General features: G+C 46.6%; 52 protein-coding genes (2 of these 52 cut by a window edge). 40 read left to right on the plus strand and 12 right to left on the minus strand.

Annotated elements, in window-relative coordinates:
- From LIN78_RS02235 to LIN78_RS02380, 31 genes are all read left to right on the plus strand, one after another.
- Positions 1-1596, plus strand: partial view of an AAA family ATPase gene (locus LIN78_RS02235; RefSeq protein ID WP_227178029.1) — the final stretch only. 1821 nt of this gene lie to the left of the window's left edge; the window shows 1596 of its 3417 coding nt (coding positions 1822-3417); its start codon lies off the left edge, out of view; its stop codon occupies positions 1594-1596.
- Positions 1597-1763: 167 nt separating this feature from the next.
- Positions 1764-2759, plus strand: coding sequence for a helix-turn-helix transcriptional regulator (locus LIN78_RS02240; RefSeq protein WP_227178031.1), 996 nt, complete (start codon positions 1764-1766; stop codon positions 2757-2759).
- Positions 2760-2881: 122 nt separating this feature from the next.
- Positions 2882-3310 (plus strand): hypothetical protein, encoded by a 429-nt coding sequence (locus LIN78_RS02245; RefSeq protein WP_227178033.1) that lies wholly within the window; start codon positions 2882-2884, stop codon positions 3308-3310.
- Positions 3311-3337: 27 nt separating this feature from the next.
- Positions 3338-3598, plus strand: coding sequence for a hypothetical protein (locus LIN78_RS02250; RefSeq protein WP_227178035.1), 261 nt, complete (start codon positions 3338-3340; stop codon positions 3596-3598).
- Positions 3599-3779: 181 nt separating this feature from the next.
- Complete coding sequence (locus tag LIN78_RS18070) at positions 3780-3902, plus strand: hypothetical protein (protein WP_264474454.1); 123 nt, start codon at positions 3780-3782, stop codon at positions 3900-3902.
- 31 nt (positions 3903-3933) lie between these two features.
- On the plus strand, positions 3934-5058 hold the full coding sequence (locus LIN78_RS02255; protein ID WP_227178037.1) for a hydrogenase small subunit: 1125 nt from the start codon (positions 3934-3936) through the stop codon (positions 5056-5058).
- Entirely contained in the window at positions 5058-6851 is a 1794-nt protein-coding gene (locus LIN78_RS02260) for a nickel-dependent hydrogenase large subunit (protein WP_227178039.1), read from the plus strand. The genes LIN78_RS02255 and LIN78_RS02260 overlap by 1 nt, the downstream gene beginning before the upstream one ends.
- Before the next feature lie 59 nt (positions 6852-6910).
- Entirely contained in the window at positions 6911-7618 is a 708-nt protein-coding gene (cybH, locus tag LIN78_RS02265; RefSeq protein ID WP_227178041.1) for a Ni/Fe-hydrogenase, b-type cytochrome subunit, read from the plus strand.
- Positions 7619-7711: 93 nt separating this feature from the next.
- Positions 7712-8014 (plus strand): HigA family addiction module antitoxin, encoded by a 303-nt coding sequence (locus LIN78_RS02270; protein WP_227178043.1) that lies wholly within the window; start codon positions 7712-7714, stop codon positions 8012-8014.
- Between the two features lie 206 nt (positions 8015-8220).
- The gene (hybD, locus tag LIN78_RS02275) at positions 8221-8835 is read left to right on the plus strand and encodes a HyaD/HybD family hydrogenase maturation endopeptidase (RefSeq protein ID WP_227178045.1); all 615 of its coding nucleotides are present in this window, start codon (positions 8221-8223) and stop codon (positions 8833-8835) included.
- Positions 8835-9149, plus strand: a complete 315-nt coding sequence (locus tag LIN78_RS02280; protein WP_227178047.1) for a HypC/HybG/HupF family hydrogenase formation chaperone — start codon at positions 8835-8837, stop codon at positions 9147-9149. Before hybD ends, LIN78_RS02280 begins: the two co-directional genes overlap by 1 nt.
- Before the next feature lies 1 nt (position 9150).
- On the plus strand, positions 9151-9597 hold the full coding sequence (locus LIN78_RS02285; protein ID WP_227178049.1) for a thioredoxin domain-containing protein: 447 nt from the start codon (positions 9151-9153) through the stop codon (positions 9595-9597).
- Positions 9597-10457 (plus strand): hydrogenase expression/formation protein, encoded by an 861-nt coding sequence (locus LIN78_RS02290; protein ID WP_227178051.1) that lies wholly within the window; start codon positions 9597-9599, stop codon positions 10455-10457. Before LIN78_RS02285 ends, LIN78_RS02290 begins: the two co-directional genes overlap by 1 nt.
- A 1-nt stretch (position 10458) precedes the next feature.
- The gene (locus LIN78_RS02295) at positions 10459-10677 is read left to right on the plus strand and encodes a rubredoxin (protein ID WP_227178053.1); all 219 of its coding nucleotides are present in this window, start codon (positions 10459-10461) and stop codon (positions 10675-10677) included.
- Positions 10667-11128 (plus strand): [NiFe]-hydrogenase assembly chaperone HybE, encoded by a 462-nt coding sequence (gene hybE, locus LIN78_RS02300; protein ID WP_227178055.1) that lies wholly within the window; start codon positions 10667-10669, stop codon positions 11126-11128. Before LIN78_RS02295 ends, hybE begins: the two co-directional genes overlap by 11 nt.
- On the plus strand, positions 11128-12153 hold the full coding sequence (locus LIN78_RS02305) for a hypothetical protein (RefSeq protein ID WP_227178058.1): 1026 nt from the start codon (positions 11128-11130) through the stop codon (positions 12151-12153). The genes hybE and LIN78_RS02305 overlap by 1 nt, the downstream gene beginning before the upstream one ends.
- Entirely contained in the window at positions 12146-12487 is a 342-nt protein-coding gene (gene hypA, locus LIN78_RS02310) for a hydrogenase maturation nickel metallochaperone HypA (protein WP_227178060.1), read from the plus strand. The genes LIN78_RS02305 and hypA overlap by 8 nt, the downstream gene beginning before the upstream one ends.
- Before the next feature lie 100 nt (positions 12488-12587).
- Positions 12588-13595, plus strand: a complete 1008-nt coding sequence (gene hypB / locus LIN78_RS02315) for a hydrogenase nickel incorporation protein HypB (RefSeq protein ID WP_264474455.1) — start codon at positions 12588-12590, stop codon at positions 13593-13595.
- Positions 13596-13608: 13 nt separating this feature from the next.
- Positions 13609-15921, plus strand: a complete 2313-nt coding sequence (gene hypF / locus LIN78_RS02320; RefSeq protein ID WP_227178062.1) for a carbamoyltransferase HypF — start codon at positions 13609-13611, stop codon at positions 15919-15921.
- An 18-nt stretch (positions 15922-15939) separates the two neighbouring features.
- Positions 15940-16179, plus strand: a complete 240-nt coding sequence (locus LIN78_RS02325; protein ID WP_227178064.1) for a HypC/HybG/HupF family hydrogenase formation chaperone — start codon at positions 15940-15942, stop codon at positions 16177-16179.
- Entirely contained in the window at positions 16176-17315 is a 1140-nt protein-coding gene (gene hypD / locus LIN78_RS02330; RefSeq protein WP_227178066.1) for a hydrogenase formation protein HypD, read from the plus strand. The genes LIN78_RS02325 and hypD overlap by 4 nt, the downstream gene beginning before the upstream one ends.
- Complete coding sequence (gene hypE, locus LIN78_RS02335; protein WP_227178068.1) at positions 17312-18352, plus strand: hydrogenase expression/formation protein HypE; 1041 nt, start codon at positions 17312-17314, stop codon at positions 18350-18352. The genes hypD and hypE overlap by 4 nt, the downstream gene beginning before the upstream one ends.
- A gap of 90 nt (positions 18353-18442) precedes the next feature.
- Complete coding sequence (locus LIN78_RS02340; RefSeq protein ID WP_227178070.1) at positions 18443-19882, plus strand: sigma-54-dependent transcriptional regulator; 1440 nt, start codon at positions 18443-18445, stop codon at positions 19880-19882.
- Positions 19883-19892: 10 nt separating this feature from the next.
- Complete coding sequence (locus tag LIN78_RS02345) at positions 19893-20873, plus strand: NADH-quinone oxidoreductase subunit B family protein (protein WP_227178072.1); 981 nt, start codon at positions 19893-19895, stop codon at positions 20871-20873.
- On the plus strand, positions 20870-22312 hold the full coding sequence (locus tag LIN78_RS02350) for a nickel-dependent hydrogenase large subunit (RefSeq protein ID WP_227178074.1): 1443 nt from the start codon (positions 20870-20872) through the stop codon (positions 22310-22312). The genes LIN78_RS02345 and LIN78_RS02350 overlap by 4 nt, the downstream gene beginning before the upstream one ends.
- 26 nt (positions 22313-22338) lie before the next feature.
- Entirely contained in the window at positions 22339-23658 is a 1320-nt protein-coding gene (locus LIN78_RS02355) for a PAS domain-containing sensor histidine kinase (protein ID WP_227178076.1), read from the plus strand.
- A 228-nt stretch (positions 23659-23886) separates the two neighbouring features.
- Complete coding sequence (locus tag LIN78_RS02360) at positions 23887-24465, plus strand: HupE/UreJ family protein (protein WP_227178078.1); 579 nt, start codon at positions 23887-23889, stop codon at positions 24463-24465.
- Between the two features lie 158 nt (positions 24466-24623).
- Complete coding sequence (typA, locus tag LIN78_RS02365; RefSeq protein WP_227178079.1) at positions 24624-26438, plus strand: translational GTPase TypA; 1815 nt, start codon at positions 24624-24626, stop codon at positions 26436-26438.
- A 100-nt stretch (positions 26439-26538) separates the two neighbouring features.
- Positions 26539-26886 (plus strand): RidA family protein, encoded by a 348-nt coding sequence (locus tag LIN78_RS02370; RefSeq protein ID WP_227178081.1) that lies wholly within the window; start codon positions 26539-26541, stop codon positions 26884-26886.
- 131 nt (positions 26887-27017) lie between these two features.
- On the plus strand, positions 27018-27344 hold the full coding sequence (locus tag LIN78_RS02375) for a DUF3579 domain-containing protein (RefSeq protein ID WP_227178083.1): 327 nt from the start codon (positions 27018-27020) through the stop codon (positions 27342-27344).
- Between the two features lie 240 nt (positions 27345-27584).
- Entirely contained in the window at positions 27585-28508 is a 924-nt protein-coding gene (locus tag LIN78_RS02380) for a glutaminase (protein WP_227178085.1), read from the plus strand.
- 71 nt (positions 28509-28579) lie between these two features.
- On the opposite strand, the gene LIN78_RS02385 is transcribed toward LIN78_RS02380, so the two are convergent.
- From LIN78_RS02385 to glnE, 8 genes are all read right to left on the minus strand, one after another.
- Positions 28580-29815 carry an EAL and HDOD domain-containing protein gene (locus LIN78_RS02385; RefSeq protein WP_227178087.1) on the minus strand — a complete coding sequence of 412 codons (1236 nt, stop codon included), beginning with the start codon at positions 29813-29815 and terminating at the stop codon, positions 28580-28582.
- Between the two features lie 166 nt (positions 29816-29981).
- Positions 29982-31361, minus strand: coding sequence for a phosphomannomutase/phosphoglucomutase (locus LIN78_RS02390; RefSeq protein WP_227178089.1), 1380 nt, complete (start codon positions 31359-31361; stop codon positions 29982-29984).
- Between the two features lie 52 nt (positions 31362-31413).
- The gene (locus LIN78_RS02395; protein WP_227178092.1) at positions 31414-32364 is read right to left on the minus strand and encodes a YheT family hydrolase; all 951 of its coding nucleotides are present in this window, start codon (positions 32362-32364) and stop codon (positions 31414-31416) included.
- Positions 32365-32381: 17 nt separating this feature from the next.
- On the minus strand, positions 32382-32795 hold the full coding sequence (locus tag LIN78_RS02400) for a YybH family protein (RefSeq protein ID WP_227178094.1): 414 nt from the start codon (positions 32793-32795) through the stop codon (positions 32382-32384).
- The gene (waaF, locus tag LIN78_RS02405; RefSeq protein ID WP_227178095.1) at positions 32788-33843 is read right to left on the minus strand and encodes a lipopolysaccharide heptosyltransferase II; all 1056 of its coding nucleotides are present in this window, start codon (positions 33841-33843) and stop codon (positions 32788-32790) included. The genes LIN78_RS02400 and waaF overlap by 8 nt, the downstream gene beginning before the upstream one ends.
- Before the next feature lie 28 nt (positions 33844-33871).
- Complete coding sequence (locus LIN78_RS02410) at positions 33872-34075, minus strand: zinc-finger domain-containing protein (protein ID WP_227178097.1); 204 nt, start codon at positions 34073-34075, stop codon at positions 33872-33874.
- Between the two features lie 75 nt (positions 34076-34150).
- Entirely contained in the window at positions 34151-35074 is a 924-nt protein-coding gene (locus tag LIN78_RS02415) for a branched-chain amino acid transaminase (RefSeq protein WP_227178099.1), read from the minus strand.
- Between the two features lie 121 nt (positions 35075-35195).
- Positions 35196-37886, minus strand: a complete 2691-nt coding sequence (gene glnE / locus LIN78_RS02420; RefSeq protein WP_227178101.1) for a bifunctional [glutamate--ammonia ligase]-adenylyl-L-tyrosine phosphorylase/[glutamate--ammonia-ligase] adenylyltransferase — start codon at positions 37884-37886, stop codon at positions 35196-35198.
- Between the two features lie 175 nt (positions 37887-38061).
- Here glnE and LIN78_RS02425 point away from each other — a divergent pair, with 175 nt between their 5' ends.
- The 6 genes from LIN78_RS02425 (at position 38062) to LIN78_RS02450 (ending at position 46858) form a co-directional block, all read left to right on the plus strand.
- Positions 38062-41997 carry a YhdP family protein gene (locus LIN78_RS02425; RefSeq protein ID WP_444543514.1) on the plus strand — a complete coding sequence of 1312 codons (3936 nt, stop codon included), beginning with the start codon at positions 38062-38064 and terminating at the stop codon, positions 41995-41997.
- Between the two features lie 41 nt (positions 41998-42038).
- Entirely contained in the window at positions 42039-42854 is an 816-nt protein-coding gene (locus LIN78_RS02430; RefSeq protein ID WP_308443941.1) for a carbon-nitrogen hydrolase family protein, read from the plus strand.
- 45 nt (positions 42855-42899) lie between these two features.
- The gene (gene tldD / locus LIN78_RS02435; protein ID WP_227178105.1) at positions 42900-44339 is read left to right on the plus strand and encodes a metalloprotease TldD; all 1440 of its coding nucleotides are present in this window, start codon (positions 42900-42902) and stop codon (positions 44337-44339) included.
- A gap of 151 nt (positions 44340-44490) precedes the next feature.
- Positions 44491-45927, plus strand: coding sequence for a replicative DNA helicase (gene dnaB / locus LIN78_RS02440; protein WP_227178107.1), 1437 nt, complete (start codon positions 44491-44493; stop codon positions 45925-45927).
- A gap of 14 nt (positions 45928-45941) precedes the next feature.
- Positions 45942-46295: a hypothetical protein gene (locus tag LIN78_RS02445; protein ID WP_227178109.1), complete on the plus strand. Its 354-nt coding sequence runs from the start codon at positions 45942-45944 to the stop codon at positions 46293-46295.
- Entirely contained in the window at positions 46292-46858 is a 567-nt protein-coding gene (locus tag LIN78_RS02450; RefSeq protein ID WP_227178110.1) for an LOG family protein, read from the plus strand. The genes LIN78_RS02445 and LIN78_RS02450 overlap by 4 nt, the downstream gene beginning before the upstream one ends.
- 118 nt (positions 46859-46976) lie before the next feature.
- Here LIN78_RS02450 and lpdA read toward each other — a convergent pair whose 3' ends face one another.
- The 4 genes from lpdA to LIN78_RS02470 form a co-directional block, all read right to left on the minus strand.
- On the minus strand, positions 46977-48731 hold the full coding sequence (gene lpdA / locus LIN78_RS02455) for a dihydrolipoyl dehydrogenase (RefSeq protein WP_227178112.1): 1755 nt from the start codon (positions 48729-48731) through the stop codon (positions 46977-46979).
- 9 nt (positions 48732-48740) lie between these two features.
- The gene (aceF, locus tag LIN78_RS02460; protein WP_227178114.1) at positions 48741-50396 is read right to left on the minus strand and encodes a dihydrolipoyllysine-residue acetyltransferase; all 1656 of its coding nucleotides are present in this window, start codon (positions 50394-50396) and stop codon (positions 48741-48743) included.
- Between the two features lie 51 nt (positions 50397-50447).
- Entirely contained in the window at positions 50448-53117 is a 2670-nt protein-coding gene (gene aceE, locus LIN78_RS02465; protein WP_227178116.1) for a pyruvate dehydrogenase (acetyl-transferring), homodimeric type, read from the minus strand.
- Positions 53118-53620: 503 nt separating this feature from the next.
- Positions 53621-55216 carry a peptide chain release factor 3 gene (locus LIN78_RS02470; RefSeq protein WP_227178118.1) on the minus strand — a complete coding sequence of 532 codons (1596 nt, stop codon included), beginning with the start codon at positions 55214-55216 and terminating at the stop codon, positions 53621-53623.
- A gap of 132 nt (positions 55217-55348) precedes the next feature.
- Here LIN78_RS02470 and LIN78_RS02475 point away from each other — a divergent pair, with 132 nt between their 5' ends.
- The 3 genes from LIN78_RS02475 to fliF all read left to right on the plus strand — a co-directional run.
- Positions 55349-55909, plus strand: coding sequence for a thermonuclease family protein (locus LIN78_RS02475; protein ID WP_227178120.1), 561 nt, complete (start codon positions 55349-55351; stop codon positions 55907-55909).
- Between the two features lie 218 nt (positions 55910-56127).
- Complete coding sequence (gene fliE / locus LIN78_RS02480; protein ID WP_227178122.1) at positions 56128-56448, plus strand: flagellar hook-basal body complex protein FliE; 321 nt, start codon at positions 56128-56130, stop codon at positions 56446-56448.
- A 51-nt stretch (positions 56449-56499) separates the two neighbouring features.
- Positions 56500-57671 carry the 5' portion of a flagellar basal-body MS-ring/collar protein FliF gene (gene fliF / locus LIN78_RS02485; protein WP_227178124.1) on the plus strand. Its footprint extends 574 nt past the window's final position, so only the first 1172 of its 1746 coding nucleotides appear in the window; it begins with the start codon at positions 56500-56502; its stop codon lies beyond the right edge, outside the window.

Raw genomic sequence — 57671 nt, forward strand, 5'->3', positions numbered from 1 at the left:
CAGATTTCTGCTGACGAACAGGCGCAAGCTGGCGAGTGGTTGTTAGTGGCTGGCTATTTGCTGGTGGCAGATGATGCATGGCAAGAGAAGACAACGCTGGATGCATTGTTTACTGCATTTATGGATGTGCTAAATAAGATGCAGACTGTTGTGCAATTAGCACTAAGTGTTGACGCCGAGATTCAGTCTTTCAAACAAGCGTTTGATGCAGCGAATATCCAACTGAATGAACAGCAGTTTGCGGTGCAGATTGCGCAGCAGCACATAGCACATTTACACCTGCAGCTTTCAGAATTACAGGTATCGCAAAGAGAAAGCGCTCAACAACACCTTCAACTACAGGAACAGCTGATTGCCAAGATTGTTGCGGCAGGCTTTGTGCTTGATTTGCCTTTAGATGAGTGGCTGCCAGCAAGAATGAATGATCTGGCATTGTGGACGGCACAGCAGACTAAGGCGCAACAGTTTCGGCAGCAGTTAACCGCGCTGGAACTTACGCTGGCGACGTGTAATCCGTTGGTAGAAAGTTGGCAGCAAAAATGGCATGCATTCGCGATGTCTGATGATGCGATGCCGACGATTGATACTGCCGGCGAGTTGCCGCAGTTAACCTTGGCGCTTCAACAGGTATCTTCTTTACAAGCGAACTATCAGGCAACGATGGCTCAGTTAGCAATGGGGGAATCTCTGATTATTGAGGCACAAACCAACGTGACCCAGTTGGCTGAGCGGTGGGCAGACACGTTATCAAGTAGCCCATTTGCTGATGAGGATGCATTTTTAGCGGCTCGTTTGACCGATGAATTGGTGGCACAACTTACACTACAAGCAAAACGCTTAAACGATGGCTTACTGACGGCTGAAGCATTATTGGCGGATATTGTTCTGCAGCAAGAGACTTTGCTTGCGAAGTCGCTTACCGACATGCCTAAAGAAGACGTGCTAGCAAGATGGCAGACGACTGAGCAAGATAAAGAACGTTTGACAGGAGAGATGGCGACGTTGAAAGCATTGTTAGCAGCAGATGTGTCTGCTAGAGCGCAATTTGCGGAACAGATGGTGGCGATCGCTTCTCAAGAAAAGACGTGTGATCTCTGGGCTAGATTGAATGATTTAATCGGTTCGCAAAGTGGGGATAAATACCGTAGATTTGCCCAAGGTTTGACGTTGGATCATTTGATTTATTTAGCGAATTCGCACTTACGCCGACTACAAGGCCGATACCAATTGCAACGTAAAGCTAGTGGCGAATTGGAAATGGAAATTGAGGATACTTGGCAAGCAGATGCTAGACGAGACACCCGAACCTTGTCTGGAGGGGAAAGCTTTTTGGTAAGTTTGGCGCTGGCATTGGCTTTGTCTGATTTAGTGAGTCAGAAAACGTCGATTGATTCTTTATTTTTAGATGAAGGGTTTGGCACATTGGATGCGGAGACTTTGTCTGTGGCACTGGATGCACTGGATAATTTAAATGCAGCTGGAAAGTCGATTGGAATTATTAGCCATATTGAAGGCTTAAAAGAACGCATTCCAGTGCAAATAGTGATTCAAAAAGGGGCTGGAATAGGTACGTCTCAGATTCGGATTAAATCGTAATTTTTGTGTGATTGATTTATCTAGCCGTTGAGAAATCAATTTTTATGTCATTATTTATTGACGAATGAATAATTTGATCTAATCTAACAGTTGGCTAACTAAAAAGGCATACTTTTTAGTTAGCCAATGGTGAGGTGATTCAAATAATCTTTGTTGGGAATGATGGTGTGAATCAGATAGAACGCATTTATAAAATTGAAAATTTACTGAATCAGCTCGGTGTAGTGAATCAATCGCGTTTTCTAGAAGAGTTGGAGGTTTCTTCGGCTACTTTTCGGCGCGATATTGAATATATGCGTAGTCGATTTAATGCCCCGATTGAGTGGTCTGCAGAGAAAAAAGGCTACCATTTTGTTAACCAAGGAATTGGTCCACGCTTCGCCTTGCCGGGGCTTTGGTTAAGTGAATCGGAAATCTATGCCTTATTGTGCATGCAGAATTTGTTGAAAGGGCTGGGCACGGGCTCATTAGCTTCTCATATTCAGCCTATTTCTAAACGATTGACGAGTATTCTCAATAAAGGGACACAAGCCGCCGATGAGTTAGAAAAGCGCATTCGTTTTATTCAGCCCGCTAAGCGCTTAGTGCAAAATAAATGCTTCGAGCAAATTGCGACCGCGACGATTTCCCGCAAAAAATTATCTATTCTTTATTACACTAAATCGACAGATCAAACCAAGATGCGCGTCATTTCACCGCAGGTGCTGACGTATTACCGAGATAATTGGTATGCCGATAGTTTTTGCCATGAGGCAAATGGGTTTCGACGATTTGCGGTGGATTCTATTCGGGAAGTCAAAGTATTAGACGAAGCGAGCCAAGCCTTTACCCCTGAAGAAACGATTGCTGCAATTGGCTCGGGATATGGCGTGTTTGCAGGAGAGGCTAAGCAGATGGCGAAGCTTAAATTTAGCAAAACGCGAGCGCGTTGGGTGGCGATGGAGCAATGGCATGCGGAACAAACGTCTCATACCTTGGCTGATGGCAGCTATGTACTTGAGTTTCCTTATGCCGATCACCGTGAATTGCTCATGGATATTCTAAAGTATGGTGCGGATGTGGAGGTATTGGCACCGACCTCTTTAAAAGCCGCAGTGATGGATGAAATTCAGCAGATGGCAAAGTTGTATGGGCAATCTGCAGAACAATCAGTGTATTCGTAACGTCTTTTTTTCCTCTTTTTTATTCACAGATAGTTGAGTCGCTCATTCCTTGAGCGACTCCCCCCTTTACACTAGTTGGCATGATTCGTTTGTTCTGATGTGCCACTTTGGAAAGGTGATCTGTGCAAGTTCTACTGAAAACCCAGTTTAAACAACATCCTTTGTATCAATTTCATAGCCGTAATGCGGTGCAGCAACTTGCACGTAATCATCCTGCTTGTTGGTTAATGGTGGATACACTCAGTGCGGGTAATTTGCAGGAAATTGCGCATCGCCGGGATTGGCTGGAAATCTTTCGTGCGGCAAGTGCGTATGAAGCAGCATTTGCGCTGGCATATGAATCAGTGAATACCGTGATTGATGGCGAATTGGTGGGGGATGTTTGGTTATCTCACAACCCAACCGCGTTATTTGCGTGGTGGCAAAGCCATGATGTGAGTGATTTGGCCATTAATCGTCCTATTGATGGGATGAGTTTTATGAATTGGATTGGCTACCAGCTACAGATGGCTAGTGAGCAATTTGAATGGGCAAAACGTATCGCTGCCTGAGTAAAAATAGAAAAGGAGAGATTGCTTATGTATTACTACTTCATTAAGTTTGAGAAAACTGCTTGGGTGCTGATGCTAGGGCTAATGATTTGGATGGCGGTGTGGGTTGTTGCAAGTAGCCAGATTTATCAGTTGCAACCGTTGGCGGGTGCTGAGCCAGTGAATGAAATGCTGCAAATGCATTTGCAAGAAAAAGTAGATACCTGCATTCAGTTTGGTTTGGTATTTGTTTTACTTGCGACAGTGAAAAGGTTTCGCAAAGATTACCGGCGTGATCCATTTATGTGAGCTGATGAAAGATGGCATGTGTGAAGAGGTCTTATATAAGACCTCTTCTTGTCTATGTATTTTGGTTGTAAGCACCGTTTCCACTTCGGAAACTATCTTTCCTTTCTTTGTTTTGTCCCCGCATTCCTAGTGCTCATAACTATCTGTTTTCAAAGATAAAAAATAATTCTCCTGATCTGGCATGGTATTTGATTGTGCTATCTACCCACTTGGCTTGCTGGTGCAGTACGGCGAGCTGATCTATATCCCTGATGTGGTTGCTAGTGCTGATAGCCATCGGCTGTTGTGTGGCGGCGAATGTTAGGGTTATCCAGACGACAGGAGAATAAAAAATAATGGAGACTTTCTACCAAGCCATGCGGCGGCAGGGGATTACGCGTCGCAGCTTTCTAAAATTTTGTAGTCTGACCGCGACTTCTCTGGGGTTAGGCTCTGCTTTTGTTCCTCGCATTGCCCAAGCGTTGGAAACTAAACCGCGTGTACCGGTAATCTGGTTGCACGGGTTGGAATGTACCTGTTGTACCGAATCATTTATCCGTTCTGCGCATCCGCTAGCGAAGGATGCGATCTTGTCACTGATTTCTCTGGATTACGACGATACGATCATGGCGGCGGCTGGTCATCAGGCCGAGGCGATTCTGGATGACATCATCAAGAATTACAAAGGGAATTACATTGTGGCAGTGGAGGGGAATCCACCGCTGAACGAAGATGGGATGTTCTGTTTCCCGGGTGGTGAGCCATTTGTAGAAAAACTGCGTCGTGTGTCTGCCGATGCGAAAGCGCTGATTGCCTGGGGATCTTGTGCGTCTTGGGGGTGTGTGCAGGCTGCTAAGCCGAACCCGACCCGTGCAACGCCAGTGCATCAGGTAATTACCGATAAACCAGTGATCAAGGTGCCGGGTTGCCCGCCGATTCCGGAAGTAATGGCGGCTGTGATTACCTATATGGTGACATTTGACCGGATTCCGGAACTAGACCGTCAAGGACGTCCGAAGATGTTCTACGGCCAGCGGATTCATGACAAGTGCTATCGCCGTCCACATTTTGATGCGGGGCAGTTTGTGGAATCTTGGGATGATGAAGGCGCGCGCAAGGGATATTGCCTTTATAAAGTGGGCTGTAAAGGGCCAACCACTTATAACGCGTGTTCGACTGTGCGTTGGAATGGTGGCGTTTCTTTCCCGATTCAGTCTGGTCATGGCTGTATTGGTTGTTCGGAAGAGGGTTTCTGGGACAAAGGGTCTTTCTATGACCGTGTAACGAATATTCCTCAGTTTGGTGTGGAAGCGAACGCAGACAAGATTGGCTTTGCGGTAGCGGGAACAGCAGGAGCGGCGATTGCTGCGCATGCGGCGGTCAGTGCGATTAAGAGCACGATCCTAAGAAAACAGGATTTAAAACCGATCGATAAAGATGCGGATGACCAGCCAAACAATAAAGCGCAGGAGAAAGTCTGATGGCTTACCAGACTCAAGGTTTTACCCTAGATAACAGTGGCCGCCGTGTGGTGGTGGATCCGGTAACGCGGATTGAAGGACATTTACGTTGTGAAGTGAACATTGATAGTAATAATGTGATTACCAATGCGGTCTCGACCGGCACGATGTGGCGTGGTTTAGAGGTGATTTTAAAAGGCCGAGATCCGCGCGATGCATGGGCGTTTGTGGAGCGAATTTGCGGGGTTTGTACCGGTACGCACGCGCTGACCTCGGTACGGGCGGTGGAAGACGCGTTAAAGATCGAGATTCCGGATAACGCGAACCTGATCCGTAACATGATGCAAGCCGCGTTGTATGTGCATGACCATTTGGTGCACTTCTACCACTTGCACGCTTTGGATTGGGTGGATGTGGTGTCTGCATTAAAGGCCGATCCGAAAAAAACCTCTGAATTAGCGCAAAGTATTTCTTCTTGGGCAATGTCTAGCCCAGGGTATTTCCGTGATTTGCAATCTCGCCTGAAGCGCTTTGTGGAAAGTGGCCAATTGGGCCCATTCCGCAATGGTTATTGGGGCCACCCTGCGATGAAGTTGCCGCCAGAGGCCAATCTAATGGCGGTGGCGCATTATCTGGAGGCGTTGGATTTCCAGAAAGAAATCGTCAAGATTCACACCATTTTTGGTGGTAAGAACCCGCATCCAAACTGGTTGGTGGGCGGCATGCCGTGCGCGATTAATGTGGATGATGTGGGGGCGGTTGGCGCAATCAATATGGAACGGCTGAATTTGGTGAAGTCGATTATTGATCGAACCATCGAATTCTGTGAGCAAGTGTATGTGCCGGATGTCATCTCTATTGCGTCTTTCTACCCGGATTGGTTCAAAATTGGTGGCGGGTTGGCTTCGCAAAGCGTGATGTCTTATGGCGATTTCCCGGATAAGGCGAATGACTATAGCGAGAGCAATTTGCTATTGCCACGCGGCGCGATTGTGAATGGTAAGTTTTCTGAAATTCACCCCATCGATTTGTATGCCCCTGATGAGATTCAGGAATTTGTGGCGCATTCTTGGTATACCTATGGGGATGACAACAATAAAGGTCTGCATCCGTTTGATGGGATTACCGAGCCGAAGTTTGAGTTGGGCGCGAACCACAAGGGGACAAAAACCAAGATTGAACAGCTAGATGAATCGGCTAAGTATTCCTGGATCAAGTCGCCTCGTTGGAAGGGGCATGCCATGGAGGTAGGGCCATTAGCGCGTTACCTGATTGGTTATCATCAGAATAAGGCTGAGTTTAAAGAGCCGGTGGATGCACTCTTGAAGCAATTGAATGCACCGATTGATGTGTTGTTCTCTACCGTTGGCCGTACCGCAGCCCGAGCGCTGGAATCGGTTTGGGCGGCGCGCAAGATGAGCGATTTTTATGATCGTCTGATTGCGAATATCAAGGTGGGTAATACCGCGACTGCCAACGTGGACAAGTGGGACCCTTCTACTTGGCCTGCAGAAGTAAAAGGGGTGGGCTTTACCGAGGCGCCGCGTGGTGCTTTGGGCCACTGGCTAAAAATTAAAAATACCCGCATCGATAGCTACCAATGTGTAGTGCCGACAACCTGGAATGCTGGCCCACGTGATGCCAAAGGGCAGATTGGTGCGTATGAAGCATCGCTAATGAATACCAAGCTGGCGGTGCCGGATCAGCCATTGGAAATCTTGCGGACGCTACATAGTTTTGATCCGTGCCTTGCGTGTTCTACCCATGTGATTGGGCAGGATGGTGGCGAATTGGTGAATGTGAAAGTTCGCTAATCAACCGGTGGGTAACTATGTAGATGGTTGCCCGCTTGAGTCTTGAAGAGGAGAACACAATGAAAGGTTATGGTTTTGACGGGAGCGCCCCGCAGGGGATAGGCCGCAAAGTGACCTCGGTGTATGTGTACGAGGCGCCTGTTCGGTTGTGGCATTGGGTGACTGTGCTTTGCATTATTACACTTTCACTCACCGGGTATTTTATTGGTAAGCCGCTACCTTCTGTGCCGGGCGAGGCGACGTTTTTGTTTGTGATGGGGTATATCCGCTTTGCGCATTTTACGGCGGGCTATATTTTGGCGATTGGCTTATTGGTGCGGATTTATTGGGCGTTTGTGGGGAATTCTCACGCACGGGAAATCTTTCTGGTACCGATCTGGGATAAGCAATGGTGGGGCGAGTTCTTTTTTGAATTGCGCTGGTATTTGTTTATCGAGCGCTACCCGAAAAAATATATTGGGCACAACCCGATTGGCCAATTGGCGATGGCGTCTTTTATCTGGGCGGCTATTTTCATGATTTTCTCTGGCTTTGCCTTGTATGGGGAAGGCTTGGGAACCAAGAGTTGGGCGTATAGCTGGTTTGGCTGGGTGATTGATGTATTTGGTGGCAATAGCCTGACGGTACACAACTGGCATCGACTAGGCATGTGGTCGATTGTGCTATTTGTGATGATTCATGTCTATGCCGCGATCCGCGAAGACATTATGTCTAAGCAAAGCATGGTTTCCACCATGATTAGTGGTTTTAGGATGTTTAAAGATTAGTAATAGTGGGCTTTGGGGGGACTTCGGTCCCCCGTTTTTTGCCTTGGATTTCTCTTTATATGGATTTGGGTAAGGGTGTGAGGTGGCGACAAAATGAAACCTGTTAACGCACATGCTTTTTTGCCTACCCGCAGCCCGATTCACCCTGGCCGTTTTTTAGAAACTCGATTTTTGTTGCCTGCTCGTTTATCGCAAACCGAGGCGGCGAGATTATTGGGGATATCTAGAAGACGCCTAAACGAGGTGGTATCGGGCAAGCGGGGTATTTCTCCTGACACGGCATTACGCCTGTCTTATCTGTTTGGGTTGCCACCCGCCTTTTGGCTTTCTTTGCAAAGCGATTGGGATTTGGCGCAGACCCGTCGTCGCCTCCCTATTGGGGTGTCAATCAACTAATCGCTATGCTTGCCTTGATGGAAACTAAGTTTTCACATGGTCAGTGGTGGTGGTGGTTAAGTATCTGATTTTATTCATTATCCTGTTGTATACCTAGTTGGCACAGAAATTGATTGTAACGGGGGGTGTAACAGGTGTTTCTAAATAAAAAATGAAGCGACAATTTTTGGACGTTTCATGATGAGAATAGAGGCGATATGCAGGAAATGTCTTCTGCCGAGCTGCCATGCATTAAGGTGCTGGGGCTGGGTAATCTGTTGTGGGCGGACGAGGGCTTTGGCGTGCGGGTGGCCGAGCAATTGTTTGGCCGCTATCAATTGCCGCCATCGGTTGAGGTGATCGATGGGGGGACGCAAGGTTTGCTTTTACTACCGTATGTAGAAGCCGCCGATAAACTCATTATTTTAGATGCCATCGATTTTGGTTTGCAGCCGGGTGAGTTGCGGGTGTTTTGTAACGAGGCAGTGCCAGCCTATTTAACTGCTAAAAAAATGAGCCTGCACCAGACGGGGTTTTCTGAAGTGCTGGGGCTGGCCGAGCTAAAGGGCAATTATCCAGAGGAAGTGGTGCTAATCGGGGTGCAACCCGTCGTGCTAGAAGATTATGGTGGTAGTTTGTCTGATCCGGTACGCGCGCAAGTTGCGCCGGCGTTAGCCTTGGCTGAGCGGCAATTAACGGAATGGGGCGTTGTGCTGAGCCCGCGCCAAGATGAAGACCGATTGAACGACGATAGTTTATCGATGACACGTTATGAGGCCGAGCGACCATCAGAAGAAGTGGCATGTCGTGTTGGCGATGCACGAGTGTGGGGAGGTGTGTGATGTGTTTGGGCGTACCCATGCAAGTGTTGGAATCGAACGGATTTGTTGCCCTATGTGCGGATGATTCTGGCGTCAGTGCCGTGGATGTCTCTCTCGTGGGGGAGGTGAGTGAAGGCGAGTGGCTACTAGTGTTTACCGGCGCTGCGCGAGAGCGCTTGTCTGAAGCGCGCGCTCTGGATATTCGCGATGCGCTCTCTGCGCTGACGGCTGCTTTAAACGGGGATTTTGACCCAAATGCCCATTTCCAAGATTTAATCAATAGAGAACCAAGTTTGCCACCGCATTTGCAAGCCTTGGTCAAGAAGGAGGCCTGAGATGACCATCATGACACCTGGCATGCAAGAAGCGGGTTTACTGGCCAGATTGGCGGGTTTGGGTTACCAAGAGGTGACGCTAGATAGCCTAGAAGCCATTGCGAGCGAACACCCTCACACGTTGGTGATGTTGAGTGATGACCCGGTGAAATACCCAGAGGTAATGGACAATGTGGTGATCGTGCCAGAGGTGTTAAAAGCACTGCCAGCAGGCAGCTTTTTCCCTGTCTATGCCAATTTGGCGGAAAGCAAAGCCATCGCCAAAAAATATGGGGTGATTAAATTCCCCGCCTTGGTTTTTTTACGTGGAACAGATTATGTGGGACTAATTGGTGGCTTGATGGATTGGCCAGATATTGTGCATGCGTTTGCGAGCAAACTAAAAGCGACTACGCAACGCCCACCATCGGTTGGAATTCCTGTCGTTACTGAACAGAAAGGTTGCTAATGAAGCCATTTCCTATTCCTGTTGTGGGGCTTGGCCCAGGATCGCAACCAGAAGATCCTGATTTGTCTTACATGCCCTTGCCAAGAGAGATTGAAGGGTTTGATATGCCTTATCTGCCAACGGCAGAAGAGGTAACTAACCTGGCTGCCGCCAAGCAAGTGATGGCTGACCTGATTACCGCCCTCAAAGCATATGATGGCGATGCTAGCCAATATCCCGTGCTAGACATCACCCATTTAGATAGTGAAAACCGCGCCTTAATCAACCAATTATTGGGTGAAGGGGAGGTCTCTGCAATGACGAAGCCGGTTGCCGGTGGGGAATTGCGCATTCAGGAATCGGTATTTGCCGGGATTTGGCGGGTATTAGAGGAAGATGGCCAAGGTAATGTAATTGCCGACCGTATTGAGGCTTGCCCAATCCCACATCAAGTTTGGCAAGAAGCACAAGCATTTGGTCGTGCAGAGGCGGTAATGCCGGATCCTGGTAATGTGCCGCTAATGAATGCAGGGTACGTGATGCAAGAGATCGCCGCCAAGCTGAGCCAGCCATTGGGGATGGAACCGCATATCATCAATTTTTCTTTATTGCCGATGAGCCCGGAAGATATGGCGTATATCGATTCTTGTTTGGGCGGTGGGAATAGTGGCGTGTTTTCTCGGGGTTATGGTAAATGCCGAGTGATGAGTACCGCGTTAAAGAATGTGTGGAAGGTGCAGTACTTTAACGGGATGAATAGCATCTTGTTAGATACGATCGAGATTACGCGCATTCCGGAAGTGGCATTGGCCTCGATGGAAGATTTGGAGGATTCGCTGCTGCGGCTAGAAGAAGCGTATGAATGGCTGACAGGGGAATAAGATGGCTGGCTTTGAAGGATCTTATCTCGGAAAAGAAGAGCGTATTTCTGACGAATCGACCATGGAATGCAAAATTTGCTGGTGGGTGTATGACCCATCAGTGGGCGATGATGTTTGGCAGATTCCCGCTGGTACACCATTTTCTGCATTGCCAGACCATTGGAAGTGTCCAAATTGCGATGGCGCCAAAGACCAATTTATGGTGACACATGCCGAATGAAGTAACGGCGAAATTAGTCTCTACTTTTGAACACATTTGGCGTAACCGTATGGCAGATGTACCCATCTTGAATCCGAATTTATCGGTGCAAGCCGTTGGGTTCAGAATGACAGATGGTCGTTGGACAGGGGTGTTGATTACCCCTTGGTTTATGAATTTGCTCTTGCTGCCCGCAGACGGTGAATTGCCCGCATCTACCCCGGGAGACCCGGTATTGGTCAATTTACCGGGGGGTGAAATGCCTTTTTTATTGGCGAATGAACCTGGTATTGGGGAGTACGCCATGTGTTCGCTGTTTTCGCCGGTAATGGAGTTTGCTGATATGGATGCCGCCGTGGCGACGGCAGAAGCCGTGCTGGCACTGATGTTTCCTGCGACAACGCCAGAAGAAACCGTCAGTGCAGAACCTGTGGCGATGAGTCGTCGTCGTTTGTTTGGATTTAGTCGTTAATGCAGCGAAATATTGAAGTTTCTTCGACTTTACTCAATACGGGGCAACCCGTTTGTTCGGTACACTGGCATCGTGTACCTGCAGAACGATTGTTTATTGGGAAGCCAGCAAGTAGCGTGTTGCCATTGGTTCCCCTGCTGTTTTCGCTATGTGGAAAGGCGCAATCGTTAGCCGCCATGCTGGTGCTGGATCAAGCGATTCTTGCCGATATGCTGGCAGAAGTGCGTTTAGAAGCGATTCGTGAAACGGTATTTCGATTTTCTGTAGACTGGCCGAAATTGCGTGGCTTTATACCGGCAAACTTGGCTGAATTTCGTACCTTTAGTGAATTAACCGACTGGAAGACATGGTGTGAGCAACACTGGTTTGGCATGCCGGTACACGAATGGGCGGGGCTAGGAGAGGCGGGCTGGCTAAGTTGGATTCAGTCTGGCGCCACCCCCATTGCAAATGATGCACGCTGCTTGTTTGGGCAAGTGATGCCAATCCCCAAGCTCTGGCCTTGGCAGAGTGCGGCGCATCTTGTTGAAGCCATTAATCCAAGCTTGTGGACCGCGACGACATTGCCTGCGGGGCTAGATGCGAGTGCATTATCGATAGAACAACGTGAAGTGCATGGGTTGCTGCACGAGGGGCGAATCCCGCTAGCGAGATGGTTAAGCAGGATGGTGAGGTTAGCTAGGATGCTAACACTGACCGAACCACATGCATCGGTAGCGCGTTTAGAAAGAGATGGGCAACCACCAATCAATGTAGCGATGGTAGAAACTGCGCGTGGGTATTTGTTGCATCTTGCGGCCAGTAATGAAGCAGGTGTGGTCGAAACTTACCAAGTCATTCCGCCCACCGCATGGCATGCTCATCCTGAAGGCGTCATCTATAACGCAGTGATGAGTTGCCTGTTAGGGAATGCGTTCGATTGGCAGCAACAAGTGACACTCATTGATCCGTGTACAGGATTTGAGTTAGCCACACCGCCAAAGAATAGCGCGGGTACGATGGAAGAAAGACAAATTCATGCATGAAATGTCCTTGGCAGAAGGCATTGTTCAACTGCTAGAAGCCGAAGCAAAAAAGCAGTCGTTTACGCGAGTAAAACAACTATGGTTGTCGATTGGCGAATTGGCAGGGGTGGAGCTAGAAGCCCTGAAGTTCTCGCTGGACGTCGTGATGCGAGATTCGCTGGCTAATGGCGCAACGGTACATGTTGAGCGCGAGCCAGGCCAAGGCTGGTGTATGGCGTGTAGCCAACCAGTGCTGATCCATGCCCGTTATGACGCCTGCCCGAAATGTGGTGTGTTCCAAGTACAGGTAACGGGTGGGGACGAAATGCAGGTAAAAGAATTAGAAGTGGAATAACCATTTGCGGTGGTTCTCGCTGATGTGATCAGCACGTAGTGGATGAGCGATTAATGGCGTGGCAGGGTGTTTCTGCTAACAAGAATGAAAAGAGGGTGTTATGTGTACGGTATGTGGATGTGCAGACGGAAATGTACAGATCGAAGGGGCAAGCAAGGGGATGAAATACCCATACCGCCCAAAACGCGGACATGTGCACGCTCACCATCATCACCATGATCACACCCATCCTCATGATCACGTTCATGAGCACTCGCATACGCCAACCGCAGTGGCGGTGGTAGAAGAAGCTGTCATCGTTAATGAATCCACCGGCGATCGTGACTATGGTCAAGGCCCTGCTCACGCCCATGCACCGGGGATGACACAAGCGCGGATGGTGAAGATCGAGCAAGATATTCTAGGGAAAAATCAGCAATTAGCCGAAATTAACCGCAAGTGGTTTGCAGATCGTGGCGTATTTGCGATCAACCTCGTGTCTAGCCCTGGCTCTGGTAAAACGACGCTACTGACCGAAACGATTAAATCACTACAAGATATTGGCAAAGTGTATGTGATAGAGGGTGACCAACAGACCACCCATGATGCGGATCGGATTCGGGCAACCGGTGCGGCGGCACTTCAGATTAATACGGGTAAAGGTTGTCATCTGGATGCCCATATGGTGGGAGAAGCCTTGCCGCGACTCAACATTGCAGACAATAGTTTGGTGTTGATCGAGAACGTGGGCAATTTAGTCTGCCCATCGGCGTTTGATTTGGGGGAAGCTCATAAAGTCGCCGTATTGTCTGTCACCGAAGGGGAAGACAAACCGCTGAAATACCCTGATATGTTTGCCGCTTCTGACGTCATGATTCTAAACAAGATCGATTTATTGCCGTATTTAGATTTTGATGTGGATGCTGCCATTGGCTACGCCAAGCGTGTGAACCCAAACATCCGTGTCATTCAAGTATCTGCCCGAAAAGGGGATGGGATGGATGAATGGCTAGATTGGCTACATCAAGGCATGAATAAAGCCCAATTAGCACGTCAGCAATGGGTGCAAGAACTAGAAGCACGTATTGCCGTGTTAGAAGCGCAATTAGCCGCGCAAACTTCTCGTTAATGGCGAGATGGTTTTGAGCCAGCCGTTAGCGATAGGTGAGCGTTGGTTAGTGAGCGGCCGCGTTCAGGGGGTGGGGTTCCGCCCCTTCGTCTGGCAATTGGCCAAGACGCACCAGTTAATTGGCTGGGTCAGAAACACCCCAAGCGGCGTAGAGATTTGCTGGCAAGGGTCGGCTGAAAGCTTTGATTCGTTAGCAGCAGACTTTTACCGTCAGTTACCTCCGTTGGCGCATGTTCATACCTTGGTGAGAGAGGTTTCACCTTTACAAGCTTGTGCCGATTTTCAGATCTTGCCGAGCCTGCAAGGAGAGGTAAAAACCAGTATTCCGGCCGATTTAGGCATTTGCGACGCCTGTTTGAATGAGTTGTTTGATCCAGAAGACCCTCGCAACGGCTATCCGCTGATCAACTGTACCCATTGCGGCCCGCGCTACAGTATTTGCCATGCGTTGCCTTACGATCGTCAGCAGACCAGTATGGCCACTTTCCCCATGTGCTCACGCTGTGAGGCGGAATATCATGCGCCAGATAATCGCCGATTTCATGCCGAACCAACTGCATGTCCAGCGTGCGGGCCAAGATTGCAATGGCGGCGTATTGGCGCTGGGCTAGTCAACGATTCTCCTCTGACTGCGGCAATTCATGCGTTACAAGCTGGCGAGTGGATTGCGGTAAAAGGGTTGGGCGGATTTCATCTGGTGGGCGATGCCAAACAGCCTGCAGTCGTAGCTACTATTCGCGATAAAAAACGCCGAGCGACCAAGCCGCTCGCAGTCATGATGATGAACCTGGATAGCGTTAAGGCATGGTGCGAAGTCACACCAGCAGAGGCAATGTGGCTAACCCGCCCTGAACGGCCAATTGTGCTCCTGAAAAAGAAGCCCATTGCCGATACGGCTTTATCGGGTATTGCACCGAATATGGACCGAATTGGGGTGATGTTGCCCTATACGCCGCTCCAGTGGCTAATGTTTCATGAAGCCTTGGGAAAACCCGTCGGGCAACATTGGCGAGAGGTGGCGAATGATCTGGTTTGGATCATGACGAGTGCCAATCATGCCGGTTCACCGATTCTCACTAGTGCGGAAGCGGTTGAAGAAAAGCTTGATCATCTGGTTGGCGGCATTTTGGATCATGATCGACCAATTATTCATCCCTGCGACGATAGTGTATTGAGCGTGGTGGATGATCAGCCTGTTTGGTTACGCCGAGCAAGAGGCTTGGCACCAGAGCCGATTTATCTTCGGTCAACCGGTGCAGACGTGTTGGCGCTAGGCGGGCTCCTAAAAAATACCATCACGGTGTGTAAAGAAGATCAGGCTTTTGTTTCCCCTCATCTGGGAGACCTTCAACATCCCGCAGTCGCAGAGCGGCTACTTGAAACCGTAGATAGCTTATTGGCTTTTACCCATGCCAAACCAGCGGTGATTAGTTGTGATGCGCAGCCAGATTACATTGGCTATCGGTTGGCTGAACAGTTGGCGGAAAAGTGGCAAATCCCGTTGACTCCTGTGCAGCATCATCATGCGCATATTGGTGCCGTGTTGGCTGAAAAAGGGGTAGAAGAACCAGTATTGGGGCTGGTGCTGGATGGTTTTGGCTGGGGCGAGGACGGCACCGCGTGGGGCGGCGAATTACTGCTAGTCGATGGGAAAACAGCGAATCGATTGGGGCATATCAGTGAAATAGCGCTACCCGGGGGAGATTTGGCCGCCAAACTACCTTGGCGGATGGCGGTTGCATTGGGGCAGCAAATACAGCGTGCATTGCCTGCCGAGGTTGCAAATCAAACCGGTGTTCAGGTGGTGAAACAGCAATTGGCTTTAGGACTAAATGCGCCAACTACCAGCAGTATGGGGCGCTGGTTTGATGCCATTGCCGGTTGGCAGGGAATATGCAGTGAGCAGATTTTTGAAGGAGAAGCACCTATGCGCTTAGCCGCTTTATTAGGTGAGTTTCCGCCGCCGTCAGTTATCTCTGATATTCCTCCCTTTGCCCCTGTACTGGATTTACTACCTCTTGCCAAAGCGGCATTGGCCGCTAGTGATGATACAGAGGTTGCGCGCCAATGGCATGTAGGGCTTGTGCAGCAACTGGCGGGTTGGGTGTTATCTGCAGCCCAACAAACCGCGCTTAAAACGGTGGTATTAGCAGGTGGCGTATTTGCGAATGCTTATTTGTTGGCTGGCTTAAAACAACAGCTTCTTCAGCATGGAATTAACGTGTTAGTGGCCGAACAAATGCCCGTTGGCGATGGCGGCATTAGCCTGGGTCAAGCATGGATAGCGCGAAAGCATCTGCAGCAACACGAACAACACACAAAATAACCAGAAGAGGAGAGCCAAATGTGTTTGGCGATGCCAGTAAAAATTACCGAACTCTTGCCAGATGACATGGCAAAAGTCGATGTCGATGGCGTGACGCGAGAGGTTTCTATCGCCTTAATCGAATCCCCGGCCGTTGGTGACTACGTTATCCTGCATGTGGGGTACGCGATTGGCAAATTAGACCCGGCAGAGGCCGCTCAAACGCTTGCTTTGATGGAAGAACTGGCTGCGAGCGAAGCAGAAGGGGCAACGCCATGAAATACGTTGACGAATTCCGCCGTGGCGATGTGGCGCGTGGTATTGCCAAGCATATCGCAGGTTTAGTCGATCCGGCTCGCGAATACCGTCTAATGGAGTTCTGTGGCGGGCATACCCATGCCATCGCCCGTTATGGCCTAACTGGATTATTGCCTTCTAATATCCGCCTGATTCATGGTCCGGGTTGTCCGGTCTGTGTATTGCCTATTGGTCGGATAGATTCTGCAATTGAGCTGGTGCTACAACATCAGGTAATTTTGTGTACCTATGGCGATACCTTACGTGTGCCGGCTTCAAACCGGATGAGCCTATACAAAGCCCGCGCAGAAGGGGGAGATGTACGGGTTATCTATTCAACTAGCGATGCACTGCGTATTGCGCGAGAAAACCCGGATCGGCAGGTAGTCTTTTTCGGGATCGGATTCGAGACCACCACCCCACCAACCGCCATGGCACTCAAAACCGCGAAGACTGAAGGACAAAAGAACTTCTCCGTGTTCTGTAACCATGTTCTGACTCCCCCCGCCATGCAGCACCTGTTGTCTGCGGGCGATGCAGTGGAATTAGATGGGTTTATTGGCCCCTCTCACGTTAGTACCGTGATTGGCAGTGATCCATACCAAGCGGTCGCCAAGCAATATCGTAAACCGGTGGTGATCGCTGGTTTCGAGCCACTCGATGTCCTGCAAGCCACCGCCATGTTAGTCGAAGACATTAATCATGGCCGCGATGGCGTTAGCACCCAATTTACCCGCGCCGTTACACCAGAAGGTAACCAAAAGGCGAGGTCTGTGGTGATGGAAACCATGATGCTAAGGGATACCTTTGAATGGCGTGGATTAGGACAAGTCCCACATTCAGCTTTGGCGATTCATCCAGATTACGCTGACTTTGATGCTGAGCAGCGCTTTGCTTTACCTTATCGTCACGTGCCCGATCACAAAGCCTGCGAATGCGGCGCGATACTGCGCGGGCAAAAACAACCAAGTGATTGCAAAGTGTTTGGCATTGTCTGTACGCCCGATAACCCGCTCGGTTCCTGTATGGTCTCTAGCGAAGGGGCGTGCGCGGCGCACTACCACTATGGCCGATTTGTAAAATCGCCCACGCAAACAAGCGTGGAGGAGGGCGCATGAAAATGGCTTACCAACGGAAACTAGATTTACAAAACGGAAAGATTGATTTAACACATGGCAGCGGTGGTCGCGCCATGGTACAACTGATTCATGAGCTGTTCGCCGACGCGTTTGGCAACGAATGGTTGGCGCAAGGCAATGATCAAGCCATTCTGCCGCCAACACAGGGCAGGTTAGCGATTGCGACCGATAGCCATGTGATTTCGCCGCTATTTTTTCCTGGCGGGAATATCGGTAGTTTGGCTGTCCACGGAACAGTGAACGATCTCGCCATGGGCGGGGCGATACCGCAATATTTATCAGTTGGCTTCATCCTGGAAGAAGGCTTGCCCCTTTCGCAACTGGCAGAGATTGTGCGCTCGATGGGCGAAGCAGCGAAAGCAGTAGGTATTGCCATTGTCACGGGCGACACCAAGGTGGTCGAAAAGGGTAAAGGTGACGGAATTTTTATCAGCACCACTGGCGTTGGTTATGTACCGGATGGCGTGAATTTGTCGGGTGATCAGGCGCAAGTCGGAGATGTGATTTTAGTCTCTGGCACCATGGGCGATCATGGCATGGCGATCATGTCGCAACGGCAAAATCTAGGTTTCGAGAGCAATATTTGCTCGGATTCTGCCTCGTTGCACGAACTTAGCGCCGCGTTAGTGAAACACGTACCCAGTTTGCGTCTGATGCGAGATCCAACCCGAGGCGGGTTGGCGACTACTTTAAACGAAATAGCTCATCAGTCTGCTGTGGGCATGTCGCTCTCGGAAAGTGCGATTCCGGTGAATCCATCGGTACGGGCTGCTTGCGAATTATTAGGACTAGATCCTTTGTATATGGCAAACGAAGGCAAGCTGATTGCAATTTGTTCGGCAGAAGATGCTGACATTGCGCTAAACACGCTGCAATCGCATCCGCTGGGTAAGAATGCGGCGGTGATTGGCACCGTGGTCGAAGATCCGCATCAGTTTGTACGTGTCAGTACGGATTTTGGTGGCGAGCGTTTACTCGATTGGCTAAGTGGCGACATGTTGCCCCGTATTTGCTAATCGTATTTGTAGCAGTTAAAGAATAAAAGCGGCTGGGATGCAATCAACAATCAAATCTCATCGCAAGAAAGTAGAAAAGAAAGGCTTGCAATGGCAGTGCAACCCGCAGTGTTGTTGGTCGATGATGAACCGCGCTCACTTGAAGCCTTGGTACGCACGTTAGAGGATGATTTTGTCCTCTTTACGGCGGGAAGTGCGGCAGAGGCGCTCAGCATTTTGTCGTCTGAATTTATTCAGGTCATCGTCAGTGATCAGCGTATGCCAGATAGAACCGGTGTCGAGTTTCTCCAACAAGTAAGAGAAGAATACCCTGCCATTGTGCGTATTATCTTATCGGGCTATACCGATAACGCCGATATTATTTCCGCTGTGAACGAGGCCGGTATCTATCAATACCTGCTCAAACCATGGCGACCAGAATCCCTCTTACTGACGGTACAAGGGGCGGCAGAACTACATCGCCTCCAGCAAGAAAACCAGTCTCTTAACATCGAGCTCAAATCTTCAGCCCCTTGGTTGCAAGCGCAAGTCGAAAAAAAACGCACAGAAGTACAGCAACGCTCTGCGATGGAGCGGATTGTCCGTGCGCCAGATAGCCCGCTCAACCATGTTTGCGATCTACTCTTACGTGTCGCGCCTTTTGACATTGCGGTGCTGATCGAAGGCGAATCTGGCGTGGGTAAAGAGTTACTCGCCAGAGCGCTGCATTATGTGAGCCACCGCAAAGATCGCCCATTTATTGTAGAAAACTGTGCCGCGATGCCAGAGCAATTGCTAGAAAGCGAACTATTTGGCCATAAACGTGGCTCATTTAGTGGTGCGTATCGCGACCATATTGGCCTCTTTCAACAAGCCGATGGCGGGACAATTTTCCTCGATGAAATTGGTGAAACGTCACCCGCTTTTCAAGCAAAGTTGCTCCGCGTATTGCAAGAAGGGGAAATCCGCCCAGTAGGCAGCTCACGCCCAATAAAGGTCGATGTCAGAGTTGTGTCCGCAACCAATAAAACCTTGCAAGACTTAGTAAAACAAGGTTTATTTAGGGAAGATTTATTTTATCGCTTATCGGCATTTTCTGTGGTGGTTCCTCCGCTGAGAGAACGTCCGCAAGATATACCATTTATTGCGAACTCATTACTCGATCAGGCCAAGGCGCATTTCCAACGCCCGCAAGCGACATTGGGTAAAGAAATCTTACAATGCCTATCTGCCTATCGTTGGCCAGGTAATGTAAGGCAGTTACGAAACGAAATTAGCCGTTTGCTGGTGCTGAGTGATGCTTCTGAACTCTCTGCCAAAAATTTATCTGCAGAAGTATTGCAAGCGGCAGATGAAGGACAAGAAGCAGAGCATGCCTTTCTAGCAAATGTCTCGGGCGATTTGAAAACCAGACTAGATGCGTTAGAAAAACAAATTATCAAAGAAACCTTAACTCGGTTACGCTGGAATAAAACCAAGGTGGCAAGCGAACTAGGCTTGTCTAGAGTCGGTTTACGGAATAAGTTGACACGCTATGGCCTTGAAAAATAACAAAAAGCGCATGATCTGGCTGCAATCTGGTGGATGTGGCGGCTGTACCTTGTCCCTCTTAAATGCAGAGCAACCCAATGTGTTGCTTGCACTTGAAGATATGGATATCGACATCGTTTGGCATCCTACGCTATCTGAAGCTTCATTAGATGAAGTGAGTGCCTGTTTAGAACAATTACTTACAGGTGAAGCACCAGTTGATATTCTCTGTTTAGAGGGGTCCGTCATGACAGGTGCCGCAGGTAGCTATCATCGTCTACCCAATGGGCAAAGCATGGCCTCTATGATTACCCAGTTAGCCAATTTGGCAGACTATGTCGTCGCCGTGGGTACCTGTGCAGCCTATGGCGGGATTACCGCCAGTGGCGATAATCTAACCGGTGCGGTTGGGTTAATGTTCGAAGGAAGCCAACTTGGTGGCGCATTAGGGGGGGCGTTCGTCTCCAAATCCGGCTTGCCGGTGATTAATATTTCCGGTTGCCCCACCCACCCAGATTGGGTATTGGATACCTTTGCCTTGATCGCTGCCAATAAACTGACGCATCAAGATTTAGATCCGCTCGGTCGTCCCCGTTTTTACGCCGATCGTTTGGTGCATCATGGTTGTGACAAAAACGAGTTTTACGAATTTAAAGCTAGTGCAGAAGCGCCTGGTCAAATGGGCTGCTTAATGGAGTTTGTCGGCTGTAAGGGGACACAAGCCCATGCCGATTGCAATATTCGGCCTTGGAATGGCAATGGCTCTTGTTTAACCGGTGGTTACCCTTGCATTAATTGCACTTCGCCAGATTTTGCCGATCCCGGACATGCCTTTTTCGAAACGCCAAAAGTGGCTGGGTTTCCAGTTGGTTTGCCTACCGATATGCCGAAAGCGTGGTTTGTCGCATTATCTACCCTGTCTAAATCGGCAACGCCAAATCGGGTAAAGGCCAATGCAACAAAAGATCGGATTACCGTTGCACCGTCATTACCAGAAAGCAAGAAAAAATGAGTAGTAATCGTCGGATTCTCGGCCCATTTAATCGGGTAGAAGGTGATCTGAGTATCGCCATTGCTATCGAAAAAGGCTTAGTTAACAAAGCAGAAGTTACTGCGCCTTTGTTTAGAGGGTTCGAGCGAATGCTCGCCGGTCGTGATGCGTTAGATGCGTTAACGATCGTACCAAGAATTTGCGGTATTTGCTCCGTTTCGCAATCCGTGGCTGCTGTACGCGCACTGACCCAATTGTTTGGTGTTACGCCACCCACTAATGGTTATCGGATGATGAATCTGATCCATGCAGTCGAAAACCTTGGCGATCATCTCTCGCATTTTTATTTATTCTTTATGCCAGATTTTGCAAGAGATGCTTATGCTGATCGGCCTTGGTTTCCTACGGCTGTAAAAAAATTTAAAGCCACAAAAGGCGAGTCTCAACAAAAAATGCTAGAAGCGCGGGCATTGTTTATGCACTTGATGGGAACACTAGCTGGTCACTGGCCGCATACCTTATGCCTGCAGCCAGGCGGTGTTACGCGGGTGATTCATGCTGCCGAACAAGCCAAGCTATTGCAAATCCTTCGCCAAATGCGCCGATATCTAGAAACTTATACTTTTGGCGTTTCGCTAGAGACCGTCTGTGATTGGCATGATGATCTGCAGCTAGATGATTATCGTCTCCAGCATCCAGATACCGATTTTTCTCTTTTCTTGCAAATTGCCGCAGATCTTAGGCTTAGTGATTACGGTAGGGCGTATGATCGATTTATTGCTACTTCATCCTATCAAATGGGAAATGACACGCCATCCATTACGCTATGGGAAAAGGGAGCGTTAACCTATCTTTCTGCGAGTGAAGTAACCGAAGACCATCAATATAGTTGGTATTCAGGGGACGATGCGGTTTCGCCATTTGCATCAGAAACAACCCCATTGCCTGACAAACAAGATGCATATAGTTGGAGTAAGGCTCCGCGCTTATCTGGCTTGCCAGCAGAAACCGGTGCGATTTCTAGAGCAATGATGAGTAGTCAGCCCTTAATTACTCAATTAGTTAAACAACAAGGTGGCAATGTCTTTAGCCGAGTGGTGGCTAGGCTCACCGAAGTAGCCAGAATTCTTCCACAAATGGAACGCTGGTTAGCGGATATTCAACTAGATGCCGCATTTTCTGCCGATACGCCAGCGAAGCCGATGCACCAACAAGCCATTGGTTTTACAGAAGCTGCCAGAGGGCTGTTAGGTCACTGGGTCACGTTAGATGGTCGGCAAATTACGGATTACCAAATCATTGCGCCAACGACTTGGAATTTCTCGCCAAGAGATCACGTTGGTGTGCCCGGCCCATTGGAAAAAGCCTTAGAAGGTTTGCCCGCAGAAGATGCGCAAGCCTTAATGATTCAGCATGTGGTTAGAAGCTTTGACCCATGCCAAGTTTGTACCACCCATTAAACAATCACGAAGAGGATTAGTTGGGTATGGGAATCGCGCCACAAGTTGCTAGTGCCGGCCAAGAGTTAGCCGAAGCCGCTTGGATTGAAGTTATCCAACGGATGGATCAAGTCTATAGTGAATTGGTCGCATCACAAGAAAACCTAGAAGAAAAGCACCAAGAATTAGCCGACGCACACCATTTTACCGAGCGTGTACTAGCGGCGATGACCGATGTACTAGTTGTATGTGATGCCCAAGGCCATGTCACGCAAGTCAACCATGCAATGCAATCGCTAACTGGACAAAAAAGTAATCTGCTCACAGGTAAGCATATTTTGTCTTTGTTAAATACCGATCTTGCCATTCAAACCATGCAACACCTGATTGAAACTGGCAAAACAGATACGCTAGATCTCGAGTTACCCCTGCGTACCAACACGGGAGAATCTATCCCCGTTACTTGGAATATTAGCCCCTTATCCGATGGGGCAGGGCGCTATAGTGGCTTCGTTGCCGTTGGCCGACCAATTGGAGAATTAAAGCGCGCTTATTCCGAGTTACAAGCAGCACACAAAGCCTTGCAAGCCGCCCAAGCGCAGTTAATTCAAGCAGAAAAAATGGCATCAATTGGTCGCTTAGTTGCTGGTGTTGCACATGAGCTCAATAATCCAATTAGCTTTATTTTGGGTAATACGTTTGCGATGAGCAAATACGCGACGAAGTTAGAAACTTACTGCCAAGCATTACACCAAGAAACATTGTCTCCGGCACTGCAAACGTTGCGAGAACAACTAAAAATCGATCGTTTAATGAAGGATCTTCCTTCTTTGGTGGATGGTTTACGAGAAGGTGCAGAGAGAAGTACGCAAATTGTCGATGCTTTAAAACGTTTTTCTGCGGTGGAAGAAAACCTTCAACAACCCTTAGATTTAGCGGAAGCAATTAGAAGATCGCTTTACTGGGTGACGCGAGCCACACCAAGCAATATTTCGGTGAAAACAGAAGGCCTAGACCATACGGTGATGGTCTCTGGCTCGGTCAACCAATTGCAGCAAGTGTTCGTCAACCTTATTCAAAATGCCGTTGATGCGGTCGAAAAAGCAGCGCATCCAGAAATAACCATTTCACTCACTAGTGATCCCCAGTATGTAACAGTCTGTGTGGCAGATAATGGCACCGGTATCCCAACCGAAAATTTATCCGCCATTTTTGATCCCTTCTTTACCACCAAGCCAATTGGTAAAGGCACAGGGTTGGGGCTCTCTATTTCTTACGGCATCGTCGAAAACCATCTTGGGCATCTGATGGTAGAAAATCGGGAAACTGGTGGTGCGCAATTTAAAGTGCAACTCCCGTTACATTAAATCTGGAAACTTACTGTACACCAAGGTTTGTTAACCGTTAACTTGCTTATCGAAAAGGTGAGTGGCGATTTTCTATGTGCTTGATAAATATATAAAAATAATTCTGGCATGGTTCTTGATTGCATAGCATGAATAAATTGGCTGAATCCTACCTGTGTGGCACTCATTAGCAGGACTCACCTCAATTTGCCGCTTGCTGGCAATCATCAGAATACTTGGAGACACAAGATGAAACTTTGGAAATACCTGCCAGCAGTGGCAATGGGCGCGATGGCGACAGTCGCCTCTGCACACCCTGGGCATGCAGAAACGGTTTCTTTTCTAACTGGTGCACTTCATCCACTAACAGGGCTAGATCATTTGCTAGTCATGTTTGGCGTTGGTGTTTGGGCTGCTCAGCAAGAAAAGTCCGCTAGTTTAGCTATCCCCGTTACGTTTGTACTGGTCATGATGCTGTCTGGCATTGCAGGTTACCTTGGGGTGACATTGCCACGCGTAGAAACCGGCATTGCTTCCTCTGTTGTGCTCATCGGTTTGTTAGTGGCATTTGCGATAAGATTACCCGCATGGATTGGCATGCTGATGACGACTGTGTTTGCCGTGTTTCATGGGCATGCTCACGGATCAGAATATTCAGAAAGTCATGGATTCTGGTTATACGGGCTCGGATTTGCGCTAGTGACGGCTGCGTTACATGCAAGTGGTTACTTAGTTGGATATCGCTTTAGCCAAAACCGCCGTGCGGTGGCAGTTGGTGGTGTATTAATGGCGACTGCGGGCGTGGTGATGCTTAGCCAAACCATTTAATTCACGCGCTAGACCTTCCATTTTCAAGCAAAACCCCACACTTTATGTGGGGTTTTGCTTTTTCAGCGACAGAGTAAGCAAGCATTTAGTTAGCATGCGTTTATTCGACACAAAGGCATGTTATAATTCAACGTTTTGATTGTTCATCGGATACCCCAATGTCACGCGCATTACGCAATATTGCCATTATCGCCCACGTTGACCACGGTAAGACTACCCTGGTTGACCAACTACTCCGCCAAAGCGGTACTTTCCGCGACAACCAACAGGTTGACGAACGTGTAATGGATAGTAACGACTTGGAAAAAGAACGTGGTATCACGATTCTTGCCAAGAACACCGCTATCGAATACGAAGGTACACACATCAACATCGTGGATACCCCAGGACACGCAGACTTCGGTGGTGAAGTTGAGCGCGTATTGGGTATGGTGGATGGCGTATTGCTACTTGTTGATGCCGTAGAAGGCCCGATGCCACAAACACGTTTTGTGACCAAAAAAGCATTGGCTCAAGGCTTGCGTCCAATCGTGGTGATCAACAAGGTTGACCGTCCAGGCGCGCGTCCTGACTGGGTTGTAGACCAAACTTTCGATCTATTCGACAAGCTAGGTGCAACAGATGAACAGCTAGATTTCCCAATCATTTACGCTTCAGGCCTAAATGGTTTTGCTAAGCTAGATCTAAACGCAGAATCTTCTGATATGCGTCCATTGTTCGAAACTGTATTGCAACACGTTCCAACCCCTCCGGGTGATCCAGAAGCACCGCTTCAGTTGCAAATCGCAGCGCTAGACTACTCTACTTACACTGGCCGCCTAGGGGTTGGCCGTGTATTGAATGGCCGTATCAAGCCAGGTCAAGCAGTAGTGGTAATGAACCACGAAGACCAAGTTGGCCAAGGCCGTATCAACCAAGTACTTGGTTTCAAAGGTTTGGACCGTGTACCGGTTGAATCTGCAGAAGCTGGCGACATTATCATCATCTCTGGTATCGAAGAAATCGGTATTGGTGTGACGATTGCAGACAAAGATAATCCTGTTGGTCTACCAGTATTGGCTGTTGACGAACCAACCCTAACCATGGACTTCATGGTTAACACTTCTCCACTAGCTGGTACAGAAGGTAAGTTCGTTACTAGCCGTCAAATTCGTGACCGCTTGACTAAAGAGTTGCTAACTAACGTAGCGCTTCGTGTAGAAGACACTGGTGACGCGGACGTATTCCGTGTTTCTGGTCGTGGTGAATTGCACTTGACTATCTTGTTGGAAAACATGCGTCGTGAAGGCTTCGAAATGGCCGTTGCGAAACCACGGGTTGTTTACAAAGAGATCAATGGCGAAAAATGTGAGCCATACGAAAACCTAACGATCGACTTGGAAGATTCAAACCAAGGCGCAGTGATGGAAGAAATTGGTCGTCGTCGTGGCGAATTAACCAATATGGAATCTGACGGCATGGGCCGAACTCGTTTGGAGTACCACATCCCAGCGCGCGGTCTAATTGGTTTCCAATCTGACTTCATGACGATGACCCGTGGTACCGGTCTAATGTCTCACGTGTTTGATGACTACGGTCCTGTGAAAGCAGATTTGCCAGGTCGTCATAACGGCGTATTGATCTCTCAAGAAGGTGGCGAAGCAGTTGCTTACGCGCTATGGAACTTGGAAGATCGTGGTCGTATGTTTGTTAGCCCAGGCGACAAACTATACGAAGGTATGATTATCGGTATTCACAGCCGTGATAACGATCTAGTGGTTAACCCAATTAAGGGTAAAAAACTAACTAACGTTCGTGCCTCTGGTACTGACGAAGCTGTTCGTTTGACTACCCCTATCAAACTAACTCTAGAATCTGCTGTTGAATTCATCGATGATGATGAATTAGTAGAAATCACTCCACAAACAATTCGTATCCGTAAGCGTTACTTGTCAGAAAACGAGCGTCGTCGTGCTGCTCGTGCTGGCGATTAATCTGCTTCACTGAAAAGCCCACGGTCTTCGTGGGCTTTCCAAGAGGGCCGATTTTGCAGATCGGCCTTTTGTAGTCTAGACTTAACTCAGGAAGCACAGCATGAGCCAAATTGAACGTATTGGGGTGACCAAGCGTTGGTCTGATGTCGTACTGCATGGTCAGACAGCGTATTTTGTTGAAGTGCCTGATTCTCTGCACGCCGACATCCAAACCCAAACTAAAGAAGTGTTAGCCAGCGTAGAGCAGCGTTTAGCTGGTTTTGGCAGTGATAAAACACGCTTGTTGCAAGTGGTTATTTATCTGACAGATATGCGTTATCTGGCAGAGTTCAACGAACTTTGGGATAGCTGGTTGCCCGAAGGTTCTGCTCCTTCACGCGCTTGTGTGAAAGCAGAATTAGCAGACCCAGGTTATAAAGTAGAGCTAGTCATTACAGCAGCTCGCTAACCAACTGCGTAGATACCAGTTTTGTGCAATGGTGAATTGGGGGAAGTACCATTGCGCAATGAATAAAAAATAGTATAAAAAGACGCAAACAATAAATATAACGTCAAACCCTAACGAGTACGCGTGCCCGCATGATTTGCAACCCTTATGAAATTATTATTCAAGGCCTAACGTCAAATGGCCGCCAGTTCCGACCAAGTGATTGGGCGGAGCGTCTGTCTGGCATCTTGTCCACTTTCGGATGGGATCAAAAGATGTCTTATTCACCTTATGTTCGTCCAATGACTTTAGATGGCGTGCGTTGTGTCGCTGTTGATCGCCAGTTGGAAGAAATTAATCCACGAGTGTTTGCTTTCATCATGGCATTTGCCAAAGACAATGATTTGAAAGTAGTGGACTGTCGTACCCTAATGACAGAGCTAGAAGCGAGTGGTAAAGCGGGTGATACTGCTGCTTAATAGACTTGCAACTAACTTGTCATGTATCCGATTGTATTTGCAATCAAATGGCTCATATGCCAAAAATAAACGCTTGGATTAACCAGGCGTTTTTTTTATCTAGTGAACTATAGTTTAAAAAAGTGTGCGTGAATCCCGGTAGCCAAGTATGCAGAGAAAAATACCAGCACCGTAGTTTTCCCCATTGCCGTCGCGTTATTTGCCATTTATTGTCTCTTTCCCCCTAGGAGAGAAAAACGTATGGCCACCTATGATTATCAAAACATCTTAGAAACCATTGCTGCTGAAGTTTCGCCATTAACTTGGCAAGGAAAGGTTGCGGATTATATTCCCGCCTTAGCTTCTGTCCCTTTGGGAAAATTTGGCATGTCTGTTCAAACGGTAGATGGCCAAACTTTTAGTGTTGGCGATGCGGAAGAGCGCTTTTCGATTCAAAGTATGTCGAAACTCTTTACGTTGACCATGGCATTTCGCTTATTAGGTGATGAGCTTTGGCAAAGATTGGGAAGAGAGCCTTCTGGCAATCCATTTAATTCCTTAGTGCAGCTGGAATACGAGCAAGGCAAACCAAGAAACCCGTTTATCAATGCGGGTGCCTTGGTGGTGACAGATGTGCTAAGCAGCCACTATGTACAAGCGGAAATTGCCTTTTTGCAATTCATGCGAAAGCTAACTGGATTAACCAATATCCATTTCGATACGGTCGTGGCACAGTCCGAAATAGCGACTTCATCACGAAATGCCGCGATGGCGCATTTGATGAAGAGCTTTGGTAATTTAAAGTCACCAGTAGATATTGTGCTAAACAGCTACTGCCATCAATGTTCAGTCACCATGTCTTGTGAAGAAATTGCTCGCGCAGCGCTGTTTTTAGCTAATCACGGTGAAGTGCCGATGAGTGGAGAGCGATTACTCAGTGTGAGTGCTTCTAAGCGCATTAGCGCAGTGATGCTGACATGCGGCACTTATGATGCAGCGGGTGACTTTGCTTTCCGCGTTGGCTTGCCTGCAAAGAGTGGTGTCGGCGGCGGTATTGTTGCTTTGCTACCCGGTGAAGCCTCTATCTGCGTGTGGTCGCCAGGCCTAGACGAAAATGGAAACTCATTAGCTGGTGGAAAGGCATTAGAACTCTTTACTACGCTAACAGGACGTTCTATTTTCTAATTAATAATTAATAGATAGGGGGAGTTTGGGTTTGCGATCTGGCTGAGTGCAAATACAAACTACCACTACATTTAGGATGGATTACTTTGGTTTAATTGATTTGCCCACTCAAGTGCTTGCAATTCTGCGCTGAGTAAATCTGCTTCATTCAGATTAACGGGTAATTCACCGGACACCATGTCTAGACGCTTTTCTGTTTCCTCGACTAGTAACAAAAGACGTCCTAATTCACCCTCTCGCAGTATCAGCGCATTATGCACTGCCGGGTCTAAATTAAGCGGCGTAATAATCTCTACTAGCGGTTGTTGAAATAATGCGTCGAGTAAAGAAAAAATACCAATCATGAATGCTTGGTCTTGCTGCTCAGAATGAAGCCCTAATTTGCCTGCTAGAATTTCCATTTGCTTGCCGCGAACACTGGCTAGTAGCATAAGTGGATTATTCTCAAGGCTATTCCCTGTATCACCAGATGAGAACATCAGCACTTGAATCCAGCGCTTTAATTGCTGCCTGCCAAGAATAATCAGGGCTCTAGATAGCGTGTCAATTTGCCGATTCGCCCCAGAACCAACTGAATTCACGATTTTCATCAAATTGACCGCAAGGTTTGGGTTACGCTTAAAGACTTGCTCAATTTCATGTACTTCGGCATCCCGCATCACCAAGCCTAGCAAAGTGAGCAGGGCAATGTGAGAAGTGCTACTCTTTTTACCTTCTAACATCGTCGGCTTAGCGAAGTAATACCCTTGGAAAAGGTCAAAACCCAACTCCATACAACGCTGATGCTGTTTGGCATTATCAATTTTTTCTGCGAGCAAACTAACTTTTTGTTTGCGCAAAAACTCTACAATAGTGCCTAGTTTGTGATCCGCAATTCCAAGTAAATCCAATTTCACAATATCAATAAACGGTAAAATATCAGGGAGACGTTTATCTAATTGGACGACATCATCTAAGGCTAAGGTAAAGCCTTCTTGTTTCAGATATTTGCAGCGGGCGATGACTTCCGAGTCTAACTCAATGGTTTCCAACAACTCTAAAACAACCTGTTCTTTCGGTAGCAACCCAATCAGATCAGACATCAATAAATCGCGAGAAATATTGATAAAACCTCTATGTTTGCCTAGTACATGGTGAATGCCTAGTTCAGAAAAAGCATATTGAATGACGCTAGACGTAGCAGAAACGTCATCGGTGATATCTGCGCTGTTAAAGTGACTTGAACGAAATAAGAGTTCATAGGCAACCTGTTCACCTTGTCGGTTTAATATAGGCTGTCGTCCGAGAAAGAAGGGTTGATGAGTCATGGGTGATCTTTTATTACTTCAGGAGAGGATTCATTGCGGTTGCAATCAATCAGCCTGCTGCAATCAAAATAGCATAATCCCATTCATTCAACTACCCAATATGGTGAAATATTGCGTATTGTTAAATGAATGGGAAAAAGTGGGTAAAAACCAGTAAGTAATTTGATTAGAAATTCAATGTTAAAGAATTATCTACTTTGAGCAGCTCTTCTTTAAAGCGAGCTTGAATACGCTGTAAAGCCGCTTCTGTATGACCTTCAAAACGAATCACCACAACAGGGGTTGTGTTGGATGCTCGTGCTAGTCCAAACCCATCTTCAAACTCAATACGCAGCCCATCAATGCTGATGGTTTCAACTGCCTCAGGAAAGTCTGCGACTTCTAATAATTTGGCAATCAGTGCGTGTTGTTCACCTTCTGCCTTGCAATCAATATGCAGTTCAGGTGTAGATGGGCACTGTGGCAAATTATTTAAGATTTCTGTTGGGTTTGCATGGGCAGATAGAATTTCTAGCAAGCGTGCGCCAGCATAAATACCATCATCAAAACCAAACCAACGCTCTTTAAAGAAAATATGGCCACTCATTTCACCCGCTAATGGCGCACCAGTTTCTTTCAATTTCGCTTTCATGAAAGAGTGACCCGTTCTCCACATGAGTGGTTTACCACCATGATCTTTAATCCATTTGCCGAGTAAACCACTAGACTTCACATCAAAGATGATCTCGCTGCCAGGATTTCTTTCCAAAATATCTGCTGCAAATAACATCATTTGACGATCAGGATAAATAATTTCACCTGATTTGGTTACAACGCCAAGACGATCGCCATCGCCATCAAAAGCTAAACCTAATTCCGCATCAGAGTTGGCTAGTGCATTCTTCAAATCGACTAAGTTTTCTGGCTTGGCTGGATCAGGATGATGGTTAGGGAAATTGCCATCAACTTCACAAAACATCTCGGTGACAGTGCATCCAAGTCGTTTAAATAAGGTTGGCGCAAACGCACCTGCCACGCCATTACCTGCATCTACAATAATATTGAGTGGTCGTTTTAATTGGATATGGCCAACAATATTATCTAAATAAGCATCGGTAATGCTGGTGGTTTCATAGCTGCCATTGCCTGTCACAAACCCTTTGTTGACGATTCGCTCATAAAGCGCCTGAATACGCTCGCCTGCGAGCGTTTCACCAGCCAACATCATTTTCAAACCGTTGTAGTCTGGTGGGTTATGGCTGCCGGTAATCATGACTGCAGAGTAGGTTTTTAGATGATGCGCCGCAAAGTACGTCATAGGGGTTGCAACACAGCCTACATCAATCACGTTGGTGCCGGTGGACTGAATCCCTTTGGCGAGTGCTTTGGCAAACGCAGGGCCTGAGTGACGGCCATCACGACCAATCACAATTGCCTTAACTCCTTTTTCAACGGCTTCAGTGCCAATCGACTGTCCAACTAACTCAACCACTTCTTCCGTCAAATTTTTGCCTACAATTCCACGAATATCGTAAGCCTTAAAAATTTCTCTTGCGAGGGTTGTCATGTGTACTCCGTGAAATTTGTCTAAATTTAAATTTGAAATTTGTAGTACCCACTTAGTTGGGCAGGGAATGAAAATAATTGAGTACGATATCGGGCAAAGCATTATTTTGCTTTGCTAAAAAACAACCTTTTTGAAATCCAACATGGCCCCCTCTTGCCGGAAATTGGCGGGTAACCAAACTCGATACATCGTTACTAGAGGGTAATGAGTCTGCTGGAATAAAAGGGTCGTTTAGCGCATTTAATAAAAGAGTAGGGACAGATATCTGCTTTAAAAGCGGTAAACTGCTCGCCTTTTCCCAATAGTCATCTACGCTTTTAAAACCATGCAGCGGGGCAGTAAAGTATTCATCAAACTCACCAATCGTGGTGGCATTTTCAATTTTGCCTACATTTAATTGGGATGATAATGCCGGGTGTTGACGAATAATTGCCAATGCTTTCGGCTTTAATGAATACAAGAAATAATTGCCATATAGCTTTTTGTTCCAGCCAATATTGAGTGCGTTTCCTGCTTTTAATAAGTTCATTGGGGCTGAAATCGCTGCAGCGCCTTTGACAAGTTGGTGCGCAAGGTGAGGCGCTTTGCCTAGCCAATGTAACAGCGCATTGCCGCCTAAAGAGACACCTGCAACATAAAGTTCAGTTGGACGAAATTGATTGGCAACTTGCTGAATAATCCAACCAATCTCTTCATAATCGCCTGCGTGATAAGCTCTTGGCTGTAGATTTGCGAGTTCGCCACAAGTACGGAAATGGGGAAGGGTAACTGCCCAACCCACTTGCTGAAGCTTAGCCACAATATACTTTGCATAATGGCTACTGCTTCCGCCTTCTAATCCATGAAACAGGACAAGGCGCTTTCCACTTAATTGGGTCGAGCTATGGTCCACCGCAATACGATCATTATCTGGCGTACTCCAGACTTCTCTTGTGAGTGAGATCGTTGGTTTTCTCGCCAGTTTCGCTGGAATGATCGTGTCGAGATGAGAAAGAAAGCTCAAGTCTGACCCACCAAAACTTAGTGAAGGACAGGACTATCGACATTCCCAGTTAACAATGGTGTGGCGTGGTGGGCTAATAGGCGCCAGCCATGTTCGGTGAGAATAAAAACATTGGTTGCTGAGACCCAGTGCTGTTGGCTTTCATCACTATCGAGGTACACCATTTCGGTGACATGGTGAATAGCTAAACCGGGGGCTTGGACAATTTTACGGTCTTGGATATGCACATGCATCGCCGGCATGTGTTGAAACAATCCTTCCCAGCCAGCATGAATTTCTGCAAGCCCATTCATACAATGGCCAGCAGGGTGAACACAATACGTTCTTTCATCATCCGCCCATAGTGACATCATGGTACGTAAATCACGACGTTCAAACGATTCGTAAAAAGCGATTTCCAAATCTAGCGGAGAAGAAAAAGTATCAGGCATGTTGTTCAGCCGTTTTAGGCGGCTGTCCTTTTTTGTTCTGAATAAACTCTAATTTTTGCCAAACAATGTTGGGCGCCAAATCTTCCAAGCACTTTAAATGTCCTAATGGACAGGTGCGTTCAAAACAGGGGCTACACTCTAAAGCCAGATGGGCTAATTTGGCTTTAGCAGAAAGAGGCGGGGTAAAGTCTGGGCTACTAGAGCCATATATGGCTACCATCGGCTTATCTAAAGCAGCCGCGACATGCATTAACCCAGAGTCATTGCTAATGACTTGACTGGCTACGGCAATTAAATCAATTGCTTGCGTCAAAGAGGTATTGCCACAAAGGTTAATGGCCTCTGGGCAAGTCTGACGTATTTCTTCGGCAACTTCACTATCTTTTCCTGATCCCAACAACCAAACTTGCATGCCTGCCGCAATCGCATCTTGCCCCACTTTGCCAAAGTGTTGCGAAGGCCAGCGTTTGGCTGGGCCATACTCTGCGCCAGGGCATAACACTAACACGGGTAATTCATCAGAAAGACCAAGTGCAGATAATGTGCTGAGTTGTTGCGCCCGTGTACTGGTTAATTTTGGTTGTTTTAAAGCGGAAGCCGGGAGTGGAGAGGCTGACTTATCTTCAGCCAACCAAGCAAAACGTTCTGCCATGGTAGGCAATGCGGTTTTATCTAGCTGACGTAGATCGTTCAGTAGACCATATCGTTGTTCGCCCTTAAAGCCGGTTCGCTTTCCGATACTGGCAAAAAAAGGAACAATCGCGGATTTTAGCGAATTGGGTAAAACAATTGTTTGATCATAGCCTTGGACAGCCAAAGAGCGGCCAAGTTGGAAGCGTGCTTTTAACCGAATTTGACCATGGGCAAATGGGTTGTCAAAAGTCGCATGAACTTCTGGCATCCGAGAAAGTAATGGTCTTGTCCATGCGGGTGCCAGTACATCTAGCTGCAATCCCTCTGGGTGCAATTCATGCAACCTTGACATCATCGGTTGGGCTAATACAGTATCCCCCACCCAAGCTGGGGCTACGATCAGAATTTTGTACACGTGCTGAACTTTATCTGTTCTGAATGGCTTAGTGGTGTCCGCCTTGAAGCGCGCCACCTTTTAAGGTGTAGTGGGTACCACAGTACGGGCAAAGTGCTTCACCCGTTTTTTCTACTTTTAAGAAGACGCGAGGGTGCGCGTTCCATTTTTCCATATTTGGCATTGGGCAATGTAGTGGTAAATCCTCAGCCGTAACTTCAATTGAGCGTTTTGTATTTTCAATCAATGACATTTGTGAATTCCTTCAATATAAAGCAAATGCCATCCTATGCTGTCGGATGGCATGTAATCGAATTTATTTTATCAATTAGCGAACGTAGGTTAGCCAATCGCTGTGTTTATCGTCACGGCCTTGTACCGCATCGAAGAATAGTTTTTGCAATGCTTTTGTCACTGGGCCTGCAGAGCCATTACCAATTTGGCGATCATCTAGCTCTCTAATTGGCGTGATTTCTGCGGCAGTACCAGTGAAGAAGGCTTCGTCAGCGGTATATACTTCATCACGAGTGATGCGTTTTTCAACCACAGTAAGCCCCATTTCATTGGCTAGTTGAACAACGGTATCTCTGGTTATACCCTCTAAAGCAGAGGTCAAATCTGGTGTAAAGATTTTACCCTTACGAATAATAAAGATATTCTCACCAGAGCCTTCAGCAACAAAACCATCTACATCTAGTAGCAAGGCTTCATCATAGCCAAGGCTGCTCGCCTCTTGGAACGCAAGAATGGAGTTAACATAGTTGCCAGAGGTTTTGGCTTTACACATCGTTACATTCACATGGTGACGGGTGAATGATGAGGTTTTGATGCGAATGCCTTTTTCTAGCGCTTCGGCGCCTAGGTAAGCACCCCAAGTCCACGCTGCGACAGCAACATGCACTGATAGTGTTTTTGCAGAAATGCCAAGCGCTTCTGAGCCATAAAATGCAAATGGACGCAAGTAAGCAGACTCTAGGTTATTGTCTCTAACCACTGCTACTTGTGCTTCCATCAGTGTTTCCAGATCAAACGGGACTTTCATGCCCAAGATCTTGGCTGAATTTAACAAGCGCTCTGTATGTTCTTTTAAACGAAAAATAGCCGGACCACGAGGCGTGTTGTACGCGCGGACACCTTCAAATACCCCCAAGCCGTAATGTAGGGTATGTGTTAGTACATGCGTGGTCGCATCGCGCCACGGTACCATATTGCCATCATACCAAATTAAGCCGTCACGGTCGGACATCGACATTCTGTGTCTCCTGTTCCTCGAGGGTATTTAAAATGAGCGTTACTCGTTTTGCTTGCCAATTTGAGGCTAAGCGTTAAATAGTCTTGATTGTAGCGCGTTTTAGTCATCCCGTGTACGGGGTCTAGGCCCGTACCTCGCCAAAAACATGTTGCCACAAGGTTTTTACTGCTTGTTGCTCTTGATAGAGGTTTTCTTCCGGGATGCGATTGTTTTGTTGACCTGCTAGCCTCAGTATATGTTGTTGATGTCTTAGGGTGCGATAAGCATTACTTGCGGCGAGTGCAACCCCTGGCGGCAAAATACCTTGCAACCCAGCCACATTCAGTAGGGCAATATTACCACTGTTGCGTGTTAACTCAGGGTGTTTGGGCGAAAGCGCAAGCACTAAGTACTGAACACAAAACTCAACATCGATTAACCCACCCGCATCATGCTTTACATCGAACATCCCTTCCTTCATCGGGTGAGCATCGTGCATTTTTTGGCGCATTTCCATTACTTCTGTTTTGAGTGGCGCCATGTCTCTATGGTTCGTTAAAACCGCCAATTTAATATCATCAAATTGCTGACCAACCAATGGATCGCCAGCAACAAAGCGTGCGCGAGTTAATGCTTGGTGTTCCCAAACCCATGCCGCACGGGATTGGTACTCAGTAAATGCTTCAACACTCGACACTAATAACCCACTTTCGCCATTTGGTCGCAAGCGTAAATCTAGCTCGTAGACGATTCCTCCTGCTGTTGGCGTTGTTAGCCACGACGATAGCCTTTTTGCCAAGCGTGCATAGTTTTCTGATGCGTCAGGATGATCGTCATCATATAAAAAGATGATGTCTAAGTCGGTGGCATAACCAATTTCTTTGCCACCTAATTTGCCATATCCAATTACCGCAAACTTGGGGTCTTCAATATGCTTTTGTTTAATTTCTTTCCAGCAACGTGGTATGCAGGCTTCTAAGATAATATCGGCCAAGTCTGAAAGATAGTCTCCCAATGCTTCGACAGAATGCATGCCGGCTAAATCCTGCGCAGCTAAGCGAAATACCTGTGTGTGGTGAACATGGCGTAAGACTTGCATGATTTGCTCGGTGTCACCAGCTACTTCGTCTAATGCCTCATTTAGCTCTTGTCTTAGTTTTTCTTTATCTTGCGCTTGGTACAGAATCCTGCCATCTAAGAGTTCATCTAGCAAAATAGGGTGGCTAGTGAGGTATTCAGACACCCAAGGGCTAGCACCATACAAATTCGCCAATTTTTGAAGTGTCTGCGGGTGCTCTACTAACAAGGCAAGGTAGGATTCTCGTCGACTAATTGCCTCCATCAAGCTTAATAATCTGGTTAGCGTGATGTCAGGCATTGGTTGCTTAGAGGCTACTGCAATCAGTGGTGCAATGAGTAAGTCGAATCGTCGTTTGCAACTGGTAGGTAAATTTAGATACCGGTGACTCGTTCGAATACTACATAGCCGTTGCCTGGTTTGATCTGGATCTCTAAATCCTAATGTTGCTAAAGAATCATTCGTTGATTCTTGCGATTCACAATCTAACCAAATGCCGTCAAGTGGATGACTTGCATTATCCATTGGGGCAATAAACACCTGCTCGAAGTGACGGCTAACTAAATGGCGATGTGTATCTAATTCTTTTAATAGCGCATCATATGAAGGGCAGTCCATTGCCATGGCTAAGCGATGCTGATCTTCTGGTTGTCTTGGTAAGGTTTGCGTTTGTTGGTCGTCTAAGTATTGAATGCGGTGCTCTAGTCTTCTTAAGAAATGATAAGCCACACTTAATTCATCAACGGTTTGCTCTGGCAGCAAGCCTAGGCTGGCAATTTCGGTTAGCGCTATCCGTGTACTTTTTACTTGCAGTTTTGGCGTGCGCCCACCTCGGATCAATTGAAAAATTTGGGCTATAAATTCAACTTCCCGGATGCCGCCCGGGCCTAATTTAATATCGTCTGTTTTGTCTCTGCGATTTACTTCTCGACGAATTTGGCTATGTAAGTCCCGAATTGAACTATACGCGCCATAGTCTAGGTATTTTCTGAAAACAAATGGCTTGATTAAATCGTATAAGCCAGATTCTTCTCCTGTCAGGATGCGCGCTTTCATCCATGCATAACGTTCCCATTCTCTACCTTGAGTGACTAAGTAGTTTTCAAGCATAGCGTGGCTAGCGACAAGTGGGCCTGAATCCCCATGCGGACGTAAGCGCATATCGACCCGGAAGACAAATCCATCGCCAGTGACATCATTGAGCGATTTAATAATGCGTTGACCAAGGCGAGTAAAATACTCTGCGTTTCTAATGACTCGCGGGCCTGTAGTGTCACCATCTTCTGGGTAAATAAAGATTAAATCGATATCAGAAGAAACATTTAATTCTGCTCCGCCTAATTTACCCATGCCAACAATGGCAAGTGTTTGTTGCGTATTGGTTTCTTCACCAATTGGCGCACCATGAATCGCTTCAAGGTTTTTGGTGTGGTAAGTCAATGCGCTAGAAACTGTAAACTCTGCAAAACGAGTTACCGAGGTGACTACCTCATCTAAGCTGGCCAAGTCATTTACATCTCGAATAATGAGGTGAACCATCATTTTTCGGCGTAATTGTCTGAGTTGGCTATTAAATTCTTCATCAGAACTCGGGTTGGCAAATTGACTTTGCCAACGCTGGAAGACTTCTGTATCCAGTGGCTGATCAATTTGACTCAGTAACTCACTTGTCCAGTCTGGATTGATGTTAGTCACTCTGGTGACGTAGTGGCTAACGGAGCAGGCTTTTTGCAGCAATTTTTGTGTCTCAGGCATGATTTGTTCCGGGAATTGATCTATTAAGTGTCAATTTTCATTACTTTGCAGAAACTTAACGTCAAGTCACTGCGTCACACTGCTACAAGCATACATTTCACAGGTAGAATGCAAACAAGGGAAATGTACGGCGAAGTACAAATTAAAACTAGCATAGCATTTGGTTGGACGCTAATTGTTCGAAAATATCAAAAACTCTTTTCAACGATGGTATTCGGAAAAAAAAGCGGCAGGCTTTTTTCTGAGACTGATCGGATTCATCTGGCGTTGGACCAGAAGAATTGTGCTGTCTGTCGTTATCCTCGTTTGTACAATCATGATTGTGCTTCGCTACTGGTTATTGCCGGATATTAATCGATATAAACCCAATGTAGAGCAACTGCTCAGTCAAGCGATGGGCGTGAATGTCACCATTGCTTTGCTAGAGGCCGATTGGCAGGGACTAAATCCACATCTATCCACTTATGGCCTCACCATTTACGACCCGCAAAAAAGACCTGCGATTTACTTAGATAAAGTAGAAGGGACGATCTCTTGGTGGACGCTGTCTACGCTTGATCTCCGTTTCCGCTCGTTAAATTTTGATGCGCCGGAACTGTATTTCAGAAAACATAAAGATGGACTCATCGAATTAGCCGGAATTCCGTTAAATCAGGAAAAAAATCCTTCTGATAACTCATCCATGGGTAACTGGCTCCTACGCCAAGGAGAGATTAATATCCGCGGCGCGAGTTTATCTTGGGATGATGAGAGTAAACCAACCCCATTAGTGTTAAAACAAGTTAGTTTATCGCTGCAAAACGGCTTCTTTAGACATGATTTCTTATTACTTGCAAAACCGCCTGCAGAACTTGCTACTACGCTAGATATTCGAGCCAATATGCGTGGCAGAGATATCAACCGTATTAATGAATGGAAAGGGAAAGTATTTGTCCGGCTTGATTCAACCGATCTTCCATTATGGAAAAATTGGTTGCCAGCATCCGTTGCCGCGCATCCGTCTTATCCAAGTAAGGGCAAAGGCGGGGTTCGCGCTTGGTTTAATGTGGCAGATGGTCGCGTAAGTAGTGCTACGCTGGATATGGCATTACGTAATGTAGAAGCGCAGTTATCAAAAAATGCAAAAGTGATCCCGCTGAAATCATTAACCGGACGGTTGTCTTGGGAAATGGACACAGAGCAGGTAGATATTGCTACCAATAACTTAAAATTATCCCTCACTAATGGTACAGCACTCCCCGCACTCACCATGAATGCGTCGCTACAACGTGGGAAGGGTTCTACAATCACTGGCGGCAGTGCAAGAGCAGAACATTTGCCTCTTGCCCCACTCGCCACGCTATCGCAATTTTTGCCGATTGCTGACCAAATCAAACAACCACTATTGACGATGTCACCTAGCGGCAGCATTGATGATATGAAGGTTGCTTGGAAAGGCGAGAAAAATCTATCGCAATTTACGCTTTCAGGTGAGTTTAACCAGTTAGTGACAAAACCTTGGCAGGATGTGCCAGGGTTATCTGGCATTTCTGGTTCAGTAAACGTATCTGACAAAGATGGCGAACTCAATGTAAAAGGTAAACAAGTTCATTTGGATTGGCCATCTGTCTTTGCTGTTCCATTAAATACCGATCAATTAGATGCGCGAGTGCGTTGGGAAAAGCAAAATGGGCAATGGGCGGTAACCTTAGATCGCATTGCATTAAAAGGCCCTGAAGCAGAAGGCACATTTGCAGGCCGTTACCAGACTGAGGCTAAAGGGGCTGGTTGGATTGATTTACGCGGGACATTAAAAAGAGGCTCTGCAAACGCGGTATGGAAGTATTTGCCTTTAGTTGTTGACCCTGCAGCTAGAGAGTGGTTGAAAACCGGATTGCTAGAAGGGGAAGGTGTTAATGCAAAACTGCAGTTAACAGGAAGATTAGACGATTTCCCTTATGATAAAGCACCAGGTACGTTCTCCATTAGTCTAGATGCTCAAAATGTAAGAATGCCATACGCACCGGGTTGGCCAGAATTAAAAAATGTTCACGGTAAAGTGTTATTCAAAGGCGATAACATGGAAGTACAGGCCGACGGTGGCACCATTCTGGGCACAAAAGTTGGCAAGACAATCGTTAAAATTGCTTCACTTAGCCATGCCGACACGTTAACAGTGGAAGGAGTGGTAACTGGTACAACCAATGAGTTTATGGACTTTGTCCGCCAAAGCCCCGTGAATAAGGTGGTGGATCAACTGTTAGATGGCGCTAATTTTGCTGGCAATGCAGACCTTCATCTAAAACTAGATATTCCACTGGCTGATGCTGAAAATACAAAAGTGGATGGCTTACTTAGCTTTAAAGATAACAAAATCATGTTGGCGGATATCCCGCCTATCGACAGAGCCACCGGACAACTTCACTTTACCGAAAGTAAAATTGATATGCAGAAAGGCCAAGGGGCTATCCTTGGTAACTTAGCCAGTTTTACGGCGAATACCGATAAAGATGGGGTGGTAAGCGTGTTCGCGACAGGCAGAATGACAGCTGCAGCCTTAGTCAATCAATTTGGTGATAGCTTAAAAGGCCTGATGTCTGGCGATACAGATTGGCAGGCAAAAGTCGGCATCAACAAACAAAAAACCAATGTTACTTTAACAAGTACACTAAAAGGATTATCACTCGATCTTCCTTATCCATTAAGAAAACCTGCAGCAGATGCTTGGCCGCTTCGAATAGAGCGTCAACCGGCCCAAGATGGATATTCTCAATGGTCTGCCAAACTAGGCAATGTACTCTCTACTAATCTGCGCTTCCAGATGTCAAAGTCTAATTCCAGTGTGTTAGACAGAGGGACGGTATATCTCGGAAAACAATCGCAACTTTTACCAAACTTACCTTCTACCTCTGGAATTCAAGTGGCGGGTGATGTCAGTAAGCTAGATGTAGATGCCTGGTTAGATTGGATCAATGCAAGAACATCCGCAAGCGCAAATAGTGGTACTAGTGCTCAAGATATTCCGGTGAATAATATTCAAATTAGTGTGCCAGAGCTCACTGTCTCTAACCGGGTGTGGCACGCGGTGAAAGTTGACGCTCAAAAATATCGCTACGGAAGTAAGAATGATCAAATTCGCTGGTCAGCCAAGGTTGCTGCCCAAGAGTTAGAAGGCAAGATCGATTGGTTAAGCGAAAAAAATGGTTTGTTATATGCCAAGCTTGATCGTGTGACGATTCCTAAGCAATTAGAAACCACAACCAAAGGGCTTTCAGATACTAAATACAACTCGCAGCCACCAGCGTTAGATATTGAGGTTGGTCAATTCCAATATGGGGATAAAAAACTAGGCGAACTCAAGATTCAGGCTAGGCCAGAAGGGCTAGATTGGCGATTGCAACAGGTTAAACTGACGACACCTGAAGGCGCCCTTACCATGGATGGTTTATGGCAAGACAACGCACCAAATTCCGTTTTGAAAGTAAACATCCATTTGGATGCGCAAGATGCTGGGAAGTTACTGGATCGGCTTGGTTTTCAAAACGCAATGAAGCGAGGCAAAGCAACGTTGGATGGGCAGTTAGCTTGGGTAGGAAGCCCATTTGAACCAAACCTGCCAACCTTAGCTGGTAAGTTAACATTAACTGCTAAATCGGGTCAGTTTGTCAAAGTAGATCCTGGCGTAGGTAAACTATTGGGTGTGATGAGTTTGCAATCGTTACCTAGACGAATTAGTCTCGATTTCCGAGATGTTTTTTCAGATGGCTTAGCGTTTGATGACATTTCAGCTACCGCCAAAGTGCAGCAAGGCATTATGCATACGGATGACTTCAAACTGATTGGCCCAGCGGTAGGGGTCACCATGAAGGGCGATGTTGATTTAGTTAAAGAAAGCCAAGCGTTACATGTAAGGGTCGTACCTGTCATTGGCGATTCAGTATCCGTTGCGGCTGGTTTAGCGTTAGCTAATCCTGCGGTTGGCTTGGGTACTTTCTTGATCCAGAAATTATTAAAAGACCCAATTGGACAGATGGTTGCATTTGAGTATGATGTTTCTGGGGATTGGGCGAATCCATCTGTGGTGAAAACGGCCGATGGAAATAAGTCAGATTCAAAGTCATCTTCTAAGTAAAGCCAATATAACAACCTACATTGCTAGATAGGACACAATAAATGGTCATGCAACAATCGGTCAAAGTCGCCACCATTCAGATGGTATCTGGTACAGAATTAATGGCCAATTTAGCGACTGCTGAAAGACTCGTTTTGCAAGCGGCCAAAGATGGCGCTCAACTGGTCGTTTTGCCAGAGTATTTTGTTTTGATGGGGCAAGAAGATACAGATAAGGTAAAAATTGCCGAAACTTACGGCGCCGGTGTCATTCAGTCTTGTTTGGCCAATTTGGCAAAAGAAGCGAAGGTGTGGATTTTTGCCGGTACCATTCCACTAAAAGGCGCGCATGCTGAGAAAATTAGAAATAGCTTTTTAGTGTTAAATCCTTCGGGTGAAGTGGTTACTCGTTACGATAAAATTCATTTGTTTGGATTTACCAAAGGTGAAGAGTCTTATGATGAATCTAGAACCATTGAACCGGGTGCAGATGTTGTTACCCTAGAAACCCCATTTGGTAAAATTGGACTATCGATTTGTTATGATATCCGCTTCCCTGAACTTTTCCGTCAGATGGGCGAAGTTGATATCCTCATGGTAGTCGCCGCCTTTACCAAAACGACAGGCAAAGCCCATTGGGAAACAATTCTCAAAACGCGTGCTATTGAAAACCAGTGCTTTCTAATTGCCTCAGGGCAAGGTGGCAAGCATCAAAATGGACGAGAAACCTTTGGCCATAGTATGGTGATCGACCCTTGGGGGGATGTACTGAATATTCAAGCGGAGGGAGAGGGCGTGGTAATGGCAACCTTAGAGCCAGCAAGACTGCAATCTGTCCGTGAAAATTTACCTGCACTAAAACATCAGGTCTTGAAATAATCCATTTTGCGCTGGCTGTCAGCAGTTAATTATAAAGATACGAATATGACTCATTCTTCATTATTTGCCCAAGCAGAAAAACATCTCTTGTTGGCTAATCAAATTGATGAAAAAGCGCTAAACCAGACTTTTTCGCGAATCATGCACCACCAAGCAGATTATGCGGATCTCTATTTTCAATACTGCCGTACTGAGGGCTGGTCATTAGACGAAGGCATCGTGAAAGGTGGTAGTTTTAATATTGATCAAGGCGTTGGTGTACGCGTTGTATCAGGGGAAAAAACCGCTTTTGCTTATTCTGATGAAATTAGTTTATCCGCGCTAACTCAAGCCGCTGATGCGACACGTGCTATTGCGCCGGTTGGGCAAGGGATTGTTGGTGTGCCATCCACTGTAAATGGCCTTGGACTCTATTTGCCAGATGACCCGATCGCTAGTTTATCTGCTGCAGAAAAAGTAAAACTACTAGAGCGTCTAGAACAAATGGCTAGGCAGTTAGACCCACGCATTAAACAAGTGATGGCCAGTATGGCCGCTCAGTACGAAGTGGTGTTTGTAGCGAGGGCAGATGGTGTTCGTGCAGCAGATATTCGTCCACTCGTGAGAGTGAATATTCAAGTCATCGTCGAGCAAAATGGACGTCGTGAGCAAGGTGGGGCTGGCGGCGGCGGACGATTTGACTTTGCGTACTTTACAGATGATGTATTGCGTAGCTATGCAGAACGCGCAGTAAAAGAAGCACTGACCAACCTAGATGCACGTCCAGCCCCAGCAGGTCAAATGACCGTTGTACTTGGTCCTGGTTGGCCAGGCGTATTGTTGCATGAAGCAGTTGGACATGGTTTAGAAGGTGACTTTAATCGTAAAGGAAGCTCTGCATTCTCTGGCAAAATCGGCCAACAAGTTGCCGCAAAAGGGGTAACTGTTGTAGATGATGGCACGATTGCCAATCGTCGTGGCTCCTTGTCGGTGGATGACGAAGGTACGCCTACCAGCTGTACGACCCTAATTGAAGACGGTATTTTGACTGGCTATATGCAAGACACCATGAATGCGCGTCTAATGGGTATGAAGCCGACTGGAAATGGTCGTCGTGAATCGTACGCGCATTTACCAATGCCTCGTATGACGAACACCTATATGTTAAGTGGCGAGCATCATCCAGAAGAAATTATCGCTTCAGTAAAAGATGGCTTGTATGCAGTTAACTTTGGCGGCGGCCAAGTAGATATTACCAGTGGTAAATTTGTTTTCTCTGCTTCTGAAGCATGGAAAATTGAGAATGGTAAATTGATGTATCCAGTGAAGGGCGCAACCCTAATCGGAAATGGTCCAGAGGCCATGAGCCAAATCACGATGATCGGTAATGATATGCAACTAGATACCGGTGTCGGCGTCTGTGGCAAAGATGGTCAAAGTGTGCCGGTTGGCGTGGGGCAGCCAACTTTGAAGCTAGAAGGCTTGACCGTGGGTGGAACCGCTTAACTATCTGATGATATATAAGCGCTAAGAAGCCCGAGTGATCGGGCTTTTTTATTTTTATAAAACGACAAACATCTAGTTTGGATTTCCATTTTCTCAATATGGGATCAGCGTATAATGAACATCGAATTTCTAAGTATTGATTGTATTCTCTATGACTAACATGCAGCCTCCATTTGCTTCAACCCCAGATCCACAAATCGCCCAGTTAAAACTGCCTCCTCATTCTATTGAGGCTGAGCAGAGTGTGCTAGGTGGTTTAATGTTGGATAACGAGGCATGGACTCGTATTTCTGATCTAGTCAATGATGCAGAGTTTTATCATAGTGGTCATAAATTAGTTTATTACTCGATTGGTCGATTAATTGAACGAAACCAACCCGCCGACGTGATTACCGTTGCGGAAGAGTTAGATCGCCTTGGGAAGTTAGAAGATGCGGGTGGTCTCAACTATCTTGGACAATTAGTAGAAACTACGCCATCCGCAGCCAATATTCGTCGCTATGCAGAGATTGTTCATGAGCGCTATGTGCTACGTGAATTAGCGCGCGTTGGAAATGAAATTGCGGATTCAGCTTATAACCCTGAAGGTCGCCAAGCAGATGAACTGTTAGATACTGCTGAAGCCGCAGTGTTCAAAATCGCAGAGTCCGGTAATAGCCAAAAACAAGGTTTCTTAGATACTCAGACACTATTAACCCAAGTGGTTGAGCGTATTGATGAGCTATATCACCGAGACACAGATAGTGATGTAACTGGCGTAGCGACAGGGTTTATTGATCTTGATAATAAAACTTCTGGCTTACAACCTGGCGATTTAATTATCGTGGCAGGTCGACCTTCCATGGGTAAAACTGCTTTTGCGGTAAACGTGGGTGAAAACGTCGCGACGCAATCAGGCAAGCCTGTGGCAATCTTCTCGATGGAGATGGGCGGCGCACAGTTAGTGATGCGTATGATTGGTTCGGTTGGTCGTTTAGATCAACATAAACTTCGTACCGGTAAATTAGAAGATGATGATTGGCCAAAACTGACGCATGCGGTTGGTAAACTTCATGAAGCCCCAATTTTTATCGATGAAACCGGTGGTTTATCGGTGACGGAACTTCGTGCACGCTGTCGCCGATTAATGCGTGATCTAGCGATTAAAGGCATCAATGACGGTAAACTGGGTCTTATTGTGATCGATTACTTGCAGTTGATGAAAGGTTCAACCAAATCTGCCACTGAAAACCGTGCAACGGAAATTTCTGAAATTTCCCGATCTTTGAAAAGTTTGGCAAAAGAATTGGAAGTGCCTGTCGTTGCACTGTCTCAGCTATCTCGTGCGGTCGAGCAACGCCCAGATAAGCGCCCAATGATGTCAGATTTGCGGGAATCCGGCGCGATCGAACAGGATGCTGACGTGATTCTCTTTATGTATCGTGAAGAATATTATTTTCCCGATAAAGAAGAGATTAAAGGAACGGGTGAAGTAATTATTGGTAAGCAGCGTAACGGCCCTGTTGGACGTGTACGGCTTACTTGGCTTGGCAAATATACTCGATTTGAGAGTTTTGCTGGCGGTGGCTTTATCGAAGATGATAACTAAGCGAGAGGTGACGCATGACGATTTTTTGTATTCAAATTCAGCCAGATTTAGCGCCAACACTTGCGATAGATGCATTGAAAACCTATGTTGAGGATGCGGCAAAACAACTACCATTTGTTTCCCGTTCAGGCGCTATTGATGGAGATAAAACCGAAGATGGCCCTTATCTCAATCTCATGTTTGAAACCGATCAACCAAGCGAGCTGTGGGATTGGATCGTTGAGTCTGTGTTAGAAGACGAGACGTTTGGCGATTCAGTGTCTCAATGTGCAATGGTCATTTGCACGGAAACAGAAGATTGGGATGAATATTTATTGCTTTATCACTTCGATGAAACCGTAGAGATCGATTCGTTGGAGGATGCATGAGAATTGCCGTTTATTGTGGCTCTCATGGCGGTAACAATTCCATCTACCTAGAAGCAGCGAGAAAAGTGGGGCATTTTCTTGCTACATCTAGCATCGAGATCGTCTATGGTGGCGGTAAAGTGGGTATGATGGGGGCTGTGGCAGATGCTGCGCTTGCTGCCGGTGGTACAGTCTGTGGGATTATTCCGGTTGCGTTGCAGGAAAAAGAACTCGCGCATCAGGGTATTAGTCAGCTAGAAGTAGTAAAAGATATGCACGAGCGCAAAGCGAGAATGGCAGAGTTATCGGATGCATTTATTGCTTTACCCGGCGCAGCAGGTACTTTAGAAGAGTTTTTTGAAGCATGGACATGGGCACAATTGGGATATCATCAAAAGCCATGCGGACTACTCAATGTAGCTGGATTTTTTGACCCACAACTATCGATGATTGACCGTATAGTTGAAGAGGGCTTTATGAAAGCCTCGCATCGAGACATGGTAATTGTGTCGGATGAGATTGAAGATATGGTTCGTAAAATAAAGGCTTATCAACCTCCTGCGCCCAAATGGGTAACAGGGTAGCGTAACCAATTTATACTTCGATAAACATGCAAAAAGGGCTTTGAATTTCAAAGCCCTTTTTGTTTACGCCACTATTTGGTTCAGAGAAAATGATCTTTTCTCTCTGAACCCATAGTAATTACTTCTTACGAACAGGAGGAAGGTCTGTACAACTACCTTCAAATGCTTCTGCCGCTAAACCAACCGACTCGCCCAAGGTTGGGTGTGGGTGGATAGTTTTGCCGATATCAACAGCATCTGCACCCATTTCAATCGCAAGACAAACCTCACCAATTAAATCACCTGCATGCGTACCAACAATACCGCCACCAATAATTTGGTGAGTATTCGCATCAAAAATTAACTTGGTAAAGCCTTCGTCACGACCGTTCGCAATCGCACGGCCACTCGCCGCCCATGGGAACACGCCTTTTTCGTACTTCACGCCCTGCGCTTTACACTGCTCTTCGGTCATGCCTACCCATGCTACTTCAGGGTCGGTATAAGCAACGCCAGGAATCACTTTTGCATCGAAGTACGCTTTTTCACCGTGTGCAACTTCTGCTGCAACATGTGCTTCATGTACCGCTTTGTGTGCAAGCATTGGCTGACCTACCAAGTCACCAATTGCAAAGATGTGCGGCACATTGGTACGCATTTGCTTATCAACAGGGATAAAGCCGCGATCAGTTACTACGACGCCCGCGTTTTCTGCTCCAATTTTCTTACCATTTGGTGCGCGGCCAGCTGCAACGAGAACCATGTCGTATCGCTGAGGTTCTTTTGGTGCTTTATCGCCTTCAAACGTTACCCAAATACCATCTTCTTTTGCTTCAACGGCAACGGTCTTGGTTTTTAGCATGATGTTATCGAAACGATGTTCGTTCATCTTTTGCCAAACTTTTACCAAGTCACGATCTGCACCTTGCATTAGGCCGTCCATCATCTCGACAACATCTAGACGAGCGCCTAGTGAAGAGTAAACGGAACCCATTTCCAGACCGATAATGCCGCCACCAATGATCAGCATTTTCTTCGGAATGAAACGAAGCTCTAGCGCACCAGTTGAGTCAACAATACGCGGATCTTGTGGGATGAATGGTAGATTTACCACTGAAGAACCCGCTGCGATAATTGCCTGCTTGAACTTCAATACGCGGGTGCCACCATCAGCCAAGGCAACAGACAGGTGATGTGGATCAACAAAGGTACCAACCCCTTGAACCACTTCCACTTTACGCGCTTTGGCCATGCCAGCTAAGCCACCGGTCAGTTTGCCGATCACTTTTTCTTTGTAGCCGCGTAGCTTATCGATATCAATTTGCGGTTCTGCAAATGTGATGCCATGTTCAGCCATGTGGCGAGTCTCATCTAGCACTGCAGTAGTGTGCAACAGTGCTTTAGATGGAATACAACCCACGTTTAAGCAGACACCACCTAGGGTAGAGAACCGTTCAACAATCACAGTTTTCATACCTAAGTCAGCTGCACGGAACGCACCAGAATACCCGCCAGGACCCGCACCAAGTACCAGCATGTCGTATTCACCATCTGCAGCACCCGCAAAACTACCAGCTTGAGGAGCCGCAACAGGCGCAGCTGGTGCCGCGACAGGAGCCGGTGCTTCAGTTGGCGCTGCTGCTGCCGTTGTAGAAGCAGAGGCTTCAACAACTAAAATAGCGCTACCTTGAGAGACTTTATCGCCAACCTTGATCTTTAGCTCTTTTACCACGCCAGCAGTTGTCGCTGGTACTTCCATGGTTGCTTTATCGGTTTCTAGTGTGATGAGTGAGTCATCTACGGCAATCGTGTCACCCACTTTTACCAAAATTTCGATGATTTCTACATCTTTATAGTCGCCAATATCAGGGACTTGTAGTTCGACTTGACTCATGCGGCCCCCTTATAGCATTACGCGACGGAAATCGGTCAAGATCTGGCCGAAATACGCATTAAAGCGAGCAGCTTCAGCACCGTCAATGACACGGTGATCCCAAGAAAGGCTCAGTGGTAGCATCAAACGTGGAACAAACTGTTTGCCATCCCAAACCGGCTTGGTCGAAGACTTACATACGCCCATAATTGCTACTTCAGGAGCATTGATAATTGGTGTGAAGTAAGTGCCACCAATACCACCTAAGCTAGAGATGGAGAAACAACCACCTTGCATTTGCTCAGGTTTTAGTTTGCCATCACGCGCTAGTTTCGCTAGGTCACCCATTTCTTTAGCGATTTCAAAGACACCTTTTTTATCTGCATCTTTAATCACCGGCACTACTAAGCCATTTGGCGTATCCGCAGCAAAGCCAATGTTGTAGTAGCTCTTCATGACTAGGGTGTCACCATCTAGGCTTGAATTAAAGCTAGGGAATTTCTTCAGTGCAGCAACGGCAGCTTTAATCATGAAAGCAAGCATCGTAACTTTATTGCCGCTCTTTTCGTTTTCTTTGTTCAATTGAACGCGGAAAGCTTCAAGCTCAGTAATGTCGCACTCATCGTGGTTTGTCACGTGAGGGATCATTACCCAGTTACGATGTAGGTTGGCTCCAGAAATTTTCTTGATACGAGACAATGGCTGTTTGTCGATCGTACCAAATTTGCTGAAGTCAACTTTTGGCCATGGCAATAAATCTAAGCCTACACCAGAGCCAGTTGCCGCAGGTGCTGATGCATTGAATGCACCACTTACCACTTGCTGCATAACACCTTTAACGAAGGTTTGTACGTCTGTTGCAGTAATACGACCTTTAGGTCCAGAGCCTTTTACTTTTGATAAGTCAACCCCTAATTCACGCGCAAACTTACGTACAGAAGGGCTTGCATGCGCTTTTGCGAAACCAGCTTCATCAATTACTGTTGCTGCAGGAGCTACCTGAGCTGGTGCTTTCGGTGCCGGTGCGGCTTGTGCTGCAACCGGTGCTGGTGCAGCAGTCGGAGCTGGAGCAGGTGCAGCAACTGGGGTTGCGGCAGGCGCAGCGCCAGAGGCACGAACTGTCAGAATTAAGCTACCTTCAGATACTTTGTCGCCTACATTAACTGCAATCGCTTCTACCACGCCTGCAACGCTTGCAGGTACTTCCATGGTGGCTTTATCTGTTTCTAATGTAATCAACGAATCATCTAGTGCTACGGTGTCGCCCACTCTTACTAGAATTTCAATGACATCAACCGCTTTGTAGTCACCAATATCTGGTACACGAATTTCTGCACTAGCAGCAACTGCTGGTGCTGGCGCTGCAGGAGCGGCAACAGGTGCTGATTCTGTTTTTGGCGCTTGTGCCGCAGCAACTGGTGCAGGAGCAGGGGCCGCAGCAGAAGATGCTGCGTCAACAGAAAGAATTAAGCTGCCTTCTGAAACTTTATCACCCACTTTGACATGGATAGCTGTAATCACACCTGCAGTTGCTGCAGGTACTTCCATGGTGGCTTTATCTGTTTCTAGCGTAATTAGAGAATCATCTACGGCTACGGTGTCACCCACTTTCACCAATACTTCAATGATCTCAACTTCTTTGTAATCCCCAATATCAGGGACTTTGAGTTCAATCACAGTACTCATCGCAAGTATCCTATACGGGCAGCTTTTTGCTGCCCCGTTGATGTCGTCGGGTTATACCAGAGCTGGGTTCAGCTTTTCTGGGTTGATACCGTATTTAGTAATTGCCTGAGCAACTACTTCACGGCTGATCTTGCCTTCTTTTGCCAATGCATTCAATGATGCAACGGTAATAAAGTGACGATCAACCTCGAAGAAGTGGCGCAATTTCTTACGGGTATCAGAACGACCAAAACCATCGGTACCCAATACAACATACTGACCTGGCACATATGCACGGATCTGGTCGGCATAGTTGCGAATGTAATCAGTAGTTGCAATGAATGGGCCGCTACGAGTTGATAACTGCTCTTCCACGTAAGATTTACGTGGTTCTGCAGCTGGGTGTAATAGGTTCCAGCGTTCTGCATCTACTGCATCACGTTTCAATTCGTTAAAGCTTGGCACGCTCCAGATGTCAGCATCTACGCCCCAGTCATCGCGCAACAAGTCAGCTGCAGCAATCGATTCGCGCAAGATAGTACCAGAGCCTAGTAACTGTACTTTCAGTTTGGCATCTTGTGCACCTTCTTTTAGCAAGTACATACCTTTCAGGATGCCTTCTTCTGCACCTTCTGGCATTTCTGGGTGGGTGTAGTTCTCGTTCATCAAGGTAATGTAGTAATAGATATTTTCATTATCTTGATACATACGGCGCATACCATCTTGCACAATCACTGCCACTTCATATGAGAAGGTTGGGTCGTAAGAGACGCAGTTTGGAATGAAGCCAGCAAAAATATGGCTATGACCATCTTGGTGCTGCAAGCCTTCACCGTTCAAGGTGGTACGACCAGCAGTACCGCCTAGCAAGAAGCCACGTGCACGTAAATCACCCGCTGCCCATGCCAAGTCACCAATACGTTGGAAACCGAACATAGAGTAGTAGATATAGAACGGAATCATTGGCACGCCATGGTTTGCATAAGCAGTTGCTGCAGCAATCCAATCAGACATACCACCGGCTTCGTTAATACCTTCTTGCAGAATCTGGCCGCTCTTGTCTTCTTTGTAGAACATCAGTTGGTCAGAGTCTTGCGGGACATACATCTGTCCTTCAGTGCTCCAGATACCTAATTGACGGAACATACCTTCCATACCAAAGGTACGAGATTCGTCAGGTACGATCGGTACAATGTGCTTACCAATGGCTTTATCTTTAACCAATGAGCCAAGCATTTGAACAAATGCCATGGTGGTAGACAATTCACGCTCACCAGAAGACTTCAATAGTCGTTCGAAGTTAGATAGCGGTGGAATCTCTAGTTTGGTATCAACTGGCTTGCGTGCAGGCAAATAACCACCTAAAGCAGCACGACGTTCGTGCATGTACTTCATCTCTGGGCTATCTTCAGCAGGCTTGAAGAATGGCACTTCAGGCAATTGCTCGTCAGATACTGGAATATGGAAACGATCACGGAATTCACGTAGTGAATCGATGTCCATTTTCTTTTGTTGGTGAGAGATGTTTTGCGCTTCACCCGCACGGCCCATACCATAACCTTTAATGGTCTTGGCAAGAATGACTGTTGGGCGGCTACGTGGGTTGTTTACTGCCTCGTGGTAAGCTGCATAGACTTTATGTGGGTCATGACCACCACGGTTCAGTTTCCAGATCTCTTCATCAGACATGGTTGCAACCATGTCTTCAAGTTCTTTGTACTTACCGAAGAAGTGGATGCGAACATAACGGCCATCTTTAGACTTCATTGTCTGATAGTCACCGTCAACGCACTCTTCCATGCGTTTTTTCAGTAGGCCTTTGCTGTCGCGAGCTAGTAGCGGATCCCAGTAAGAACCCCAAACTACTTTAATCACATTCCAGCCAGCGCCGCGGAAGTCACCTTCCAATTCTTGAATGATTTTACCGTTACCACGAACAGGACCATCAAGACGCTGAAGGTTACAGTTCACTACGAAAATTAGGTTATCTAATTTTTCACGGCCAGCCATAGAGATGGCACCCAGTGATTCTGGCTCATCCATTTCACCATCACCGCAGAAGCACCATACTTTACGGTTGGTATGTTTAGATAGATTGCGGCTTTCCAAGTACTTCATGAAACGAGCTTGGTAAATCGCCATAATCGGGCCAAGGCCCATTGAAACCGTTGGGAACTGCCAGAAGTCTGGCATTAGCCAAGGGTGTGGGTAAGAAGAAAGTCCTTCACCATCCACTTCCTGGCGGAAGTTGTTCATTTGGTCTTCAGTGATACGACCTTCTAGGAAGGCGCGAGCATAAGCACCTGGTGCTGAGTGACCCTGCATATATACAAGATCGCCACCATGATTTTCGTTTGGAGCATGCCAGAAGTGATTAAAACCAACATCGTACAGTGTTGCTGCAGATGCAAAAGAGGAAATATGGCCACCTAACTCAGAAGAGTTTTTGTTGGCGCGAACCACCATTGCTAACGCATTCCAGCGAATGTAAGAGCGTAGGCGATCTTCTAGTTCATGATTACCAGGAGATCGTGCTTCTTTGTGAGTTGGAATTGTATTTAGGTAAGCCGTATTTGCTGAGAATGGCAGATAAGCGCCAGTGCGACGTGCTTTATCAGTTAATGTTTCTAGAATGTACTGTGCGCGTTCTGCACCTTCGTTTTCAAGAACGCTTTCCAGAGCCTCTAACCATTCACGTGTCTCTTGTGGATCTAGGTCTTCGGGCGTGTTTCCAATTGTCATGGTCTGCCTCATTTATAAGAGTATTACATGCCAGGCACAAGGGTAATGTGCTGGCAGACTCTGCTCCCATCCATTCAACAAGGCAATAAATCGCATGCTGGCAACCTTGCTGTCTCCATCCAACTTTTGTTAGTGAGGAATGTCAGGAACCAAGTCTGGTTGGTTACTGACCCATTTATGGAGGCTATCCACAAATAGGTCCCGCTTTTATAGTGGCTGTATTATCCACAGTCTTTTAGCATGCGTAAAGTGTAATGTTGCTACATAATTTGAAAACGAAACATCCATTCACTTTTGATAAAATGCGTATTATTGCAGTGCAAAATCGATTTGATCGCAGATATAGCCTAGATTTTATATTTTGTGTGCTAAATATGACTTGTAGTAAAGTTACATTAATATGACAAATAGGTTGTTTGATTTGTATCAATTTAATCAAATTTGCATGTAAAAAAAGGTCAGCACGATGAATGCTGACCTTTTTAGATGGTGGTGGGGTTTATTTAGAGTTGAGCGGCATGTTCGCGAGTGGCATGGAAGACAACATCAGGCCATCTTTCTTGAGTTAGTTGCAGATTAACTCGGCTAGTAGCTAAGAAGGCAAGGTTGCCGCCTGCATCAACAGATAGTTGGTGCTGTAAGGCCTTTTCGAATTCCGCTTTTTGCTTATTGTCTTTAAAACTAACCCAGCGAGCTGTCGCTGTGCTTGTGCTTTCAAAAACGGCTTCTACACCATATTCATTATTAAGGCGGCTTGCAACAACTTCAAACTGTAGTACCCCAACGGCGCCTAGCACCATATCAGAACCATTTAATGGCTTGAATACCTGAACCGCACCTTCTTCGCCTAATTGCTGTAAGCCTTTTTGCAACTGCTTAATTTTTAATGGGTTACGAATACGTGCTGTTTTAAATAATTCTGGGGCAAAGAAAGGGATGCCAGTAAAAGCCAAGGCTTCACCTTCACTAAAGGTATCGCCAATTTGCATGTTTCCATGGTTTGGAATACCGATAATGTCACCCGCAAACGCTTCTTCAACCTGTTCGCGTTCGTGCGCCATAAACGTAACTACTGTATTGGCTGCAATGTCACGATTAAGGCGTAGATGTTTCATTTTCATGCCGCGTTCAAATTTACCAGAGCACACGCGTACAAATGCGATACGGTCGCGGTGTTTTGGGTCCATGTTGGCTTGAATTTTGAATACAAAACCAGAGAACTTGCCTTCGGTTGGTTCTACATCACGCTTAGTTGCGTGTCTTGCTGCAGGGGCCGGTGACCAATCTACTAGTGCGTTTAGAATTTCTCGAACACCAAAGTTATTAATCGCAGAGCCAAAGAATACAGGCGTTTGTTTGCCAGACAGGAATGCTTCAAGATTAAATGGATGAGATGCACCTTGCACTAATTCAATTTCATTACGCAATTGCTCGATTTCCAATGGAAATAGTTCATCTAGCCTCGGATTGTCAATGCCGGAAATTACCTCGTTTACCAATTGCTGGGCGCTGTCTTGGCCAGCGTCAAATAGTAAGATTTCATCTCTTAGAATGTGGTATACGCCTCGGAAGGTCTTTCCCATGCCAATTGGCCAAGTAATTGGCGCACACTGAATTTTTAGAATGTTTTCTACTTCATCTAGTAATTCAAGTGAATCACGTACTTCACGGTCATACTTATTCATGAAAGTGACAATTGGCGTATCACGAAGTCTACAAACTTCAAGTAGCTTAATTGTTTGGTCTTCTACACCTTTTGCTGCATCGATCACCATTAGGGCGGAGTCAACAGCAGTAAGAACGCGATATGTATCTTCAGAGAAGTCTTGGTGTCCAGGGGTGTCTAGCAGGTTAATGATGTGGTCGCGGTAATCAAACTGCATAACGGAAGACGCAACAGAAATACCACGTTGCTTTTCAATTTCCATCCAGTCACTGGTTGCATGACGTCCAGACTTTTTGCCTTTAACAGTACCTGCTAATTGAATAGCACCTGAAAATAGAAGTAATTTCTCCGTTAGGGTGGTTTTACCTGCATCCGGATGTGAAATAATCGCAAATGTTCGGCGTCTAGCAACTTCTTGTGCAATGATACTCATCGATCAAACCTGATAGGGTTCAGATGTCTTTTTCTAAGCCCATCTGAATCATAAATAAAATAATCTAATATTGTACCTTTGTACCTTGGCTTCTGTCATGTGATGGATGACCTTTCTTTACCTTGGTGTGTTATGCGAAAAAAAACAAACAACAGTCAGTTTAAATTTTATAAACAAATTGTCTTGTTGGTCCTTGCTGTTATCTCTGCCTTGTTTGGCTGGAATTATCAAAAAACGAGTGGTCAATCGGCGAATGAATTTGATGGCAAGGTGGTGGCGGTATCAGATGGCGATACAATCCGAGTGCTAACCAGTGCAAATCAAGAAATAAAAATTCGCTTTGCTTTTATTGATGCACCAGAAAAAAAACAAGCTTTTGGGATGAAATCTAAGCAATCACTATCCGATCTTATCTATGGGCGTATGGTGGATGTTCGTGTGACTGATACTGATCGGTATGGTCGTAAAGTAGCGGTGATTCGTTTACCAGAAAGTGCCGGTGGATTAGATATCAATCTGGAGCAGGTTAAGCGTGGCTTGGCTTGGCATTACACGCAATATGCAAAAAAATCGCAGTCAAAAGAAGATTTCGAACAATATGAAGTAGCACAGGAAAAGGCTCAAGCTGCTCGAACAGGATTGTGGTCTGATGTTGAACCCCAGGCACCTTGGGAGTTTCGGCGGCAAAAATAACTGAATTATTCGTTTTTATGTCATTTCCATTTGTTAGATTGGTGTTGATTGCTCTAAAAACCTAGGAAATTTGAGGTAAAGAGGCTATTACAATTGAAAAGCTATGTCATAATATAGTATAAGCCTGCAAAGGGTGCGTGGAGATCCGCTTTAAGGTTGCATGTTAATCTTGGTTGGATTGTGTCGATGGAATCTAGATTAGAGGTCAAGGAGGAAGCATGAGCGTCAATGGTGTGCAGTCGCTGCTGGCTGAGATGAAATCTATGTCGGATTCTGCTAAGTCGATTTCTCCTGTAGAAAGCGTCGGGCAAGATGGTCCTGGTTTTGGGAGTGTTTTGCAAAGTGCTTTGCAGCAAGTCAACTCTATGCAACAACAATCAAACAGTGCTCAAGAAGCATTTGCTTCCGGTGAGTCTGGTGCGGACATCCAAGATGTAATGATGTCTATGCAAAAAGCGAGCCTCTCGTTTCAGTCTCTAGTGCAAGTTAGAAATAAATTAGTTTCCGCGTATCAAGAAGTCATGAACATGCAGGTCTAACCTGAATTATCTTAACGATTTTGGCAGGATAACCCGACTTTCACTTAATTCATGGCTCAAGCATTCCCTCAATCACTTTCCTCTATTTCTACTCGCTTTGGACAATTATCCAATCAGCGAAAAATAGGTATTATGGTAGCAATTGCTGCCGTATTTGCGTTGGTTATTGGTGTGTTGATGTGGAGTCAAACACCTTCTCAAAAAGTCCTTTTCAGTAATCTGTCTGACAAAGATAGCGGTGCGGTAATTGCTTCGCTAGAGCAGATGAATATCCCTTATACAATTGACTCTGGTAATGTCATCAAGGTACCGGAGGATCAGGTCTATAACGTTCGATTAAGATTAGCGACACAAGGGTTGCCTAAGAGTGGGCCGGCAGGCTTTGAGCTGTTAGATAATCAACGCCTAGGGGTGAGCCAGTTTGCTGAGCAGGTATCTTACCAGCGAGCTATTGAAGGTGAGTTAGCGAGGTCGATCGAGTCAATCGATGCGGTGGAAAGTGCAAGGGTACATTTAGCATTCCCGAAAAGCACCGTATTTGTACGTGAGCAGCAGAAACCTTCTGCTTCTGTTTTGCTGAATGTGCGTGGCGGACGCATCTTGGACGATGCGCAAATTGCCGGTGTAATGCATTTGGTGGCTAGCAGTGTTCCAGACTTGCCTGTTCAAAATGTGACAATTGTCGACCAAAAAGGTAATTTACTTTCTAATGATGCAAACAGCACCGGTAGAAACCCGGGGTTAGATGCAAAGCAGTTAGAGTATGTACATCAGGTTGAATTAAGTTATACCAAGCGAATTGAAGATATTCTCGCCGCAGTATGGGGTAAGGATAATGTTAAGGCACAAGTTACCGCTCAGTTAGATTTTGCGCAAACTGAACAAACATCAGAAACCTACAAGCCAAACCCAACGCCTGCAGATGCCACTGTTCGTAGTCAGCAAACCGTAGAGACGCAAGGGGATAACGCAAATGGTGCATCAGGTGTGCCTGGTGCGCTGTCTAATCAACCACCAGGAGCAGCAACTGCGCCATTGGTTGCTCAAAATCAGCCAGGGACTACAACTGCTAGCACTGCTGCAACCAACCCAAATCTGAAGCACAGAGAAACAACCGTTAATTATGAGGTGGATAAGACCATTAGTCATACACTCTTGCCAACAGGTGTAGTGCGTAGGCTGTCGGTGGCAGTGGTGCTTAATTACAAACCGAAAGTTACAAA

The sequence above is a fragment of the Leeia speluncae genome (genome assembly GCF_020564625.1).
Taxonomy (GTDB): domain Bacteria; phylum Pseudomonadota; class Gammaproteobacteria; order Burkholderiales; family Leeiaceae; genus Leeia; species Leeia speluncae.

Excerpts from the sequence above, each read along its gene's own strand:
- LIN78_RS02250 (WP_227178035.1), top strand. The coding sequence starts at position 3,338 with ATGTATTACTACTTCATTAAGTTTGAGAAAACTGCTTGGGTGCTGATG.
- LIN78_RS18070 (WP_264474454.1), top strand. The coding sequence starts at position 3,780 with ATGGTATTTGATTGTGCTATCTACCCACTTGGCTTGCTGGTGCAGTAC.
- LIN78_RS02255 (WP_227178037.1), top strand. The coding sequence starts at position 3,934 with ATGGAGACTTTCTACCAAGCCATGCGGCGGCAGGGGATTACGCGTCGC.
- LIN78_RS02260 (WP_227178039.1), top strand. The coding sequence starts at position 5,058 with ATGGCTTACCAGACTCAAGGTTTTACCCTAGATAACAGTGGCCGCCGT.
- cybH (WP_227178041.1), top strand. The coding sequence starts at position 6,911 with ATGAAAGGTTATGGTTTTGACGGGAGCGCCCCGCAGGGGATAGGCCGC.
- LIN78_RS02270 (WP_227178043.1), top strand. The coding sequence starts at position 7,712 with ATGAAACCTGTTAACGCACATGCTTTTTTGCCTACCCGCAGCCCGATT.
- hybD (WP_227178045.1), top strand. The coding sequence starts at position 8,221 with ATGTCTTCTGCCGAGCTGCCATGCATTAAGGTGCTGGGGCTGGGTAAT.
- LIN78_RS02280 (WP_227178047.1), top strand. The coding sequence starts at position 8,835 with ATGTGTTTGGGCGTACCCATGCAAGTGTTGGAATCGAACGGATTTGTT.
- LIN78_RS02285 (WP_227178049.1), top strand. The coding sequence starts at position 9,151 with ATGACCATCATGACACCTGGCATGCAAGAAGCGGGTTTACTGGCCAGA.
- LIN78_RS02290 (WP_227178051.1), top strand. The coding sequence starts at position 9,597 with ATGAAGCCATTTCCTATTCCTGTTGTGGGGCTTGGCCCAGGATCGCAA.
- LIN78_RS02295 (WP_227178053.1), top strand. The coding sequence starts at position 10,459 with ATGGCTGGCTTTGAAGGATCTTATCTCGGAAAAGAAGAGCGTATTTCT.
- hybE (WP_227178055.1), top strand. The coding sequence starts at position 10,667 with ATGCCGAATGAAGTAACGGCGAAATTAGTCTCTACTTTTGAACACATT.
- LIN78_RS02305 (WP_227178058.1), top strand. The coding sequence starts at position 11,128 with ATGCAGCGAAATATTGAAGTTTCTTCGACTTTACTCAATACGGGGCAA.
- hypA (WP_227178060.1), top strand. The coding sequence starts at position 12,146 with ATGCATGAAATGTCCTTGGCAGAAGGCATTGTTCAACTGCTAGAAGCC.
- hypB (WP_264474455.1), top strand. The coding sequence starts at position 12,588 with ATGTGTACGGTATGTGGATGTGCAGACGGAAATGTACAGATCGAAGGG.
- LIN78_RS02325 (WP_227178064.1), top strand. The coding sequence starts at position 15,940 with ATGTGTTTGGCGATGCCAGTAAAAATTACCGAACTCTTGCCAGATGAC.
- hypD (WP_227178066.1), top strand. The coding sequence starts at position 16,176 with ATGAAATACGTTGACGAATTCCGCCGTGGCGATGTGGCGCGTGGTATT.
- hypE (WP_227178068.1), top strand. The coding sequence starts at position 17,312 with ATGAAAATGGCTTACCAACGGAAACTAGATTTACAAAACGGAAAGATT.
- LIN78_RS02340 (WP_227178070.1), top strand. The coding sequence starts at position 18,443 with ATGGCAGTGCAACCCGCAGTGTTGTTGGTCGATGATGAACCGCGCTCA.
- LIN78_RS02345 (WP_227178072.1), top strand. The coding sequence starts at position 19,893 with ATGATCTGGCTGCAATCTGGTGGATGTGGCGGCTGTACCTTGTCCCTC.
- LIN78_RS02350 (WP_227178074.1), top strand. The coding sequence starts at position 20,870 with ATGAGTAGTAATCGTCGGATTCTCGGCCCATTTAATCGGGTAGAAGGT.
- LIN78_RS02355 (WP_227178076.1), top strand. The coding sequence starts at position 22,339 with ATGGGAATCGCGCCACAAGTTGCTAGTGCCGGCCAAGAGTTAGCCGAA.
- LIN78_RS02360 (WP_227178078.1), top strand. The coding sequence starts at position 23,887 with ATGAAACTTTGGAAATACCTGCCAGCAGTGGCAATGGGCGCGATGGCG.
- typA (WP_227178079.1), top strand. The coding sequence starts at position 24,624 with ATGTCACGCGCATTACGCAATATTGCCATTATCGCCCACGTTGACCAC.
- LIN78_RS02370 (WP_227178081.1), top strand. The coding sequence starts at position 26,539 with ATGAGCCAAATTGAACGTATTGGGGTGACCAAGCGTTGGTCTGATGTC.
- LIN78_RS02375 (WP_227178083.1), top strand. The coding sequence starts at position 27,018 with ATGATTTGCAACCCTTATGAAATTATTATTCAAGGCCTAACGTCAAAT.
- LIN78_RS02380 (WP_227178085.1), top strand. The coding sequence starts at position 27,585 with ATGGCCACCTATGATTATCAAAACATCTTAGAAACCATTGCTGCTGAA.
- LIN78_RS02385 (WP_227178087.1), bottom strand. The coding sequence starts at position 29,815 with ATGACTCATCAACCCTTCTTTCTCGGACGACAGCCTATATTAAACCGA.
- LIN78_RS02390 (WP_227178089.1), bottom strand. The coding sequence starts at position 31,361 with ATGACAACCCTCGCAAGAGAAATTTTTAAGGCTTACGATATTCGTGGA.
- LIN78_RS02400 (WP_227178094.1), bottom strand. The coding sequence starts at position 32,795 with ATGCCTGATACTTTTTCTTCTCCGCTAGATTTGGAAATCGCTTTTTAC.
- LIN78_RS02410 (WP_227178097.1), bottom strand. The coding sequence starts at position 34,075 with ATGTCATTGATTGAAAATACAAAACGCTCAATTGAAGTTACGGCTGAG.
- LIN78_RS02415 (WP_227178099.1), bottom strand. The coding sequence starts at position 35,074 with ATGTCGATGTCCGACCGTGACGGCTTAATTTGGTATGATGGCAATATG.
- glnE (WP_227178101.1), bottom strand. The coding sequence starts at position 37,886 with ATGCCTGAGACACAAAAATTGCTGCAAAAAGCCTGCTCCGTTAGCCAC.
- LIN78_RS02430 (WP_308443941.1), top strand. The coding sequence starts at position 42,039 with ATGGTCATGCAACAATCGGTCAAAGTCGCCACCATTCAGATGGTATCT.
- tldD (WP_227178105.1), top strand. The coding sequence starts at position 42,900 with ATGACTCATTCTTCATTATTTGCCCAAGCAGAAAAACATCTCTTGTTG.
- dnaB (WP_227178107.1), top strand. The coding sequence starts at position 44,491 with ATGACTAACATGCAGCCTCCATTTGCTTCAACCCCAGATCCACAAATC.
- LIN78_RS02445 (WP_227178109.1), top strand. The coding sequence starts at position 45,942 with ATGACGATTTTTTGTATTCAAATTCAGCCAGATTTAGCGCCAACACTT.
- LIN78_RS02450 (WP_227178110.1), top strand. The coding sequence starts at position 46,292 with ATGAGAATTGCCGTTTATTGTGGCTCTCATGGCGGTAACAATTCCATC.
- lpdA (WP_227178112.1), bottom strand. The coding sequence starts at position 48,731 with ATGAGTCAAGTCGAACTACAAGTCCCTGATATTGGCGACTATAAAGAT.
- aceF (WP_227178114.1), bottom strand. The coding sequence starts at position 50,396 with ATGAGTACTGTGATTGAACTCAAAGTCCCTGATATTGGGGATTACAAA.
- aceE (WP_227178116.1), bottom strand. The coding sequence starts at position 53,117 with ATGACAATTGGAAACACGCCCGAAGACCTAGATCCACAAGAGACACGT.
- LIN78_RS02470 (WP_227178118.1), bottom strand. The coding sequence starts at position 55,216 with ATGAGTATCATTGCACAAGAAGTTGCTAGACGCCGAACATTTGCGATT.
- LIN78_RS02475 (WP_227178120.1), top strand. The coding sequence starts at position 55,349 with ATGCGAAAAAAAACAAACAACAGTCAGTTTAAATTTTATAAACAAATT.
- fliE (WP_227178122.1), top strand. The coding sequence starts at position 56,128 with ATGAGCGTCAATGGTGTGCAGTCGCTGCTGGCTGAGATGAAATCTATG.